General features: G+C 26.5%; 58 protein-coding genes and 4 tRNA genes (1 of these 62 running past the window's edge). 10 read left to right on the forward strand and 52 right to left on the reverse strand.

Annotated elements, in window-relative coordinates:
* The first annotated feature begins 85 nt into the window (after positions 1-85).
* Genes sppA through BUE91_RS00745 form a run of 4 tightly spaced genes read left to right on the forward strand, consistent with a single transcriptional unit; the run spans position 86 to position 5,463 of the window.
* The gene (gene sppA, locus BUE91_RS00730) at positions 86-1,828 is read left to right on the forward strand and encodes a signal peptide peptidase SppA (RefSeq protein WP_073507626.1); all 1,743 of its coding nucleotides are present in this window, start codon (positions 86-88) and stop codon (positions 1,826-1,828) included.
* Positions 1,829-1,841: 13 nt separating this feature from the next.
* Positions 1,842-4,049, forward strand: a complete 2,208-nt coding sequence (locus BUE91_RS00735; protein ID WP_073507627.1) for an ATP-dependent helicase — start codon at positions 1,842-1,844, stop codon at positions 4,047-4,049.
* Positions 4,049-4,612, forward strand: coding sequence for a YiiX/YebB-like N1pC/P60 family cysteine hydrolase (locus tag BUE91_RS00740; RefSeq protein ID WP_066901032.1), 564 nt, complete (start codon positions 4,049-4,051; stop codon positions 4,610-4,612). The genes BUE91_RS00735 and BUE91_RS00740 overlap by 1 nt, the downstream gene beginning before the upstream one ends.
* The gene (locus tag BUE91_RS00745; RefSeq protein ID WP_073507628.1) at positions 4,609-5,463 is read left to right on the forward strand and encodes a DUF4300 family protein; all 855 of its coding nucleotides are present in this window, start codon (positions 4,609-4,611) and stop codon (positions 5,461-5,463) included. The genes BUE91_RS00740 and BUE91_RS00745 overlap by 4 nt, the downstream gene beginning before the upstream one ends.
* A gap of 36 nt (positions 5,464-5,499) precedes the next feature.
* Here the strand turns inward: BUE91_RS00745 and eno are convergent, their stop codons facing one another.
* From eno to ruvC, 13 genes are all read right to left on the reverse strand, one after another.
* Positions 5,500-6,798 carry a phosphopyruvate hydratase gene (gene eno / locus BUE91_RS00750; RefSeq protein ID WP_066901028.1) on the reverse strand — a complete coding sequence of 433 codons (1,299 nt, stop codon included), beginning with the start codon at positions 6,796-6,798 and terminating at the stop codon, positions 5,500-5,502.
* 75 nt (positions 6,799-6,873) lie between these two features.
* Positions 6,874-7,890: a MupG family TIM beta-alpha barrel fold protein gene (locus BUE91_RS00755; protein ID WP_073507629.1), complete on the reverse strand. Its 1,017-nt coding sequence runs from the start codon at positions 7,888-7,890 to the stop codon at positions 6,874-6,876.
* Between the two features lie 14 nt (positions 7,891-7,904).
* Positions 7,905-8,690: an alpha/beta hydrolase gene (locus BUE91_RS00760; protein ID WP_073507630.1), complete on the reverse strand. Its 786-nt coding sequence runs from the start codon at positions 8,688-8,690 to the stop codon at positions 7,905-7,907.
* 21 nt (positions 8,691-8,711) lie between these two features.
* Positions 8,712-10,115 carry a PTS transporter subunit EIIC gene (locus BUE91_RS00765; RefSeq protein WP_073507631.1) on the reverse strand — a complete coding sequence of 468 codons (1,404 nt, stop codon included), beginning with the start codon at positions 10,113-10,115 and terminating at the stop codon, positions 8,712-8,714.
* A gap of 15 nt (positions 10,116-10,130) precedes the next feature.
* The gene (locus BUE91_RS00770; RefSeq protein ID WP_066901023.1) at positions 10,131-10,976 is read right to left on the reverse strand and encodes a MurR/RpiR family transcriptional regulator; all 846 of its coding nucleotides are present in this window, start codon (positions 10,974-10,976) and stop codon (positions 10,131-10,133) included.
* Positions 10,960-11,868, reverse strand: a complete 909-nt coding sequence (gene murQ / locus BUE91_RS00775; RefSeq protein WP_073507632.1) for an N-acetylmuramic acid 6-phosphate etherase — start codon at positions 11,866-11,868, stop codon at positions 10,960-10,962. The genes BUE91_RS00770 and murQ overlap by 17 nt, the downstream gene beginning before the upstream one ends.
* A 108-nt stretch (positions 11,869-11,976) precedes the next feature.
* On the reverse strand, positions 11,977-12,585 hold the full coding sequence (locus tag BUE91_RS00780; RefSeq protein WP_073507633.1) for an ABC transporter ATP-binding protein: 609 nt from the start codon (positions 12,583-12,585) through the stop codon (positions 11,977-11,979).
* Position 12,586: 1 nt separating this feature from the next.
* A complete protein-coding gene (locus BUE91_RS00785) occupies positions 12,587-14,164 on the reverse strand; it encodes an ABC transporter permease (protein ID WP_066901017.1) in 1,578 nt (525 codons plus the stop codon).
* On the reverse strand, positions 14,155-15,165 hold the full coding sequence (locus BUE91_RS00790) for a Fe(3+) ABC transporter substrate-binding protein (protein ID WP_073507634.1): 1,011 nt from the start codon (positions 15,163-15,165) through the stop codon (positions 14,155-14,157). Before BUE91_RS00790 ends, BUE91_RS00785 begins: the two co-directional genes overlap by 10 nt.
* Before the next feature lie 88 nt (positions 15,166-15,253).
* Positions 15,254-16,525: a uracil permease gene (gene uraA / locus BUE91_RS00795; protein WP_073507635.1), complete on the reverse strand. Its 1,272-nt coding sequence runs from the start codon at positions 16,523-16,525 to the stop codon at positions 15,254-15,256.
* A gap of 90 nt (positions 16,526-16,615) precedes the next feature.
* The gene (locus BUE91_RS00800; RefSeq protein WP_073507636.1) at positions 16,616-16,897 is read right to left on the reverse strand and encodes a hypothetical protein; all 282 of its coding nucleotides are present in this window, start codon (positions 16,895-16,897) and stop codon (positions 16,616-16,618) included.
* Between the two features lies 1 nt (position 16,898).
* A complete protein-coding gene (locus BUE91_RS00805) occupies positions 16,899-17,843 on the reverse strand; it encodes a DHH family phosphoesterase (RefSeq protein ID WP_073507637.1) in 945 nt (314 codons plus the stop codon).
* A gap of 7 nt (positions 17,844-17,850) precedes the next feature.
* The gene (ruvC, locus tag BUE91_RS00810; RefSeq protein ID WP_066901007.1) at positions 17,851-18,453 is read right to left on the reverse strand and encodes a crossover junction endodeoxyribonuclease RuvC; all 603 of its coding nucleotides are present in this window, start codon (positions 18,451-18,453) and stop codon (positions 17,851-17,853) included.
* Positions 18,454-18,560: 107 nt separating this feature from the next.
* Here ruvC and BUE91_RS00815 point away from each other — a divergent pair, with 107 nt between their 5' ends.
* Together BUE91_RS00815 and BUE91_RS00820 are read left to right on the forward strand one after the other, a co-directional pair.
* Complete coding sequence (locus BUE91_RS00815; protein WP_073507638.1) at positions 18,561-19,307, forward strand: YebC/PmpR family DNA-binding transcriptional regulator; 747 nt, start codon at positions 18,561-18,563, stop codon at positions 19,305-19,307.
* An 11-nt stretch (positions 19,308-19,318) separates the two neighbouring features.
* Positions 19,319-20,248, forward strand: coding sequence for an L-lactate dehydrogenase (locus BUE91_RS00820; protein WP_066901003.1), 930 nt, complete (start codon positions 19,319-19,321; stop codon positions 20,246-20,248).
* Between the two features lie 45 nt (positions 20,249-20,293).
* On the opposite strand, the gene BUE91_RS00825 is transcribed toward BUE91_RS00820, so the two are convergent.
* The 16 genes from BUE91_RS00825 to BUE91_RS00900 all read right to left on the reverse strand — a co-directional run bounded on the left by BUE91_RS00825 (position 20,294) and on the right by BUE91_RS00900 (position 35,538).
* Positions 20,294-20,761: a peroxiredoxin family protein gene (locus tag BUE91_RS00825; protein ID WP_073507639.1), complete on the reverse strand. Its 468-nt coding sequence runs from the start codon at positions 20,759-20,761 to the stop codon at positions 20,294-20,296.
* Positions 20,762-20,772: 11 nt separating this feature from the next.
* Positions 20,773-22,131: a tetratricopeptide repeat protein gene (locus tag BUE91_RS00830; RefSeq protein WP_073507640.1), complete on the reverse strand. Its 1,359-nt coding sequence runs from the start codon at positions 22,129-22,131 to the stop codon at positions 20,773-20,775.
* 8 nt (positions 22,132-22,139) lie between these two features.
* Positions 22,140-24,014, reverse strand: coding sequence for a methionine--tRNA ligase (metG, locus tag BUE91_RS00835; RefSeq protein ID WP_066900997.1), 1,875 nt, complete (start codon positions 24,012-24,014; stop codon positions 22,140-22,142).
* A complete protein-coding gene (locus BUE91_RS00840; protein WP_073507641.1) occupies positions 24,007-24,477 on the reverse strand; it encodes a dihydrofolate reductase in 471 nt (156 codons plus the stop codon). Before BUE91_RS00840 ends, metG begins: the two co-directional genes overlap by 8 nt.
* On the reverse strand, positions 24,474-24,992 hold the full coding sequence (trmL, locus tag BUE91_RS00845) for a tRNA (uridine(34)/cytosine(34)/5-carboxymethylaminomethyluridine(34)-2'-O)-methyltransferase TrmL (protein ID WP_073507642.1): 519 nt from the start codon (positions 24,990-24,992) through the stop codon (positions 24,474-24,476). Before trmL ends, BUE91_RS00840 begins: the two co-directional genes overlap by 4 nt.
* Before the next feature lie 10 nt (positions 24,993-25,002).
* Complete coding sequence (locus tag BUE91_RS00850; RefSeq protein ID WP_073507643.1) at positions 25,003-25,788, reverse strand: site-2 protease family protein; 786 nt, start codon at positions 25,786-25,788, stop codon at positions 25,003-25,005.
* A complete protein-coding gene (locus tag BUE91_RS00855; RefSeq protein WP_066900988.1) occupies positions 25,785-26,426 on the reverse strand; it encodes a TrmB family transcriptional regulator in 642 nt (213 codons plus the stop codon). The genes BUE91_RS00850 and BUE91_RS00855 overlap by 4 nt, the downstream gene beginning before the upstream one ends.
* Positions 26,426-27,952: a deoxyguanosinetriphosphate triphosphohydrolase gene (locus BUE91_RS00860; RefSeq protein ID WP_073507644.1), complete on the reverse strand. Its 1,527-nt coding sequence runs from the start codon at positions 27,950-27,952 to the stop codon at positions 26,426-26,428. Before BUE91_RS00860 ends, BUE91_RS00855 begins: the two co-directional genes overlap by 1 nt.
* Before the next feature lie 12 nt (positions 27,953-27,964).
* On the reverse strand, positions 27,965-29,314 hold the full coding sequence (locus BUE91_RS00865) for an MATE family efflux transporter (RefSeq protein WP_073507645.1): 1,350 nt from the start codon (positions 29,312-29,314) through the stop codon (positions 27,965-27,967).
* A complete protein-coding gene (locus BUE91_RS00870; RefSeq protein ID WP_073507673.1) occupies positions 29,301-30,092 on the reverse strand; it encodes an endonuclease/exonuclease/phosphatase family protein in 792 nt (263 codons plus the stop codon). Before BUE91_RS00870 ends, BUE91_RS00865 begins: the two co-directional genes overlap by 14 nt.
* Before the next feature lie 135 nt (positions 30,093-30,227).
* A complete protein-coding gene (gene efp, locus BUE91_RS00875; RefSeq protein WP_066900980.1) occupies positions 30,228-30,800 on the reverse strand; it encodes an elongation factor P in 573 nt (190 codons plus the stop codon).
* A gap of 58 nt (positions 30,801-30,858) precedes the next feature.
* The gene (gene asd, locus BUE91_RS00880) at positions 30,859-31,845 is read right to left on the reverse strand and encodes an aspartate-semialdehyde dehydrogenase (RefSeq protein ID WP_073507646.1); all 987 of its coding nucleotides are present in this window, start codon (positions 31,843-31,845) and stop codon (positions 30,859-30,861) included.
* Positions 31,845-32,627 carry a diaminopimelate epimerase gene (gene dapF, locus BUE91_RS00885; protein WP_083573703.1) on the reverse strand — a complete coding sequence of 261 codons (783 nt, stop codon included), beginning with the start codon at positions 32,625-32,627 and terminating at the stop codon, positions 31,845-31,847. The genes asd and dapF overlap by 1 nt, the downstream gene beginning before the upstream one ends.
* Positions 32,628-32,629: 2 nt before the next feature.
* The gene (dapA, locus tag BUE91_RS00890) at positions 32,630-33,496 is read right to left on the reverse strand and encodes a 4-hydroxy-tetrahydrodipicolinate synthase (protein ID WP_073507648.1); all 867 of its coding nucleotides are present in this window, start codon (positions 33,494-33,496) and stop codon (positions 32,630-32,632) included.
* A gap of 1 nt (position 33,497) precedes the next feature.
* Positions 33,498-34,328 (reverse strand): hypothetical protein, encoded by an 831-nt coding sequence (locus tag BUE91_RS00895; RefSeq protein ID WP_066900973.1) that lies wholly within the window; start codon positions 34,326-34,328, stop codon positions 33,498-33,500.
* A 7-nt stretch (positions 34,329-34,335) separates the two neighbouring features.
* Complete coding sequence (locus BUE91_RS00900) at positions 34,336-35,538, reverse strand: aspartate kinase (protein ID WP_066900971.1); 1,203 nt, start codon at positions 35,536-35,538, stop codon at positions 34,336-34,338.
* A gap of 140 nt (positions 35,539-35,678) precedes the next feature.
* Here BUE91_RS00900 and BUE91_RS00905 point away from each other — a divergent pair, with 140 nt between their 5' ends.
* The 3 genes from BUE91_RS00905 to BUE91_RS00915 all read left to right on the forward strand — a co-directional run bounded on the left by BUE91_RS00905 (position 35,679) and on the right by BUE91_RS00915 (position 37,913).
* Complete coding sequence (locus BUE91_RS00905) at positions 35,679-36,416, forward strand: toxin-antitoxin system YwqK family antitoxin (RefSeq protein ID WP_073507649.1); 738 nt, start codon at positions 35,679-35,681, stop codon at positions 36,414-36,416.
* A 94-nt stretch (positions 36,417-36,510) separates the two neighbouring features.
* Complete coding sequence (locus BUE91_RS00910) at positions 36,511-37,797, forward strand: FAD-dependent oxidoreductase (protein WP_073507650.1); 1,287 nt, start codon at positions 36,511-36,513, stop codon at positions 37,795-37,797.
* A gap of 40 nt (positions 37,798-37,837) precedes the next feature.
* Positions 37,838-37,913 (forward strand) — tRNA-Thr (locus BUE91_RS00915).
* A 71-nt stretch (positions 37,914-37,984) separates the two neighbouring features.
* On the opposite strand, the gene dapB is transcribed toward BUE91_RS00915, so the two are convergent.
* Genes dapB through BUE91_RS00930 form a run of 3 tightly spaced genes read right to left on the reverse strand, consistent with a single transcriptional unit; the run spans position 37,985 to position 40,825 of the window.
* Positions 37,985-38,704, reverse strand: coding sequence for a 4-hydroxy-tetrahydrodipicolinate reductase (gene dapB, locus BUE91_RS00920; RefSeq protein WP_226956145.1), 720 nt, complete (start codon positions 38,702-38,704; stop codon positions 37,985-37,987).
* The gene (locus tag BUE91_RS00925; protein WP_012859020.1) at positions 38,701-39,474 is read right to left on the reverse strand and encodes an SDR family NAD(P)-dependent oxidoreductase; all 774 of its coding nucleotides are present in this window, start codon (positions 39,472-39,474) and stop codon (positions 38,701-38,703) included. Before BUE91_RS00925 ends, dapB begins: the two co-directional genes overlap by 4 nt.
* Entirely contained in the window at positions 39,467-40,825 is a 1,359-nt protein-coding gene (locus BUE91_RS00930) for an MATE family efflux transporter (protein WP_073507651.1), read from the reverse strand. Before BUE91_RS00930 ends, BUE91_RS00925 begins: the two co-directional genes overlap by 8 nt.
* Positions 40,826-40,948: 123 nt before the next feature.
* Between BUE91_RS00930 and BUE91_RS00935 the strand changes: the two genes are divergently transcribed.
* A complete protein-coding gene (locus tag BUE91_RS00935) occupies positions 40,949-42,061 on the forward strand; it encodes an anaerobic sulfatase maturase (protein WP_012859022.1) in 1,113 nt (370 codons plus the stop codon).
* 25 nt (positions 42,062-42,086) lie between these two features.
* Here the strand turns inward: BUE91_RS00935 and BUE91_RS00940 are convergent, their stop codons facing one another.
* The 20 genes from BUE91_RS00940 to atpG all read right to left on the reverse strand — a co-directional run.
* Entirely contained in the window at positions 42,087-42,608 is a 522-nt protein-coding gene (locus BUE91_RS00940) for a hypothetical protein (RefSeq protein WP_073507674.1), read from the reverse strand.
* Between the two features lie 15 nt (positions 42,609-42,623).
* The gene (locus BUE91_RS00945) at positions 42,624-43,148 is read right to left on the reverse strand and encodes a hypothetical protein (protein ID WP_073507652.1); all 525 of its coding nucleotides are present in this window, start codon (positions 43,146-43,148) and stop codon (positions 42,624-42,626) included.
* 1 nt (position 43,149) lies between these two features.
* Positions 43,150-43,671 carry a hypothetical protein gene (locus tag BUE91_RS00950; protein WP_073507653.1) on the reverse strand — a complete coding sequence of 174 codons (522 nt, stop codon included), beginning with the start codon at positions 43,669-43,671 and terminating at the stop codon, positions 43,150-43,152.
* Between the two features lie 135 nt (positions 43,672-43,806).
* Complete coding sequence (locus BUE91_RS00955; RefSeq protein ID WP_073507654.1) at positions 43,807-45,786, reverse strand: elongation factor G; 1,980 nt, start codon at positions 45,784-45,786, stop codon at positions 43,807-43,809.
* A 90-nt stretch (positions 45,787-45,876) separates the two neighbouring features.
* Positions 45,877-46,512, reverse strand: a complete 636-nt coding sequence (locus BUE91_RS00960; protein ID WP_066901046.1) for a C40 family peptidase — start codon at positions 46,510-46,512, stop codon at positions 45,877-45,879.
* The gene (dtd, locus tag BUE91_RS00965) at positions 46,512-46,964 is read right to left on the reverse strand and encodes a D-aminoacyl-tRNA deacylase (protein WP_073507655.1); all 453 of its coding nucleotides are present in this window, start codon (positions 46,962-46,964) and stop codon (positions 46,512-46,514) included. The genes BUE91_RS00960 and dtd overlap by 1 nt, the downstream gene beginning before the upstream one ends.
* 99 nt (positions 46,965-47,063) lie before the next feature.
* Positions 47,064-47,139, reverse strand: a tRNA-Lys gene (locus BUE91_RS00970).
* 3 nt (positions 47,140-47,142) lie between these two features.
* A tRNA-Gly gene (locus tag BUE91_RS00975) sits at positions 47,143-47,218 on the reverse strand.
* Positions 47,219-47,222: 4 nt separating this feature from the next.
* Positions 47,223-47,308: transfer RNA gene (locus BUE91_RS00980), tRNA-Leu, on the reverse strand.
* A gap of 54 nt (positions 47,309-47,362) precedes the next feature.
* Positions 47,363-48,154, reverse strand: a complete 792-nt coding sequence (locus BUE91_RS00985; protein ID WP_073507656.1) for a sulfite exporter TauE/SafE family protein — start codon at positions 48,152-48,154, stop codon at positions 47,363-47,365.
* A 9-nt stretch (positions 48,155-48,163) separates the two neighbouring features.
* Positions 48,164-49,753 carry an NAD(P)/FAD-dependent oxidoreductase gene (locus BUE91_RS00990; protein WP_073507657.1) on the reverse strand — a complete coding sequence of 530 codons (1,590 nt, stop codon included), beginning with the start codon at positions 49,751-49,753 and terminating at the stop codon, positions 48,164-48,166.
* Positions 49,754-49,761: 8 nt separating this feature from the next.
* Positions 49,762-50,976, reverse strand: coding sequence for a BaiN/RdsA family NAD(P)/FAD-dependent oxidoreductase (locus tag BUE91_RS00995; RefSeq protein ID WP_066901054.1), 1,215 nt, complete (start codon positions 50,974-50,976; stop codon positions 49,762-49,764).
* A gap of 34 nt (positions 50,977-51,010) precedes the next feature.
* Positions 51,011-51,217, reverse strand: a complete 207-nt coding sequence (locus BUE91_RS01000; protein ID WP_073507658.1) for a hypothetical protein — start codon at positions 51,215-51,217, stop codon at positions 51,011-51,013.
* Positions 51,218-51,295: 78 nt separating this feature from the next.
* Positions 51,296-52,078, reverse strand: coding sequence for an epoxyqueuosine reductase QueH (locus tag BUE91_RS01005; protein ID WP_307877605.1), 783 nt, complete (start codon positions 52,076-52,078; stop codon positions 51,296-51,298).
* Between the two features lie 35 nt (positions 52,079-52,113).
* The gene (locus BUE91_RS01010; protein ID WP_073507659.1) at positions 52,114-53,292 is read right to left on the reverse strand and encodes a tetratricopeptide repeat protein; all 1,179 of its coding nucleotides are present in this window, start codon (positions 53,290-53,292) and stop codon (positions 52,114-52,116) included.
* Positions 53,293-53,312: 20 nt separating this feature from the next.
* Positions 53,313-54,005: a 2,3,4,5-tetrahydropyridine-2,6-dicarboxylate N-acetyltransferase gene (gene dapD / locus BUE91_RS01015; protein WP_066901060.1), complete on the reverse strand. Its 693-nt coding sequence runs from the start codon at positions 54,003-54,005 to the stop codon at positions 53,313-53,315.
* Between the two features lie 122 nt (positions 54,006-54,127).
* The gene (locus BUE91_RS01020; protein WP_073507660.1) at positions 54,128-55,825 is read right to left on the reverse strand and encodes a M3 family oligoendopeptidase; all 1,698 of its coding nucleotides are present in this window, start codon (positions 55,823-55,825) and stop codon (positions 54,128-54,130) included.
* A gap of 16 nt (positions 55,826-55,841) precedes the next feature.
* Positions 55,842-56,234, reverse strand: coding sequence for an ATP synthase F1 subunit epsilon (gene atpC, locus BUE91_RS01025; RefSeq protein WP_066901064.1), 393 nt, complete (start codon positions 56,232-56,234; stop codon positions 55,842-55,844).
* Positions 56,235-56,236: 2 nt separating this feature from the next.
* A complete protein-coding gene (atpD, locus tag BUE91_RS01030; protein ID WP_066901066.1) occupies positions 56,237-57,631 on the reverse strand; it encodes a F0F1 ATP synthase subunit beta in 1,395 nt (464 codons plus the stop codon).
* Positions 57,632-57,641: 10 nt separating this feature from the next.
* Positions 57,642-57,671 carry the 3' portion of an ATP synthase F1 subunit gamma gene (gene atpG / locus BUE91_RS01035; RefSeq protein WP_066901068.1) on the reverse strand. Its footprint extends 858 nt past the window's final position, so 30 of the gene's 888 nt are visible here — the last part of the coding sequence; the start codon falls outside the window, past its right edge — the gene reads right to left on this strand; it ends in the stop codon at positions 57,642-57,644.

Consider the following 57,671-nt stretch of genomic DNA (forward strand, 5'->3'; position numbering starts at 1 on the left):
GCTTTTCAACTGATACACTATTACAAATTGCTTTTAAACTATATATATGTTATGATAAATAGAAAAGAAAGAAAGGAAAGATTTTATGTTTAAACTTATTAAAAATATTTTGATGTACACTATTAAAAAGATATATTCTTTTTTTGTATACATTACTTTAATAATAATATTAATAACTGTGATTGCAGGTGGAATATTTGCTAAAAATGAATTAAAATCAGAAAAAACTAATGTATTGATTTCAGATATTTTTATACCATCTGAAGATAAATTTACAAATTCTATAAAATATATAAATGGAAAGAACATTACATTTTCAGAAGTATACAATTCACTTAATATTATTTCAGATGATGATAAGATTCAAAAAATATTTATTAATTTAGATACTACAGCTTTCTCAGCTGCACAATTAGAAGAATTAGAACCTGTATTAAATAAAATAAAATTGGCTAATAAAAAAATATATGCTTATGGTAGTGTAATTAACAATACAAACTATGGTATTGCTACTTTCGCAGATGAAATTATAGTTCCAGAAACACAAAATACAGATATAATTTTAACTGGATATTCAAATAAGAATATGTATTACAAAAATCTTTTTGATAAATATGGATTTGAAATTGAAGTAATACATGTTGGAAGTCATAAAAGCTTTGGACAAAACTATACTAGAAATAGTATAAGTAAAGAAGAAAAAGAAACACTTACTAGAATACTTGATAAAAGATTAGATTTATTCATACAAAAAAATGCAAATTCAAGAAAAATTAAACCAGAAATATTTAAAGAAAAACTATTAAATGGTGAGTATGCATACATAAGTCCAGAAAAGGCAAGAGATTTAGATTTAATAGATCAAATAATGTTTTATGAAGATTTAGCTGAAAAAATTGACTTAAAAGATCATAATACTATTTCTTTACAAGATTATTCAGAAAAGAAAATAAAAGAAATTAATACTAGCTCTAATAAAATAGCTGTAATTTATCTTGACGGAGAAATTACTGAACAAAGTAATTCAACATCTACATATATTTCTTATGATAATTTCAATAAAAAATTTGAAAAAGCTAATAAAATAGAAGGAATAAAAGGTATAGTAATAAGAATTAACTCTCCTGGTGGAGCGGCTATAGAAGCAAAACAAATATATAATAAAATAAGAAAATCAGAAATTCCAGTGTATATTTCTATTGGAAATATAGCTGCAAGTGGTGGTTATTACATATCTAGTGCTGGGAATAAAATATTTATCAATCCTTCATCTATAACTGGATCTATAGGGGTTGTTTCAATAATACCTAATTATTCAAAAGCATTAAATAAATTTGGGATAAATATTGATGGTGTAACTAAAGGAAAATATGTTGATCTATTAAGTCCTAATAAGGATTTAACAGATGAAGAAAGAAGCACTTATCAAAGAAAACTTAATGATGTTTATTCTGAATTTAAAAAAGATATATTGAAAAATAATAAAAAATTAACCCCTGAATCTTTAGAAAAAGTGGCACAAGGAAAAATTTGGTTAGGTAGTGAAGCAATAAAATTAAATTTAGTTAATGGATTCGGTGGACTTCAAGATACAATAAATGCACTTCAAAAAGATTTAAAGCTTGATAATGACTATAATATAATACATATATATTCTGAAAAAAATTATGAAGATGTATTTTCTTTATTTGATAAATTTTTAATTAAACTTAAACTAAAAAACAGCAAAATTTTAGTGTTAAATGAACTAGAAGAAAAAATACAATTTATAATAAATCAAAAAGGTAAGGCTATGTATTATTCTGATATTTTACCTTTGGAATTTTAAAGGGAGATGAGTAATGAGTATCTTAGATAACTTAAATACACAGCAAAAGAAAGCTGCAAAACTAATAGATGGTCAAACTTTAATATTAGCTGGTGCAGGAAGTGGAAAAACAAGAACACTAACATTTAAAATTGCACATATGATAAAAGAAAAAAATATTAATCCTAAAAATATTTTAGCATTAACATTTACTAACAAAGCTGCAAAAGAAATGAAAGAAAGAGTTGAAACATTAGTTGGTGATAACAACGATGTATCAATATCTACATTTCACTCTTTTGCTGTAAGATTGCTAAGAACATATTCTGAGAGAATAGGATATACTACTAATTTTAATATTTATGATAATAACGACCAAAAATCTATGATAAAAAAGATTTTAAAGAGCCAAGGACTTGATAAAAAGTACAAGGAATTTCAAATTATTTCAAAAATTAGTAGACTTAAAGAATTAGGGTTAAACTATACTAATCTTGAGCAAGAACTAGATATGAACTTACCTTTTAATAGGGAATTTAGAGAAATATTTAGAGAATATCAAGAAAAACTTGAAAGAAGTAATTCAATGGACTTCTCCGATTTATTAGTTAATGCTAAAGCTCTACTTGATGATGAATATGTTTTAGAAAAAATACAAAATAGATATGTATACATATTAATAGATGAGTATCAAGATACTAACGAAATACAATATCAAATCATTAAAAAGATTGCAAAAAAACACAAAAATATATGTGTTGTTGGAGATGAAGATCAAAGTATTTATGCATTTAGAGGAGCGAATATACGAAATATATTAAATTTTGAAAAAGATTATCCAAATGCAGAAATCATTAAACTTGACCAAAATTATAGATCTACCCAAACTATATTAGATGCTGCTAATTCCGTAATAAAGAATAATAAATCATCTAAGGGTAAAAAATTATGGTCAGATAATAATAAAGGTGAAAAAATTGGTATTTTCACAGCAATAAATGTAACAGATGAAGCAAACTTCATATCTGATAAAATTAGTGAATTAAGAATAAAAAAAGATAAAAATTATAGAGATTTCACTATATTATATAGAACAAATGCTCAATCAAGAGCAATAGAGGAAAGTTTTATTCAAAATAAGATACCATATAAGATATATGGTGGTCTAAGATTCTTTGATAGAAAAGAGATTAAAGATTTAATTTCATATTTATTATTAATAAATAATACTAAAGATGATTTAAGTTTTGAAAGAGTAATAAATTTCCCTAAAAGATCTATAGGACCTAAAACTATAGAAATCTTAGCTAATATAGCATCAAAAAATCAAGTGTCACTATTTGAAGCTATATCTCATATAGATAATGAAATTTCAAGTAATGCTAAAAATAAACTGATATCATTTAAAGATTTAATAACTAAATACATTGTTGCTAAAGAAGATATGACAACTTCTGAAATATTAAAAGATTTAATGGATGATATAAACTATAGTTTAGCTCTTGAAACATATGATAATAAAGAAGATAGAGAAGAAAATATTCAAGAATTAATAAATTCAATAGTTATACTTGAAGAAGAAGCAGGGTTTTTATCTCTTCCAGAATATTTAGAAAATGTAGCTTTGAATTCTCCTTCTGATAATTTAGTCGAAGAAGAAAACTTTGTTAAACTAATGACTATACATGCTTCAAAAGGACTTGAGTTTAATACTGTGTTTTTAATAGGTGTTGAAGAAGGTCTGTTCCCTAACGAAGATAGTAATTTTATGGAAGATGAACTTGAAGAGGAAAGAAGAATATTTTATGTAGCTGTAACTCGTGCTGAGGAAGATTTATACATCTCTCATTCACTTGAAAGAAAAACATGGGGTTCTATGACTAACTATTTTGTTAAACCTTCAAGGTTTATAGGAGAAATACAAAAAGAACTTAAAACTGAAATATTTAATCCAAATAATAGAGAACCTAAACTTAATAATGATAATGAAGTAGTAAGATTTGTTAATCCAAATAAAAAATCTATAGAAAACTTTAATCCATTTAAGTTTATTAATAACTCTAAAATAATTCCTACTAAAATAGATACATCATTTAAAATAGGAGAAAAAGTTTATCATAATGAATATGGAAAAGGTATAATTAAAGAAATTACACCTAAATCAATAACAGTTAATTTTGCTGTAGGTTCAAAAAAAATAGCCCTTAAATTTGCAGAAACATTTTTAGAAAGGATAGAATAATGAAAAAAATATTATTAATTGTTGCAATATTTTTCTCATTTAATATTTATTCATATAATTTCGATAATTATCATTGGTACACATTTAAGTATGTTAATAGAAATATACAAAAATTAAAACCATTTGATATTATTGTTCTAAATAAGGGAAGTGAAATAACTCAACAATTTGGTCATTTATTTATACTTAATAAAGATAAGAAATTAGTTGAAATTAAAGGATTTGATGATTATTTTTCAGATAGTCCTATATATTCATTTTCACATATAGATAATAGAAAAATTACTATTCTAAGATATAAAAATATGGATAGTGAACTTGAAGAAGAAATTGAAAAAATACTTCCAAAGTACTATAACAAAAAATACCATATTTTTGTAGGTAATGATCCCGATAATCTATATACCTACTGCTCAAATTTTGTATACAATATATTCCTTGAGGCAAGTAGAAATTTAAAAATAGATGAAATCGAATTGGTTAAAAATAAATACCCTGTGCTACCCTTTAATTTCTTAGATAGTAATGAGTTAGAAAATATATATTTAGGAGAAGAAAAATGAAGAAAATATTAATTACTATTATTACACTTATTTGCCTATTTACTTGTAATAGTAATATGAGTAATAATAAAATTATGTATAGTAATTTAGCCGGAGAAAAATCTAAAAAATTTATAAAAGAACTATTACTTAAAAATAATATTAAAGAAGAAAATATAGATTCTTTCTTAAGCCAAGTAAATTTATTTAATGATGCAGTTGAAAGTAAAGAATTAATTGATGAATTTAAAGAAATTGATAATCCTGTAAAAATAGAATACAACATTGAAGATATGATAGATAAACTTACAAAAAAATATCCAGATTTTGTAGGTTGTAATTGTAGAATAACATCATTTACATTAATAAATGATGTTATAAACATAGAAAATACTTCAAAAATAAATGGAAGTTCAAGTTTTCTATTCCTTGATGAAGATAGTTTAGAAAATATACCATTAAAACTAAATTTACAAAAGGATAAATTTTTAGCACTGTACACTGATATACCTACAGAATTAACTAAATATCACAAAATACATCTAAAAAATATACAAAATGAATGGAAGAATAGAAAAATATCTTTTAAAGATTCAAATGTTAGTATGATATCTGTAATATTACATAATGATTTAGATGATCCAAGCATATTATTTATTGGTCATATAGGTATTCTTGTAAAAGATAATAATAAATTCGTATTTATTGAGAAACTATCTTTCCAAGAACCATATCAAGTAATCATATTTAATAATAAGGTTGAGCTTAATGATTATTTAATGAAAAAATATGATAAATCATTTGATCAACCAACAGCTCACACTATATTACTTGAAAATGATAAATTATTAGAAACATATAAAATAAAATAAAATAAGAAGGAATGTATTTCCTTCTTATTTTATTTACTATCTTTTAATTGTATATAATGAATCTAAACCTTTATATAAAGCTTCCCCAGCTAAGTCATCTTCTATTCTTAATAATTGATTATATTTAGCAATTCTATCTGTTCTTGAAGCTGATCCAGTTTTGATTTGTCCAGCATTTGTTGCTACAGCAACATCAGCTATAGTATCATCTTCTGTTTCCCCTGATCTATGTGAAACAACTGCTGTATATCCAGCTTTCTTAGCCATTTCAATAGCATCTAATGTTTCAGTTAATGTTCCGATTTGATTTAATTTAATTAAGATAGAGTTAGCAATTCCTTTTTTAATTCCTTCTTCTAATCTCTTAGTGTTAGTAACAAATAAATCGTCTCCAACTATTTGTATTTTATCTCCTAATTTTTCAGTCATTAATTTAAATCCATCCCAATCATCTTCTGATAATCCATCTTCTATTGAAACTATTGGATATTTGTTACATAACATTTCATACCATGCTACCATTTCTTCTGAAGTTCTTTCAACTCCACCTTCTCTTTTGAATACATATTTTCCAGTTTCTGAATTATAGAATTCTGATGAAGCAGCATCTAATGCAAAAGTAATATCTTTACCTAATTCATATCCTGCAGCTTTAACAGCTTCTGAAATTATATCTAAAGCTCCTTCAGTTCCATTAATTTTAGATGGTGCATATCCTCCTTCATTTCCTACATTAGTAGAATCTCCGTTAGCTTTTAATAATTTTCCTAAGTGATGGAAAATTTCAGCACCCATTCTTAATGCTTCTCTATAAGTTTTTGCTCCAACTGGTTGTACCATGAATTCTTGAACATCAACAGCTGAGTCAGCATGTGATCCACCATTTAAGATGTTCATCATAGGAACAGGTAATTCTTTAGCATTAACTCCTCCTAAATATCTATATAAAGGTAACCCTAATTGATTTGCTGCTGCTTTAGCTACTGCTAAAGATACTCCAAGTATTGCATTTGCCCCTAATTTTCCTTTATTTGGTGTTCCATCTAAATCTATCATTAATTTATCAATAGCAACTTGATCTAATGCATCCATACCAATTACAGCTTCTGCTATAATATCATTTACGTTTTCAACTGCTTTTAAAACACCTTTTCCTAAGTATCTTGATTTATCCTCATCTCTTAATTCTACTGCTTCGTGTATACCTGTAGATGCCCCTGATGGTACAGAAGCTCTTCCCATAGCTCCACCTTCTAAGTAAACTTCTACTTCAACAGTAGGATTTCCTCTTGAGTCAAGGATTTCTCTTGCATAAACATTTTCAATTATTGTCATCATAAAACCTCCATTTTTTGTTTTTTCACATTGTTAATTATATCACAGTGATTAAAAAAAAACAAGTGAATGTATTTATATAAATACAAACTTTTTATACTTTCTGATATATTTTAGTAGTTCTAAATCCTCAGAAATAACCCTAGTAAGTTTATCTCTTTTTTCATCAATTCCTAATTCTTTTAAGGCTATTTCTAATTCTCCTGAATACCTTTTATACATTTCATTACTAATTAATATATCTCCAATTTCTATTTTTTCTCCACTAATTAATTCATTTTTATCAATATTTTCAAAAACATACTTTTCAAATTCTTTTCTATTATGTACCATATTTCTAATTACATAATCTGATGAATCTCTTCTATCCTCAAAGACTTCATTAATTAAAATCTTTTTTTCAATTTTAAGTGGTATTATTCCCCTTGTCAGATATTCTAAATCTTTCCAATTTTCTTCTTTTAAATCAATATCACCAACTAAAACAACATCTGTGTCGTTATAAAATAATTCTAATGCTGAAGTTAATATTCTTTTATCCCTATGTTCCTCTAAAGTTGGTAAACCTTCAAAAACTGGTCCTCTTTTTTCATCTCCATGAATAAAAGCCATATTTAATATTCCATAATCAGAATATTTCTTATTCTGTTTTTTCAAAAATTCTAAAGATATTCCTGTATATTTTTTAGGATAAAAATTATGTAAACTTAAAATATTACTAAAATCAACTTTTTTTGATTTCATATACTCTAAATCTTTTTCATTTAAAACACTTGAATTTAATACAAGCTTATTATTTTTGATAAACTCTATAATTTCATCTAATGTATATCCATCATCTATTCTATAGTAAACATTAGTATTAGTTTTAATCTTATCCTTACTATTTTCATTAATATCCACTATTAACTTTAAATCATTTTCTAAACATAATTTAATAATTTCATCTATTTGTTTTTCCTTATCCATATCTTCTTCTTGAATATTTAAGGACGTAAATACAAATTCTGAACCATATTTTTTAGCCTTATAAATAATATTCTTATTTTTTTCTAAATCAGTACTTAAGTATATAGAAAACCCTATTTTCATATATTTATTTCCTTTTATTTATTAAAATTTTCTACAAAGAATAAGCTTTGGTATTTAATTGAGTTTCTCCAATATTCCCAATTATGTATACCTGTTCTTTCTATATAATCATGATTAATATTTAATTCTAATAATTTTTTATGTACCCTTCTATTAACTTCAATAAAAAAGTCATTTACTCCACAATCAAATATTACATTAGTTCTTGTAAATAATAGTTTGTGAACTAAAGCATCTATATTATACTCAGACCAGTTATTATTAATAATCTTAGAAATACCCCAATTACCTTTAAATTCTTCTGGAATTAATCCTCCACTCATACTCCCTATATTCCCAAATACATTAGGGTTATTTAATCCTATAAAAAATGCTCCATAACCTCCCATACTTAATCCAGTTATAGCCCTATTTTTAGCAGCCTTAATAGTTGAATACATCTTATCTATATTTTCTATTAATTCTTTTGAAATAAAAGTTGAATATTTTGATTTTTTATTAACTTCTGAATCAACATACCAACTATCATAATTTCCATCTGGTGAAACATATATCACGTTATATTTATCTGCTAATTCACCTATAGGGGCATTTTCAACAAAACTTTTATTAGATCCAGACCAGCCATGCAAAGTGTAAATTACAGAATATTTATTATTCTTACTATATCCATAAGGTAAGATTACTGTAACTGGTATCATTTTATTCATAGATTTTGAAAAAATTTCAATATCTTCCCTTTTAAATGAATATACAAAAGTTGTGAAAAATAATAAGACTATTAATAAATATTTTTTCATTTTATATCTCCTAAAATATTTTTATCCGTAAATTTCTTCTATTCTTTCTTCATCTACACCAAATAAATATGTTAATAAAAATCCACCTATATATGCACCTATCATAGCTATTAGGTATAAATGCCATGTACCTGGTTTAACTATTAATAATCCAAATAATCCAGACACACCTTGAGTTATTGTACCAATTTTAAATAATGATGCAAGCAATCCACCAAATCCAGCACCTAAACACGCTGTTATAAAAGGTTTACCTAAAGGTAAGGTAACTGCATACATTAAAGGTTCTCCTATACCTAAAATTCCAACCGGAAGTGCATCTCTTGTAAGAGTTTTAAGCTTCTTATTCTTAGTATTTAAATAGATTGCAAGTCCTGCTCCAACCTGTCCTCCACCAGCCATCATTAATATAGGTAATAAATAATTAATACCACCTGTAGGTCCACTAGGATCATTTAATAATACGTGTATTGGTGTTAAAGCCTGATGTAAACCAACTGAAACTAAAGGTAAAAATCCAGATGATAAAATATATCCACCCACTATGCCAAATTTATTATACACGACATCAAGTATTATAAAAATAAATTTAGTAATATATGTACCTAATGGTTGTATTAATAATATTGCAACAAATACACTTATTAATAAAGTAAATAATGGAGTAAAGAATGTATCAAGAATTGTAGGCATAACTTTTCTAATACTTCTTTCAAGTTTTGCAATTATTATTCCCATAAATAATGAAGCAAGTAATCCACCTATACTAGGAGAAAAAGCTCTATCAACTATAGGTAAATTTAAAGGTGTATCATTAACTTTTAATAGTAATGGATGTAGTGAATTTCCAACAAATATGGCACCAATAATTCCACCTAAAATAGAAGTTCCTCCAAATTCTTTAGTTGAATTCATTCCTACATAAATTGCTAAATAAGTAAACATCCCAAATCCTATTGTCTTAATTGAAGCAAACCACCAATATCCATTAAATGCTCCTTTAGTAGTAACGTTAATAACATTAATTAATCCTAGAATTAATCCAGCTGATATTATTCCAGGTAATAAAGGAACAAAAATATTAGCGATTTTTTGTAAAAATTGTTGAACTACTCCATTATGTTTAGATTTATTAATTTTTTTATTTTCATTTGCAACATTATTAACATCAGCAAAACCTAATGGAATATTAGTTAATTTAGCAAATTCTTCTCCAACCAAATTAACTTTACCTGGTCCTAAAACAATTTGAATAGTGTCAGATTCAATAACTCCTAAAACACCTTCAATCTTTTTTAAAGACTCTAAATCAACCAATTCTTTAATTCCTATTCTAAGTCTAGTCATACAAACTGCATTACTTAAAATATTTTTCCTTCCACCTAATACTTCAAAGATTTCTTTTGAAACTTTTTTAGCATCCATAATTTAACTCCTATTCTATTTTTCTTTTATTTTTTCTATTTTGGTTTCATTAATCTTAACACTTACTTCATCAAAATTCATGTTTGAATATTTTAAATATATTACATCAATTAGATTTAACATTGAAATTCTTGAATAAATAGCTGCACTTCTTTTTAATGATTCTTTAGAAGTTACATATAGGTTATGATTTGCTTTTGAAGCAACTTCATTATTACCATACATTGTTATAGAAACTGTCTCTATCCCTTTATTCTTAAGTACATTACTTATTTTAATTATATCTTTTGTCATTCCTGAATATGAAATAACAATTGCTAAATTATCCTCAGTACTATTTACAGCTTGTATATATTGTAAATCAAATGGACCAAAAACATTACAAACTTTACCTATCCTCATAAACTTATACTGTGCATCTAAACAAACTATATGTGATGCTCCAACACCATAAAAATCTATTACTTTTTTCTTTCTAATTAACTCTACTACTTTATCTATAATTTCAGGATCTTGTAATAATTTGGTTTCTTTCAAAGAACTAATACTTAATTTATTTAATTTTTCAATTATCATTCTTGTATCATTATTTCTTTCTATATCCACATTTTCAAAATTTAATTTTGACTGTTCTAAATTTGCTATTTCTTCTATCATTTCTATTTTAAATTCTTGGAATCCACTTAACCCTATTTTTTTACAAGTTCTAGTAACTGCTGAAACACTTGTAAATGTTTCTGCTGAAATCTTTTTTGCATCAATATTTTTTATATTTTTATAATTTTCCATCAAATACTTAGCTATATCTTTCTCACTTGATGTAAAATCATTATTTTCTCTAAGTTTAACTAGTATACTCATGTATTAACCTCGCTACATCATAATTATATTTTTTTAGTTTATTTTCTGCTTCTTCTTTTTCTATTTTAAGAAGTATCATAGTTATTGCAACCTTTACACTCCTACCTGATTTTTCAAGATATTTTTCTGCTTCTTCATAACTAACATTAGTAGTATTCATTAAAATTAATTTAGCTCTTTCAATTAGCTTAAAATTTGAAGTTTTAATATCAACCATATAACCTGAAAATACTTTACCTCTTTTAATCATAACACTTGTAGATATCATATTTAATATCATTTTTTGTGCTGTCGCTGACTTCATTCTAGTAGAACCTGTTATAATTTCAGCACCAACTACTACTTCTATAGGAATATCTACATGCTGTGATAACTTTGAATTTTCACAACAAGTTATACTACCTGTTAATGCCCCTATTTCTTTTGCATATTTAATGGCACCTAATACATATGGCGTTCGTCCTGAAGCAGTTAATCCTATAACAACATCATCTTTTGTTAATTTAATTTTTTTAAGATCTAACATTCCTTGTTCTATATCATCTTCTGCATGTTCTTTAGCCTTAAACATAGCCTCTTTACCACCAGCAATTATTCCCTGAATTGTCTCAAAATCAACTCCATATGTAGAAGGGCATTCTGAAGCATCAATTATTCCGAGCCTTCCTGAAGTTCCAGCTCCAACATATATTATTCTTGTATTAGGAAGAGTTTTTTCTATAATAGCATCTATTAATTTTGCTATAGAAGATAATGCTTTCTCAACACTATATGCAACTTTTTTATCTTCATCATTTATTCTTTTAATTATTTCAAAAGTATTTTGTAATTCAATATTTTTACTATTTTCATTATTTTTTTCTGTTGATAATTTAGATAGATCTAACACCATATTCACCACCTTTTTTTAATTAATATAGTATACCTTGATTTTTACAAAAATCAAATTTATATAAAATTTATTTCCAAGTAATTAAAAAAGGAGTAAAATATTAATCTTTTACTCCATATTTATTACTCTATCTGCAATTATACTATCATTTAAATCATGACTTACAATTATGGTTGTAATTCCAATTTTTTTCAATATATCTTTTAAATCCAACCTTATTTTCTCCCTTAATTCCATATTAAGAGATGAAAATGGTTCATCTAATAATAAGAGTTTAGGCATTACAGAAAGAGATCTTGCTAATGCTACTCTTTGTTTTTCTCCACCTGATAACTCATGTGGATATCTCTTTTCATAACCTTTAAGTTCTATAAGTTCTAATAATCTAGCAGTTTTTTCTTTTTTATCTTCTTTTTTTAAACCAAATGAAATATTATCATATACACTTAAATGAGGAAATAGAGCAAATTCTTGAAACAGGTAACCTATATTCCTATTTTCTATTTTTTCATTTGTAATTTCTATTCCATCTAAAAATATTTTACCATTTTTAAGTTCTTCTAATCCTGATATTAATCTTAATAAAGTTGACTTCCCTATTCCTGATTTTCCTTTTATCATAAGTATTTCTCCTTTATCAACATAAAAAGAATAATTATCAATAATCAATTTTTTATCATATGAGAAACTTACATTATTAAATTCTAAAAAATGCATATTAATCTTCCCCTTTCATATCAAAATGATTATATATACATATTAATACTAAAGTAATACTTATTAATATTAATGCAGGAACACCTATTAATACTAATTCTTCATCACTAGCATAGTTTTTCATTTGTATAGATAATGTAGTTTTCGTTAATAAAAGTGCTGCAAGTGGCAGCTCCTTTATTATCTCTATGGATAATAATAAGGCAGCAGATATTATAGCTATCTTTTGCATAAATATATCTACCTTAAAAAAAGTTTTTAATTTACCCATACCTAATAATCTTGAACTCTCATGTAAACTATTACCATTTTTTTCAATACTTGATTCTATAGGTGTATAAGCAAGAGATAAAAATCTTGTTGTATATGCAAATACTAGTATTAAAGGACTTTTAATAAGCAACATATTTTCAGTTATGCCACTATTTATTAATATCAAATCTATACCTATAAATATAGATAAAAAACCTATTGCAATTACTGACCCTGGTATAGAATATCCAACTGAGCTTAACTTATTTATTATCCATTTTCTTTTACTAAGCCTATTAACATTAGTTAGAAATAGAGCAAATATCAATACAAATATGGCTGTATAAAATAGTATAAATAAAGTATTTTTAGTATTTATTAACACATCTTTTATATAAACATAACCTATAGAAAAATATACCCATCTAAAAATATATATTATAGGGAATAATAAGGTAAAGAAAAAAACTGTAAAAAAGAATGATAGTACTAAAATATGTTTTATTCCTTTCAATTTTTCTCTTTTTATTTTAATATTTTTCCCTGTACAATATTTTATTTTTCTTCTACTTAATTTTTCTATAAAAAGAAAAAATAATACAATAATTATTAATATTACTGATAATTTATTAGCTCCATCTAAATCATAATTATTAATCCAACTATCATATATGCCTGTACTAAAAACCCTAATACCAAAAAAGAATGGTACACCAAAAGCATTTAAAGTTTCCATAATAACTAACATTAATCCTGTTATTATTGCTGGTCTAGATACAGGTAATATTACTTTATATAAAGTTTGAAAATTACTTTGTCCCAGTAGTTTAGATGAATATATTAAATCCATAGAAATTCTTTTCATATACGCTCTCGATGTAATATATACATATGGATAAAAAGCGATAGAGAGCATTATTATTGCTCCTTTTATATTTGCAATATCTAAATACATATTCACACCATGTTTTTTCAAAAAAACATAAAAAGGTCCTGTTATAAAGTCAACATAAATATATGCGAATAAATAACTAGGTATTGCAAAGGATAAAAAATTAGTATATCTAAAAAAATTTCTAAATTTAAAATCATAAAAAGTTTCAAAATAAGCTAGTCCTACTCCTATAATAAAAGTAAGAAAAACTGTAGGAATTAGTATAAAAGCTGTATTTATAACATACTCTTTTAATAGATATTCAAAGATATGATTTGTTAAATCACTATTAGGTTTAAAACTATTTATGATTATATATATTATAGGGCTAATAATTAGCCCTATTAATATATGTGAAAGTATTTTCCAAACGTTTATCTTTCTTATTTCCAATTTGCTTTATCCGCAACAATTTTAGCCTTTTCTAAATTTTGACCTATTTTATCAAAGTCAATCTTAGACGCTTTAAATTTTCCCCATGTTTCAACTACTGGACTTAAAACTGCTCTTGGGTTTACTGGATATTCATAATTTTCATGTGAATATACCATTTGTGCATATTGGTCTGTTAAAAATTCTATAAATTTAATAGCATTTTGTTGGTTTTTACTATATTTAGTAATACCTGCTCCAGAAAGGTTAATATGTGTTCCCCCAGTATTTTGGTTAGGGAAGAATATTTTTAATTTTGAAGCAACTTCTCTTTCAAGTGGATCTTTAGAATCTGTCATTCTACCCATGTAGTAACTATTCATTATAGCTACATCTCCTAAACCTGCAAGAACTGCTTTAGCTTGATCTCTATCATTCCCTTTTGGTTCTCTTGCAAAGTTTTCAGCAAGTTTTGTTGCCCATTCAGAAGCTGATTTTTCTCCATTTTTAGCTATCATAAATGCTATTAAATGTTTATTGTATGAACTTCCAGAACTTCTTGTTAAAATTCTTTTGTCCCATTTTTTATCTGCTAATGCTTCATAAGTTGAAAGTTCTTTTACATTAACTTTTTCAGGATTGTATACAAATATACGTGCTCTATATGTTAATCCTACCCAATTATTAGTTTTATCTCTAAAGCTAAAAGGTACATTACTTAATACTTTTTTTGATTTAATTGGTTGTAATAAATTTTTTGTTTTTGCAGTATATAAATCTCCAACACCAACAGTTATGAATACATCTGCATCTGTCGATTTCCCTTCTAACTCTAATCTTTTAATTAAAGCTGAAACATCTGAGTTTTGTACTACATTTACTTTTATTCCAGTTTGTTTTTCAAATTCAAGATAAATTGATTTATCTGAATCATAATGTCTTGATGTATATACATTAACTACACCACTTGCAAACATTAAGTTTGTAACCATCATAGTAATTAATAATACTAATCTTTTCATTAATTTGACCTCCAAATATTTTGATTGCAAAAGAATTATATCATAATTTATATGCTCTGTAAATAAAAAGGCAGTTAATAATAACTGCTTAATTCCATTTTTCATTCATTATATTAAACTTATCAAAGATATAGAATAATAAGCTAATAACTATACCAATTATAGCTGCAAGATTCATACCTTGAAAAGTAATATCAAATACCCTTATTTGCAATCCTGATAAACCTGCTATAAATATAACTGAGGTTAATATTAAATTTTGTGGTTTATTAAAATTAACTTTTTCTTCTACTAATAATCTTAATCCTGATGAACCTATCATACCATATAACAAGAAAGTTACAGCACCTATTACATTACCTTGTATAGATTGTATTAATGCTGAAAATGGTCCAATAAATGCCATAAATATAGAAATTATTGCAGCTCCTTTAATAACTTGAACACTATATACTCCTGTTATTGCCATTACACCTATATTTTCACCATAAGTTGTAGTAGGTACTCCTCCTACTAATCCTGAAAGCATAGTTGAAAAATTATCAGCAAATAGGCTTTTATGTAATCCAGGTTCTTTAATTAAATCTTTTTCTATAATTCTACTTGTTACAACTTGATGAGATATGTGTTCTGAAATAATAACAAATATTACAGGTAACATTGTTAATATTGCCATGATATTAAATTTAGCAAACTGAAATTTAGGAAGAGTAAATAATGAAGTGTTTATTACAGTTGAAAAATCTACCATTCCCAAATATAAAGAAATAATATATCCAACAATAATAGCTATTAATATTGGTATAGTTGCAAAAAATTTTCTGAATAAAACAGAGCCTAATATTGCTACAGATAATGTAATACCAAATATTATTTTATCATTTAGTGTAGATGTATCTGTCATAATATTTGCTCCAATTTTTCCACCAGTTATAGTTATTCTAGCTAATTCAAATCCTATTAATGATACAACAGAACCCATCGCAGCTGGTGGAAGTATAATATTAATCCACGATGTTCCAAATTTATAAATTATACTAGAAAGTATGATTCCTAAAAATCCAATAAAAACAAATCCACCTAAGGCGTATTTATAACCCATATTAGATATTACAATATCTGCTGGTGCTAAGAAAGCAAAACTTGACCCTAGATAAGCTGGTGCTTTCCCTTTAGTAAATAAAATAAAAAGCAATGTTCCAATACCATTCATCAGTAATACTATACCTGTATCAATTCCAAAAATGATAGGCACTAGCACTGAGGCACCGAACATTGCAAAAGTGTGTTGTAAACTTAGTGGCACTAATAATTTAGTTGGCACTTTTTCATCAACTTGAATAATTTTTCTAATTGACATAATATTCCTCCTTTTAATTACAGTCATACTTAGAATCCACTGTAATTTTTAGAATTTTATCAAAAATAGAATATGTTGTCAATAATTAATTTATTTTGTATAATTATATTTTTCATATTTTAAAATATTTCCATCTTCATCAATTTCAAGCTTATATATTCCATAATCTCCATATGCACTAACATACCATTTTCCATACCCTCTTTTATATATTCTCATATCTCTATATAGAACTTTTTCAAAAAATTCTTCAAATATCTTCATGCTAGCAATATTTGAAATTTCTTTAATATGATGTTTTGACATAGGCGTAACACCTGAACATGAAACAAATAAAAATAATGTAAATGCAAAAAATATTTTTTTATTCATTTTAACCTCTCAATTCCTTTAACACTACTTCAAGTACATTCCCTATATTTCCAAAAATTTTAAATCCTGCAGCTAATATGTGTCCACCACCATTAAATTTAGCTGCTATATTATTTACATCTATGTTCTTTGATCTAAAACTACCTTTAAGATTACCCTCTTTATCTTCTCTAACAAAAAGAGCAACATCTACATCTTCTATACTTAATAATAATTCTGATATTCCATCAGTATCTTCTTCTGATACAGACATTTCTTTCATTTCAGATTGAGAAATATAGAAAAAGGCAAACCTTACATCATCATAATAAGCATATTCAACTAATGCTTTTCCAAAAACCTTAACCTTTTCCCTAGTTTTTGAAAAAAGTATATTAGTAATTTCTCTATTATCTATACCAACTTCCATAAGTTTAGAAGAAACATAAAACGTATTTTCTGTTACATTAGAATGTCTAAAATTACCTGTATCATTTATTATCCCTAAATACATAAATCTAGCAATTCTTTCATCAAGTTCTATATTAAATACATCTAAGAACTTATATAACAGCTCACAAGTAGAAGAAATATCTTCTACATAATTAATATTAAGATATTTACTATTACTAATATGATGGTCAATATTTATAGTTTCTTTAGCCAATTTAAAGACTTCTTTATCTATTGCAGCCCTCTCTATATTTGCAGTATCAAGCATAATTATTAATTCTACATTTTCATCAACATTATCTTTTATATAGTTACTTTCATCAAATTTATGTATAAATCTAGGTAATTCATACTGTATTACTATATCAACTTTCTTATTCTTATTATATTTTTCTATCATAAACTTAAATGCAAATAAGGCACCAAAAGCATCTCCATCTGGATTTACATGTGCAGAAAGAATTATATTATCATATTTATCAATTTTTTCTTTTATTTCAAATAACGGATTCATTATTACCTCACTTTTTCTTTTTCAAAATATTCTTATAATCTTCTATACTAATAATATTCTTATTCTTTATTTTACTTTTTTCAATTATCTGTGTCACCTTATTGATTCTATCCCTAGGATTATTAAGCAGCGCTCCTACTCCTTTTATAGTATTAATATGATTAATAGCAATAGCAATAGCATCTGCTGCATCATCTGGTTTAGGTATTTCATCTAATTTAAGTATTACTTTTATCATTTCTTGTACTTGTTTTTTCTCTGCTCTACCATAACCTGTAATACCAGTTTTAACTTGTAATGGAGTATAGTTAAATATTTCTATACCTGAAATTTGTGCCTTAGCCACTATAACTCCTCTTGCCTGAGCAACTGTGATTATAGTTTTCTGATTTTTAAAAAAGAATAGCTCTTCTATAGCCATATGATCTGGTTTATACATATTAAATAAAGTCTCTAACTTAAAATATATATGTTCAAGCCTTTCAGGCATTGATAAATCCTTATCTGTATATATACAACCATAATCTATTAATTTAGTTTCTCCATTTTTAAAATCTACTATAGAATATCCAATAATAGCCGTCCCTGGATCTATTCCTATTATCCTCATATTACACCTCTTTCATTAGTAGTATATCATATTTATAATACATGTACAAACTTGAAGAAATATTATTGTATATGATATAATTTAATAAAAAATAAAGGTGATATATAATGGCTGGACATAGTAAATGGGCAAATATACAACATAGAAAAGGCAGACAAGATAAAATACGTGGAAAACTGTTTACAAGACTTGGGAAAGAGATTACTATAGCTTCAAAAATAGGTGGTGGTAATCCTGATTTTAATCCTAGACTTAGGCTTGCTATAGATAAAGCTAAAGCAGCAAATGTTTCAAAAGATGTAATAGAGAAGGCAATTAAAAAAGGTACTGGAGAACTTGAAGGTCTTGAATATATTGAAATTCGTTATGAAGGTTATGGTGCAGGAGCCTCTGCATTTATAGTCGATGTAGTTACAGATAACAAAAATAGAAGTGCTTCATCTGTAAGAATGAATTTTTCAAGAAATAATGGTAATTTAGGTTCAGATGGTTCTGTATCCTTTATGTTTGATAGACGTGGAATAATAACATTAAATAAGGAAAATGATTTTGAAAAACTACTTGAAATATCTATAATTTCAGGTGCTATTGATGTCATAGAAAAGGAAAATGAGACAATTGTTATTACTGAAGATAAAGATGTAGAAAATATTTCAAATATTCTTAAAGAAAATAACTTTAATATCTTAGAATCCGAGGTTGGAATGCATCCAAAAAACGAGATAAATATTTCAGATAGCGAAATCGCAAGAAAAATTTTAGAACTTTATGAAGCTTTAGAAGATAATGAAGACGTACAAAATATTTATTCAAATTTCAACATACCAAATTATATATTAGACAAAATAAATTAGGAGGATACAATATGAAAAAAACTACGAAAGTTTCAATAATCGGTGCTGGGTTTGTTGGATCGGCTACAACTTTATCTATAGTTCTATCTGGTCTAGCTTCACACGTCGTTTTAGTTGATGTCAACAAAGAAAAAGCAAAAGGAGAGGTTTTAGACATCGCCCATGGTGCTGCATTTATTAAAACTTGTGATATTATTTCAGGAGATTACAAAGATACTCAAGATTCTGATATAGTTATAGTTACTGCTGGTGCAAATCAAAAACCTGGAGAAACAAGACTTGATTTAGTGCATAAGAATGTGGAAATATTTAAAACTATTATTCCACAAGTAGCTCGTTATTCACCTAATGCGGTATTAGTAATTGCGTCTAACCCAGTTGATATTTTAACTTGGGTTGCATATAAATTATCAGGCTTCCCTTCTCATAAAGTAATAGGTACTGGTACTGTACTTGATACTTCAAGATTAAGATATTATTTAGCAGAAGAATTTGATTTAGATGCAAGAAATATACATGCCTACATTATAGGAGAACATGGAGATTCAGAATTCCCAGTTTGGTCATCAGCTAATATAGGTCCATTAAACTTTGATGATTTTTGTGCAAGAGAAGCAAAAAATGCTGAGGAATTAAAAGAAAAAATTCATCATAAAGTTAGAGATGCAGCTTATGAAATAATTTCAAGAAAAGGATATACTAATTATGCTATAGGTATGGCAATAAGAAGAATAGTAGAAGCTATATTAAGAGATGAAAATTGTATATTAACAATTTCAACTTACAATCAAATAGAAGATGTATATTACTCTGTTCCTAATGTAGTTGGTAGAAATGGGCAACATCTAAAAATATGTCCTGAATTTGAAGAAAGTGAAAAAGTAAAATTAGAAAATACAAAAAAAGTTCTTAAAGATGTTATTAAAACTATAAATTTGTAAAATGAACTAAAAAACCAGAGAAAGATTTTTTCTCTGGTTTTTCACTTAATTGTTTTCAAAAATTTTCAATATTTTCTTAATCTCAATTTTATTTTCATCTATATTTTTAATAATTTTCCGATCTTTAATAATTCCTATTGCTGGTATAGATTTTAAATTAAGTTTATCTAATATTTCTCTATCCTTATCTAAGTAATATTCAAAATTATATTTCTTCTCATTAATAAACTCTAAAGTTTCTTTTTCATAATCAAAAACTTCATTATCTGAATAAATAAATGGGTACATTATAACCGTAATTTTTATGTCTTTTAATCTACCTTGTATCTTACTTAAATCTTCTAATTCTTTTTGACAATGAGGACACCAACTAGCAGCATAAACTATTATATTATTCTCATTTTTAACTATACTTTCATAATTTTTATTATTAATAATTTTCGTATTATTTTCTTTAGCTAAAACATATGAAAATACAAGAAAGCTCATTAAAACCATTAATAACTTTTTCATATTAAACTCCCTTATTTATTATTTATTAATATATTTGTATACACTCTTATTTTTTCTTTATCTCCATTTTTATTAGCTAAATCTACTAATAATTCTAAAGCCTTAAGTTCATTTTGAGATAGTGCAATAATAGCATATTTTTTCTTAATATCTACATCATCACTTAACATTGAAATCTCATAGCTTGCAGCCCCAACTCCAAGTTTTGAGGCAATTTTTAAATAATCTATATAATAAGATTTATTATTTTCTACTCCTGATGTCATTTCTAAGTTTTTTACTATAGAGTAATAATTAAGGATAGAATTTAAGTTTCCTATTTCAAAACTCTTTTTATATATTTCTAATGCCTTATTTATCTCATCTGAATTTTCATAATATTCTCCTAATTTACTATATACTGGTCCATATTCTAATGATTCTAAATTATCATAAATCTCTTTTGCTTTCTTCCATTCATCATTATCATAAAGTAAATTAGCTTTCATAAATTGAATATCTTTATTATACTCAGTAATTTTATCAAGTATTTCTATAGCTTTCTTTCTTCTATTCTTTGTAGAAAGATTAGAATGTTCAACAAGCTTTATTGCTGATTTTGGATACTTATGCTTTGTATATAGCTCCCTATATATTTTTATTGCATTTTCAATTTCACCTTCTATTTCCAAAAAACTTGCTTTAGCAAATAAAGCATCTACATTTTCTTTTTCTATAAAAGGTTTAAGTACCTTATATGCCACTTCTACATCTTCTTTATCTAAAAGAAATTTACCTAAAATATATCTTTCTGAATCTTCTATTTTATTTTGATTAAATTTAACATACAATTCTTCCATACGTTTAAATTCTTCTAAATGAATTTTCATATCAATATATATTGGATATATTGTATAATTATTTTGTTTATATGCTTTCTGAAAATATTCATAAGCTTCACTATATCTCTTTAAAGAATACAAGTAAGTAGCTAAAAATGATGTAGCTCCCAGATTACCCTGATCTGATGCTTCTTTTAATTTATCTATAGCTTGATCAAGTTTATTAGATAATATTAATAAAGTAGCTTCTCTATATTCTGCATAACCACCTGATTTACCCAACTTATCTTTATAAAAAGAATTTAATATAACTTCATCACCTAAATAATTTATTACCTCATAAATATCTATGTCATTACTTATATAGGCTTTTTCAAAATTCTTTAAAGTTTCTTCATTTTCTTCCCTATATATACTTACTATTCCATCTTCAATATAATCAAAAGTTTTATTATCATACTTTAACTTCTTATACTGAAATATAAGTAATACCGTAAGTGCAAAAAGAATTATAATAAAAATATATTTTATTATTTTATTTTTCTTCATTTATACTCCTATTTTATACTTGTTGAAACCTTAACCAAAGGATTTATTTCAACCAATGAAACTCTCTTTTTTTCTGCTGTAGTTAATAACATTCCTTGAGAAAGTATTCCTTTAATTTCTACAGGTTCTAGATTTAAAACTGCCATTACTTTCTTGCCTACTAAACTTTGTTCATCTTTATAATATCTTGCAACAGCTGAAACTATCTGTCTAAGTTCAGCTCCAGTATCTACTATAAATCTTAATAATGAAACGTTAGAGGAAACTCTTTCCACCTTCTTAATCTCCACTACCCTCATATCTACTTTATTAAAATAGTCTATATTAATAGGGTTATTTATTATTAATTTTTCTTCAAACTCAGATTTAGAGACTTCTATTCTTGGGAATAAAACATCAGCCTTATTTAATTTATTATTTTCTGGATACATAGCCCATTTTTTAATATCATCAAGTAATAATTCTTTTTCATCTAAGGCAAGTTGATTTAATATTTTCTTAGAAGAATCAGGCATTATAGGTGAAATTAATACAGCTATTTTATATATACCATCAATTAGATTGTATAACACTGTTTTAAGTCTATCCATATCATTATTTTTATATAAAGTCCATGGTTCTGATTCATCTATATACTTGTTTAATCTTGATATAAATTTCCATATAGTTTTTAACATTTCAGAAAAATTATACTCTGCATAATATTCATCAACATTTTTTAATGTTTCATACCATAAATTTATTATTTCATTATCTAAATCATTTAACTCATTTATTCCATAAACTATTGAATCAAAATATTTATTTTGCATTCCTATTACTCTATTTAATAAATTACCTAAATCATTTGCAAGATCTGAATTTATTCTTTGAATAACTGCCATATTAGAATAATCTGCATCTTGTCCAAATGTTGCTTCCCTTAACAAGAAATATCTAAATTGATCTAAACCATATTTATTTACTTCATCTATAGGATCTACTACATTACCTAAAGATTTAGACATCTTCTCTCCATCTTTTGTCCACCACCCATGTACTGCAAGTACATTTGGTAATTTAATCCCAGCTGACATAAGCATAGCTGGCCATATTATTGCATGAAATCTTAGTATATCCTTACCTACCATATGAACTACTTCTGAATTATTCCAATATATATCAAAATTTTCACTGTTATATCCAGCTGCTGTTAAATATGAATTTAATGCATCAAACCAAACATAAACTACATGACCTTTTTCAAGTTCTAGCGGTATACCCCAATTAAATGTAGTTCTTGAAATAGATAAATCTTGTAATCCTTGCTTAATAAATGAAATTACTTCATTTTTTCTATTAGATGGTTTAATAAAATCTGGGTGTTCTTCATAAAACTTTAATAATTTATCCTCATATTTTGATAATTTAAAAAAGAATGATTTTTCTTTCATATCAATTACAGGTTTTCCCATATATAGGCCATCTACTAATTGTGATTCTGTAACAAAAGTTTCTTCACTTACTGAATATTTACCTATATATTCTCCACTATATATATCACCATTTTCATAAACTTTTCTAATTATATCTCCTACTGTAAATTTATGTTTTTCACTAGTAGTTCTTACAAATTCAGAATAATCTATATTAAGTATATCCCATAAATTAACAAAATCTTCTTTCATTTTATCTACCCATTGCTTAGGTGTTACATTATTTTTTTCAGCAGATTCTTGTATTTTTTGTCCATGCTCATCAATTCCAGTAACTAATCTAACATTTTTACCTTTTAGTTTATTATATCTTGCAACAACATCACAAATTATCGTTGTATATGCTGTACCTATATGAGGTTTAGCATTAGGATAATAAATTGGTGTTGTTATATATAAATTATTCATTATTCCTCCTTGTATATGTATTTAATGTGAATGTATTATATTTAAATTCTTCAATAAAAAATTCATCATAACCTATTTTAGGAAAATATCTATCAGCATTTGGAAAATCTTCATCAATTTTAGAAACATAGATCTTTTCTGCATATTTTAAGAATTGTTTATATATACTTTCTCCACCTATAACATATACTATTTCTTCACTATTTAAATACTTTTCCAATATCTCATTTATATCCCTTATTACAGTAATATTTTTATCTTTTTCTATACTAGTACTTATTACTATATTCTCTCTTAAATCTAATGGTCTACCTATAGATAAATATGTATTTTTACCCATAATTATTTTATGATTTATAGTAAGTCTTCTAAAGAACTTTAATTCTTCAAAATTATACCATAACATCTTATTATTTCCACCTATTTCATTATTTTTACCAATCGCAACAACTATATGTATCATTTAATTGTAGCTCCTTTAATTGTTAAATCTTTTCTAATTATTTCTACTTTTTCAGCTTCCATATTAAATTCAAAATTTTGCTGTCTTAATGCTTCATAAAGTATTATTACTGCTGAATTTGATAAATTAAGTGATCTACCAATCTTAAGCATAGGTATAGTAATATTTTGTTCTTTATACTTATTTAAAATTTCTTCTGGTAATCCACGAGATTCTGGTCCAAACATTATATAGTCATCTTCTTCAAATTTTACATCACTATATTTTTTATCAGTTTTTGTTGTGGCAAAATATATTTTACCCTTACCCTTATTTTCCAAAAACTCCTCAAAAGATTCCCATATTTTCAAATCAACATATTGCCAATAATCAAGACCCGTTCTTTTTATATGCTTATCATCAATTTCAAATCCAAGAGGTTTTATTAAATGTAATGTTGTGTTAGTTATAACACAACTTCTACCAATATTCCCTGTATTATATGGCATTTCTGGTTGATATAAAACAATATTCACTTTTATTCTCCTAATATATATATTTTATGACATCATTAAATACTACATATATCATAAGTATTAATAATAATATCATTCCTATAGTATGTATTTTTTCTTCTAATTTCTTATTTAATTTAATACCTACATATTCAAGTAAAACAAATATTATCCGTCCACCATCTAAGGCTGGTATAGGTAATAAGTTAAGTATACCTATATTTATAGATAAAAGGGCAAATAAAGGTATTAATACTAAATATCCTTGCGATTTAATTTGTTGTGCAAATACTAAAGGAAGTCCTACAGGACCAACCATTTCTTTTGCTTTAACTGCTCCTGTAAGTAACATTTTTAATCCTAAAAATGTTGTTGAAAATATTTTTGAAAACATAATAAATGCAGAACTTAAAGGTTGTCCTGTTATTAAAGCTAGTATAATAAAAGCTATTAATGCTGTAATAAAGTTCATAAATACACCTGCAAAAAGAACTATTATTTGTTCAAATTTAGGATGAGATATAAAGCCTTTACTATTGTATTCCTTTATTTCTTCATCAGTATAATCTTTAAATTCCTTATCATCTTTGCTAACTTCAACCATACCCTCTATTAATACATATCCACCTATAGGTATAGCTCTTAAACTATATTGTGTTCCATTTTTTTCTTTACTATAAACTAAAGGTCCCATACCTATAGAAAATTCAGATACAGGCATATTAAATTTCTTAGCAGTATAAAAATGTCCTAACTCATGCAAAAATATTATTAAACTTAAAATCATTAATGTAATTATTATAACAATAAACATCATTTATTTTTCTCCATTTCCATTTTAATTCTTTTACTAACCTGATTTATTAGTAAACTATTTTTTGTATACATCATATTATTACTATCCTTTAATATCATTTCACTATTATCCTTTATTAATACAAGATCATCTGTATTCTTATCTTCATTAATATGTACTAAAATTTTTTTTTCTTCTAATTCTTTAATTCTATCATTAAAAATTTCATCATAGATATTACCTTCTATGACTAAAATATTTTCTGTACTCTTTATTAATTCTATTATCTTATATGTCAAATTATCTATTCTATCAAATGAATATATCCCATCAGTATTATACTTAGTATACAAACTATCTAAATGCATTCTTAAACTATTAACTGTTTCTAAAGTTTCTTTTTCATATATATTAAGATATATCTTAGGATCTATAACACTATAGTTTTTAGAATCATCTATTGCTGGAAGCAATCTAATTATACCCTTTTCTTCCATATTTCTCATGCTATTATACACAGAACTTCTAGAAAAATCTATTTCTTTTGAAATCTGAGTAGGATTTTCTCCAGAATGTTCAATTAAGTACAAATAAATATTAGCTTCTATTTCTGTAAAACCTATTTTTTTCAATTGATTAAAAATTAAATTTCTATCCATTATTTTATACCCATTAATTCTTGATAAGTTGTTTTTATATATGAATCTGTCATACCTGAGATATAGTCTGTAACAAGCAATAACCTTAAATATAGCTTATAATTATATATCCTATTTTCATATTCTTGTTCAAGTCTTTCTTTTTTATTACCCTCAAGTTTTTCTTCTTCTATTTTGCTTTCAAGTTCAGCACGATTCCTATTTTCAAAATCATTTGCATATACATGGTAAATATATTTTTGATTATCACTTAATATAATCCTATATTTTTTATGTACAGAATTATCTTTTTCAAATTTAGTATCGTAATATATTATAGCATTAACAAATTTATCTAATAGAAACTGTATCATAATATTTGCAGTAAGTTCCATTTGGTTATTCTTTTTAGATTCAAATATATATTTTTTTGATGTATATTTAAGCATTTTAACTATTTTTGATGATCTACCCTCTGCAAGTAATTCTTTAGTAAAGCTTCCATTCATTATTTCGTTATAATTATTTACAAAGTTATTTACAACATCTTTAATAATTAATCCCTGTATAGAAATTATCCATCTACTTGCAGCATAATTATGTATGCTCTCATAACCTTTTTTCTTTGCTTCTTCCTTATACTTAATTAATCTATCATAGAATATATCTCCAGCTTCAAAACCATACTCTTTTAAAGAACTTTCTAGATTATAGTAATTTAAGTATTTTTTCTTTAATCCATCTTCAACATCTGCTGTAATATATGCTATATCATCTGCTGCTTCTAAAAGAAAAGTTAAAGGATGTCTATATATCTTATTTTCTTTTTCATCATATGTACCAGTTGATTTTACAACATCTAAAAATACATCTTCTTCTGCAAGGAAGTATCCCATTTTTTTATCCTTAACATTTCCACTTTCCCTATTTATATCCTGTGAAGATACAGGATATTTAATTAATGTATTAAGCAGAGCATAAGTTAAATTCATACCATTTTCATCAACTAAAAAATGTAATTTAGATACTACCCTTATAGCCTGTGCATTACCTTCAAAATTTTCAAAATCAGCTATCATTTGTGGAGTTAATAAATCTCTTAATTTTTTAACATCTCCATTAAAGTCTCTAACATCAGTTTTATCAATATAATTAGAAAACCACATTCTAATAGTATCTTCTCCAAAATGTCCAAAAGGTGGATTCCCTATATCATGTATTAAAGCTGCTGATGATAAAATAGTAGAAATAGCATTTAATTCTTCATATCCAAAATCAGGATCTATTTTCTCTTCTATTATCCTCTTACCTATAGATTGTGCTATAGATTTAGCAAAAGATGAAACTTCAAGTGAATGAGTTAATCTAGTTCTAACAAAATCATTCTCCTCTAAAGGAAAGGCTTGAGTTTTATCTTGAAGTCTTCTAAAAGAAGGTGAAGATATTACTCTATGATAATCTTTTTCAAAATCATTTCTTATATCACTAGCCTTTATTCTACTTCTTGCACGTCTAGTATTTATTGATAATAAATTTTTCCAATTCATATATCATCTCCTCTAATCTCTTATTATTCTTTTAACCCATTTTTTCTGATTATATCTAAGTATTGCTGGAAGTAAAACTAAAATATCTGAACTTCCACCTAAAAAATATATAATATTAATAGGAAGAGATAAACTCTTACCAAGTAATGTAAGTGGAACAGAGAATATCCACATTCCAACTAAATCTAACATCATAGCATAATATATATCTCCACCTGCTCTTAATATACCAACAATAATAAGGAAGTTTAATCCCTTAAATGGTAATATTAAACTCTCACTAAACACTACAAGTCTTGTTGTGCTAATTAAACTAGACTCTGCCTTCATAAAGTTTAATACTAAAGGTGAAATTATATTAACCAAAATTCCAGATAATATGGCTAGAAGTAACATTAATTTAAAACATAATTTAGCAATCTTTTTAGCCTGCATTAAATTATTAGCCCCTAATTCATTGCCAATAAGAACTGATGAAGCATTAGATACTCCACTAAATACACTAATTAGCATGGAAGATATCGTTCCTGCTATAATAACGGCTGAAAACTCTACAGCTCCCATATTACTATATATTGATGCTCTATAAGTAATCCCCATTACCCATACAAACTCATGAATAAATGCAGGAAGTGATATTTTAATAATATCCTTAACTAAAGCAAACTCAAAAAAAATAGATTCCCTATAACTTGAAAGTATAGGAAATTTGTTTTTCTTTACTATGTATATCATATATATTAAAGAGAATAATCTAGCAATAACAGTTGCAATCGCAGCTCCTTTAACACCTAATCTAGGTATTAATATTAAATTCCCTAAAATATTAAATGTAAGTCCCACTATTGAAGCATAAAAAGAATATTTAGATTCACTAATTACTCTAAGCTGCATAGAAAAAACAAAACCTAATCCTGCAAGTGGGAATGTAAAACTCACATATTTAAAATATCTCATTGCCTGTTCTAAAACTAAAGGGTCTTTACTATAAAATTTTAGTAATATTTCTGGATTAGTTAGCCCTATTATAATAAAAGGGATAGATAAAACAAGTGAAGTAATAGTTAAAAATCCTGAAATTTTATTCATCTTAGAATAATTTTTACTCCCAAAATACTGTGATGATAATACTCCTGCACCACTAAATAAGCCAAACAATGAAATAATATATACAAAAAATATTTGATTGGAAATACCTAAACCTGAAACAGCGTTAGTCCCTAATCCTAAAACAGGATCTGTCTTCCCTACCATAAAATTATCTACAAAATTAATAAAATTATATACCAGATTCTCTAAAGCAACTGGCACACCAACTATGAGTATTTTTTTATAAATATTTGTATCTTTAATCTTTAACATCCAAATCTCCTTTATTTTCAAATTCCATAAATATTATTAGATGATCTGAAATATATTTTCTAATTTGTTCATGATTATCTTTTGTATAATCATAAACTCCATACCTGCCTGTATATTCTCTTAAATTATTTCTGTTAAAGAAAGCATTATCATATGAATTTGCAAGTCCCTTAATTGACATAGTTGTTTTATTCTTATTGGGATTAACTACTTCTTTAACCTTATATGTATCTTTAAAATAATTAAATGCTTTAGAATTTGCAGGTAAATTAAAATCTCCTAACAAAATTACATCTTCTTCCTTAGCCTTATTCATAAAGTATTTGTATACCTTATGATATCTACTAGCTTCTATTTCTCTTTCCACCTTATTTTTACCAAATATAGAATGAACTGATACTAATACAAAATCAAAATTATTTGATTTTATTAAAACTCCATATGGTTCTCTTATGAAATCATCTGATTTGCCATTTTGATAAGTACCTAAAGATTTTATACTATCTACTTTTTTCCTTTTAAAAAGCACTCCATAATGTTCCTTATAATCCTTAGTTCCAACAGCCATATCAGAAATTATATATCCCCATTTTTCATTAGTAAGTTTTTCTACTTCATTTTTTAATTTATTTATACCTTTTTCATTCATCACTTCTTGTAGAGAAATAATATCAAATTTAGAAACTATTTTAGCAAGAGATTTCCAATCTTTTTTATTCTCACCTAATTTTAAAGCATTAAAACTAGCTATTAATATAGGTTCAGTCCAAATATTCATGGTTAAGAAAATTAAAACAAATAGTTTTAAAATACCTCTCAAAATATCCCCTCTTTTCTTATAATTTACACCACTAATTATACATCATTTTATAACTTTATTCAAATAAAAAAGACTAGAATACATCTAGTCTCATTAGTTTGCTCTTTCCATATATTCACCAGTACGAGTATCTATTCTAATTTTATCTCCTATATTACAAAATAGAGGTACTTGTAACTGATATCCAGTTTCTATCGTTGCAGGTTTAGTTGCTCTACCTATGGTATCTCCTTTTAACCCAGGTTCTGTATAAGTAATTTCTCTAACTACTGTATTAGGTAATTCAACACCTACAGCTCTTTCTTCGTATAATAAGACCTGTATAACCATTTCATCTACTAAAAAGTCTGTTGCATCTCCTAAATCATCTTCTGTTAATGTCATTTGTTCAAATGTTTCTTGGTTCATGAAGTAATATTCTCCATCCATTTGATATAAATATTGCATTTGTGCTCTATCTAAAATAATGTCATTCATCATATCAGTTGATAAAACTGTTATTTCTTGAACTTTTCCACTAATTAAGTCTTTAATTTTAAATTTCATTTCAGCTGCTCTTGCCTTCTTACCAGAAGTTGATTGATGTCTATCTGCTTTTAAAATTAAATAAGGTGTGCTATCTTTAACATATACATTACCTTGTCTTAATTCCATTGCTGCCTTCATTATTTTCCTCCTTAAAATTTTCCCTTAGTATTATACACTACTTTTCATCTTATGTAAATTATTTATCTAATAATAATTCTAAAATCTGTACAGCATTTGTTGCAGCACCTTTTCTGATATTATCTGCAACAACCCATAAATTTAATCCATTATCTACAGTTTCATCACGTCTTATTCTTCCAACAAAAACTTCATCTTTTCCTTCTGTAATTAACGGCATTGGATATACATTATTTTTAACATCATCTAATAATATAATTCCATTTGAATTAGATAATAATTCTTTTACTTTTTCTACTTCAAACTTAGAATTTAATTCTACATTAACAGAAACTGAATGTGAGTATCTAACAGGAACTCTTACACATGTTGCACTTACTTTTAAATCTGGTCTATTTAATATTTTTCTAGTTTCATTTATCATTTTCATTTCCTCTTTAGTATACCCATTTTCAAGAAAAGTATCTATATGAGGTATAAGGTTAAATGCTATTTGTGAAGGAAAATTAGTTGAACTTTCACCTTTTAAGTTATTTTCTAAATCATCTAATCCTTTTATTCCAGCACCTGATACAGATTGATATGTAGAATATATCACTCTTTTAAGACCAAAATTATCTTCTAACACTTTTAAAACAGGTATAACCTGTATAGTAGAACAATTAGGGTTAGCAATTATGCCCTTTATCATATTATCTGCAGCTGAAATATTGGCTTCAGGAACTATTAAAGGTACTTCATCATTCATACGCCAAGCACTTGAATTATCTATTACTTTTGCTCCTTTTGCTGCAAATTTAGGGGCAAATTCTAAAGAAGTTGAACCACCTGCAGAAAATAGCGCAAAATCTATATCTTCTTTAATATTTTCATCTTTAAGTTCAATAATTTCATACTGATTTCCCTTAAAATCAATTTTTTTACCTGCACTTCTACTTGAAGCATATAAATACAGCTTATTAAAAGACATATTTCTTTCTTCAATAACTTTTAGTATAGTTCTACCAACTAATCCAGTTGCACCAACTACTGCTATATTCTTCATTACCTAGCACTCCCTTTATATATCATTTCACTTAATCCATTCATAAATATTGTATTATCTTTTATTTCAATTTCTAAAGTTCCTCCTAAAAGATGAACCTTAACCTTGTTATTTGTCTTACCTAATATATTTGAAATAAATCCTACTGCACTTGCTCCAGTTCCACAGGCTAAAGTAAGACCAGCACCTCTTTCAAAAGTAATAGAATCTACTTCTTCTCTATTTTTAATATAAGCAAAATTTACATTAGTTCCCTTAGGAAAAACTTCCTTATTACTTTCTATATTTTTACCATATTTAATTACAAAATCTTCATTTAATTCTTCTTTATCAACAAATATTACAACGTGGTCTGTGCCAGTAAAAGTATATATATATTCAAAAGTTCTATCAATAGCTTTTATAGTTCTAACCTCAGTTGTATTAATAGCCTTACCCATATCTACTAAAACCCAGAAATCATCTTCTTTTGCTCTAGTTATTCTTGTTTTTTTAATACCTGCTAATGTATCTATTAAAATCTCTTCATACTTTGATATTAAATTATGATTGTATAAATAGTGTGTAAAACATCTAATTCCATTACCACACATAGGTGCTACAGAACCATCTGCGTTATAAAACTTCATATAAAAATTTTCATCTTTCTTTTTTAAAACGATTAAACCATCAGCACCAATAGATTTTTTTCTCTTACAATATTTAATTACATCAGCTGGACCTAAATCTTCTTTTGTTATTATAAAGTCATTACCAAGACCACTATATTTCTCAAATTCCATAATTACATCAATCCTTTTTTAGTAAATAGATCTCTTAATGTATCCTTACACTCATCTGTTGCTGATAATAAAGGTTCTCTAACATTATCATTATCAAGTAAACCTAAGATATTCATAGCAGATTTAATTGTAGATGGATTTCCATCTATAAACATTGATTTATGTATATCATACATAAATTTATGTAATTTAAATCTTTCTTCACCCTCTAATTCAAACTGCATTGCAACTTGTTTTGGAAAAGCATTTGCAGTAACAGAAATTATTCCACATGATCCAATAGCCTGCATAGGAAGCATAAAATTATCTTCACCTGATATTACAGCAAAATTACTATCAACCCTATTTACTATTTCTATCATTTGATCCATATTTCCTGTAGCTTCTTTTATTCCAACTATATTTTCTACCTTAGATAATTGAACTATTGTTTCTACTTCCATATTAACACCTGTTCTTGATGGAACGTTATATAATATTACATCTATACCAATATCAGCTATTTTTTTATAATGATTAATTATAGCCCTTTGTGTAGGTTTATTATAATAAGGTGTTACAGAAAGCACTGCATCTACTCCTAAATCCTTACATAATTTAGTTAAATATATTGCTTTTTCAGTTGAATTTGAACCTGCTCCAGCAATTACCTGTATTTTACCCTTTGCTTCATCTAAAACTGTCTTTATAGCTAAAATATATTCTTCTTCACTCATAGTTGCAGCTTCTCCAGTAGTTCCACAAACAACTATACCTTTAGTCATATTATCTATATGAAATCTAACAAGTTCTCTAATTTTTTCAACATCTAATTTTAAATCTTTATCAAAAGGTGTTACTAATGCTACATAACTTTTTCTATATTTCATTTTAGACCTCTTTCTTTAAATATTCTATTCTTTCATCAATAAATTCATTTATTTTTCTTAGATCTAATGAATATTTTATGCTAGTTTTATTTATCTCATCCTTAATTTTACTTAAATTCTTAGAATCTTTTTTAACGAAATAATAATTTGCTTGAAGTAAATCTATCATCATTAAATAATTAACCTTATAACCTTGAAGTTCTGGATAAAAAGAATTATTAATCTTTCTAATTTCTATTCTAGCTTTTCCAAAATCCTCTTCTTTAATTTCATCGAAATCATATAAATGTCTATAAAAAATTCTATTATACTTATTTAAAGGATAATCTCTAAATTTATCTTCCATATCCACTAAAACTTCTTCAACCTTTTCCTTTTCATTTGCTAAAAAATACATATACATAAATATTTCATCAGCTAAATAAGTAGGACTAGCACTCTTAGATATCCATGCATTATTATATGCATTACTATAATCTTCTCTTTTGATTTCAAATAATGATAGATAGTTATATACTAAAGGATTTACATTTTCTAACTTATAAATTTCACGTATTTTTTCATTTGAAACATGTAATCTTTTAATAATCAAATTAGGCAATGTTTCAGCAAAATCTGATACTATAACATCATCAATTTCATATTGCATACTATTAAGTAATTTAAAAAATTCTTTATCATAATAAAAATCTGTTTTTTCAAGTTCTGCATAAAGATAATTATGTTCAACCTCTTTAGATATTGGGTTATAATCTTTTTTGTCTATAGTTATTTTATCTGATATCGAAGAACAAGAACAGATTAAAAGAAAAATAAATATATACCTTTTCATATTACTCCTATAATTCAAATTTTTCTGCAAGTAATCTTGCTACATTTTCAGCTATATTTTCATCAACTACTATAGAAATAGTTATTTCTGATGTAGAAATTTGATGAAAGCTTATATTATTTTCAGATAAAACTTCAAAAATTTTAGAAATAGTATTTATTGAAGTTGCAAGTCCTATACCAACAAGAGATACTTTTACAACATTACTATTTATTAATATATTGTAATTAAGCTCTAAATCATCAAACATTTTTCTTAAAGATTGTTCATCTGTTCTAGGTGAAGTAAATGCAATACTTCCTTTTTCTGATATAACATCATTTTGACTTATCATATCAATTATAACACCATATTCAGATGCTTTTTTAAATATAGGATAAAGATTTCTAGCATAAGTTGGTATACCGTCTATTGTAACCATAACTATATTCTTATTAATAGAAATTCCTCTAATTTCCTTCTTTTCCATTATTTTCTCCTTAAATGTAATTATTGTTCCATTCTCTTGACCTAATGTTTTTCCTACATATATACTAACTGCATACTTAAATCCTAGCTCTACTGCTCTTGGTTCCATTACACCAGCTCCAAGATATGCAAGTTCCATCATTTCTTCATATGATATGTATTCTATTTTTTTAGATTTTTCATAAATTCTTGGATCTATACTATAAATTCCATCAACATCTGTATATATTTTACATTCAGCATTAAGTGAACATGCAAGTGCTACAGCTGAAGTGTCAGAACCACCTCTACCAAGCGTTGTTATATCACCATTTTCATTAATACCCTGAAAACCAGCAATAATTACTATCTTACCTTCATCTAAGTTTTTTAATATTATCTCATTATTTATACTTTCAATAGTATTTTTAGTATGAAGTCCTAATGTCTTTATTCCTGCTTGTTCTCCAGTTAAAGATATAGCTTTTTGTCCAAGTTCTATTAATGCCATAGAAAGCAAAGCTATAGTTTGTTGCTCCCCCGTAGACATAAGTCTATCAAGTTCTCTCTTATCTGGATTTTTAGAAATCTCATTAGCTAATTTTATCAAATTATCCGTAGTTTTACCCATAGCTGATACTACTACTACTAAATCTTTTCCTGTTTTTTTCACTTCTATTAAATGCTTAGCAATATTCATTATTTTTTCTGTTGTTGCAACAGAGCTTCCACCGTATTTATGTACTACAATTTTTCTATTCATAAATTCTCCTAGTATTGTGCTTTTATAAATATTCTAGCATATTTCATATTAAGTTGCATAGTAAAAATATTATAACTCTATCTTCCTTTTTAATATTTTCAAGTTATAATATATTACAGTAAATATTTAGGAGGTTCTTTATGAAAATTTATTTAGGTTTAGACAAAACCCCCATTTTAAATGGTGAATATAAGGTGTTAAAGCCCATTGATTATCTAACCGAAATTATAGGTATAGAAAATTATAAAAACGAGCTATTAGATGGTAAAAAATTAGTTTTTAATGAATTAGGTATGGTAATTGAATCTTTAAATTATGAAAATGGTGTATTAATATCTAAAAATGATATAGATGACCCTAATGAATACATTCAACTTACAATTGATGAAAATAAAAATTCAAAAAGAAATGGAAACTATATTTTTTATGCAAACAATGAAACCTCTATTTTCACTTTAAAAAATGGTATGTTTGAAAAAAACAAATGGATATTTAAAGATGATACTAACACTGAATCACCTAAATTATTATCAATAGAACATTTTGTAAATAATTATCATATAGGAGAACAAGTATTTTTCAATGAAGATGAAAAAATAATGTTAATTGAGTATTATAGGGAAGAAACTGGTGCTTTACCAGAAAAATCAACTTGGTTTTACTATGATAATAATGGAAACCTTATATCAGAAAGAAATTTCAAGAAGAACAAAAAAGAGGGTAGACATATATACTATAACGAAAAGGGAGAGATATATAAGGATATATCATATAGAGATGGAAAATTATTTGGACCTTCAATTTACTATAAAGAAGATGGCACAAAACTTATAATAGATTATGAATTCGATTTTAAAGTAGGGGAAAGAATAGAATAAATATAATGGGAAATAATAATTTTCCCATTTTTCATTGAAAATATTTATTAAATAATATAGAATAGAACATAATGTATATATAGGAAGGTGTAAAATGAGAATAGTTGTAATAGGTGGAGGGGCAGCAGGAATGATGTTTTCTACACAATATAAAAAAATGAATCCAAATGATGAGATAATTTTATTTGAAAAAAGTCCATATGTTTCATGGGCTGGTTGTCCATCTCCATATTATATAGCAAATGAATTACCACTTAAAAAAGTTATAGGTTCTCCAGCTGATTCTTTCATAAACAAAGGAATAGATGTAAGAATAAACACTAAGGTAAGTGAAATAAACTTTGATGAAAAATATGTTGTAGTTAGTAATGAAAAAATCTCATATGATAAATTAGTATTAGCTATTGGTGCTAAATCTACTTTAGATATTAAAAAAGATAAATATTTCACTCTATCTCACGCAACTGATGCAATAGAGATTAAAAATTTTATAGAAAATAATAAACCTAAGAATGCTTTAGTTTTAGGATTAGGATTTATAGGTCTAGAAATGGTTGAAGCATTACTATTAAACAATATTAAAGTAACTGTTGTAGAGAAGGCTAATGATGTGTTTAATATATTACCATTAGAATATAGGAACACATTAAAAGAAAGAATAAGAAATAAAAATGTTGAGCTAATATTAGGTAATGGTGTTAAAGAATTTAATGAAGAAAATGTAATATTAGAAGATGATAAAAAAATAGATTTTGATATGTTAATCATATCTACAGGTATAACTACTAAAACTGAAATATTAGGAGATAAAATCAAATTATTAAATAATAAAATAGTAGTTGATGATAACTTTAAAACTAATATAGAAGATGTTTATGCCTTAGGAGATGCAATATTAAATAAAAACATCATAACTAATGAGTATACTTATGCTCCTTTTGGTGATGTGGCTAATAAGCATGGAATGATGCTTGCTAAATTACTTTCTGGTAAAAAATCAGAATTTATAGGGGTTAACAATACTTATGCAACTTCATTCTTTGATTTAAAAATTGCTGGTACAGGATTAACAGAAGAATCTGCAATAAGTAAAGGATATAACGTAGGTAAGGTAAGTATGGAAGTGTTAACTAAAAATTCTGGATTTAAAGATTCAATACCTGGAAGTGCTGAAATAATTTATGATAAGGATACTAACACTGTACTTGGAGCAACTATGATAGGAAATGAAGCTGTAGCTCAATTTATAGATCAAATTTCTATAGTTATCAGATTTAAAATAAAAATAGATGATTTAATTTCTGTAGATTTTGCATATTCACCAACTAATGCTAGTGTGTGGAATCCATTATTAGTGCTTTATAGAAAAGTAATAAAATAGTTATTGACAATAAAAATAAAGTTATGTATAATTATGATATGCCGCTTTAGCTCATTAGGTAGAGCAGCTGACTTGTAATCAGCAGGTGATTGGTTCGAATCCGATAAGCGGCACCATTAAATTTGGGTTTTTCATAATAATACAAACTTTCTAAAATAACAAAATGGGAGAGCATAGCTCTCCTCTTTTATATTACATCTTTCATACTATATAATCCTTTTTCAAGTTTTAATAATTTAATAGCTACATTTACTGCACCATCTGAAAATATTTTTCTTGATAATGCACTATGTTTTAATTCTATTATTTCATCACCCTTAGCATATATTATAGAATGCTCTCCAACTATAGAACCACCTCTAATAGAATGAATACCTATTTCATTTTCTTCTCTTTTTTCATCTTTTCTTCCATATACTCTATTTCTTTTTTCATCAAAACAAGAATCAATAATATCAAGTAAAGTATTGGCAGTTCCACTAGGTGCATCTATCTTTCTATTATGATGTGCTTCTACTAACTCTATATCAAAATCTTTAAGTATATTAGTTGCATATTCAACTATCTTATTTAAAGCATTAACTCCAAAAGATGTATTAGTAGATTTAAGTATAGCTATATGCTTACTTGCATCCTCTATCATTTTCATTTCATCATTACTATGCCCTGTAGTAGCAATTAAAACATTTTTCTTTTTAGCTATTGCAAAATCTAAAATATCTTTAGTAAGTAAATGGTTTGAAAAATCAATTAATATATCAAATTCTTTATCTACATCAGAAAAAGAGTTAAATTCACCTTTACCAAATAGATCTACTCTACCTACAAATTCATAACCTTTATCTTTAATAGAATTTATTAAATATTCAGACATTACTCCAGCGCCAACTACTAATATCTTCATCATTTACCCTTTCTTTCCTGTATTTTTTCAACAAATTTCATTAATAATTTAACAGGAATAAACTTAACTAAAAATACTACCACCTTATTTAAAAAACCAGGTATTATTAATCTTTTACCCATATTATCTATAGCATAATTTGCAACATTTACAGCTGTATCAACACGCATATTATCAAATAATTTAGAATTTTCCAAATTAGAACTTTTAACAAATTCTGTACTTGTTGCACCTGGTGCCAAAATAGAAACCTTAATATTACTATCTCTTAATTCATAAGATAGTGCATTAGTAAATGATGTAACAAATGCTTTTGTAGCATAATATACACTCATTTTAGGTCCAGGCATAAAACTTGCAATTGATGATACATTTAATATCTGTCCTCTATCATATTTTTTCATATCTTGAAGATATAGTTTAGTTAATGATATTAAAGATAATATATTTAAGTTTATCATAGATATTTCTTTATCAAGAGATGTTTCTAAAAAATCACCAAATAATCCAACTCCTGCATTATTAATAAGAACTTCTACAAATATTTTTTTACTTTTTGTATATTCATATATTTCTTTAGAACTAGATACTAAACTCAAATCTTTTTGTATTACATGTATATCTACATTAGTATATTTTTGTTTTAATTTTTCTAAAATCTCTATTCTTCTTGCAATCAAAATTAAATTTTTACCTTTTTTTGCATAATTTTGTGCAATTTCCATCCCTATACCAGAACTTGCTCCAGTGATTAAAATATAGCTATTATTCATATTTAATATTACTCCTCCAACTACTTTTCTTAATTATTACATAAAATATAGCCGCAGCTAAAAAATTTGAAAATAAATTACCATAAAATATAGAATAATATTTTAAATATGAGCTAGTTTGAATAATAAATAAATATCTAAATACCCATATTCTTAAAAATGACATTATAAGGGGGTAAACATTTCTTCCTAAAGCATTAAATACAGATTGAGTAATAATAAATAAAGCAAAAGGAAATACTGAATATGTATAAATATTCAATGCTTCTTGTGTTTTTAGTGCAACATTATCACTAGGATCATATAAGGCGATTAAATATTTAGATGTTGAAAGAATTAAAATTAAAAGTATTAATGCCACGATTTCTCCTATTATTACCCCCTTCTTATATATATCCTTAGATTTTTTTACATTACCTAATCCAATATTCATACTTATCATAGTAGTTACAGTAGTTCCTATAGATGTTGGAACTGAAAAACATATATTATTTATCTGTGATGCAATTGAAAGTCCTGCAAGAACATCTGCTCCATAAATTTCTATTTCAGCATTAATTAAATAAAAACCTAAATTTATTGAAGTAAATGATAACATAGTCGGTATAGATAGTCTTACCATTTCCTTAACTACTAAATAATCAAACCTATATTCTCTAATACTAAGTTTAAATTTTGACTCCCTTACAAATAAATCATAATACATCCAAATAGCTGTAAAAAAATATGCTGTAAGTGAAGCAAATATTGCACCTTTAAGACCCATTTTAAATATTGTTAGATATATCACATTAAAAAATATTTTTAATATTAATAATACTATCATTCTATAAAATGTTGCCTCTGGTTCACCAGTTGCACTTTTAATAGCATTAAATATAGAAGCCATAAACTGAAATGGTATTATTAATGAACTTAAAGCGAAATATGTTATTGCATAATTTCTAATAGCAGGATCATTAGGTGCTAAAAAATCAGCCCCTAAAAAACATATGGGCATTAAAAATATTCCTAATATGAATCCAAAAATTAATACCTGTAAAGATACATTCTTTACACCTTTAAAATCTCCCTTACCATTTAATTGCCCTATCATAGACATAGCTACTACACTTAATCCTTGAGATGTAGCTATTAACATGTTATACACTGGTTGTACATATGAAACTCCTGCTCCTACATCTGTCCCCAGTATCTTATTTAAAAACAATCCATCTGAAAATGGTATAAGTACCTGAACTATAGCCATCATAAATGTTGGTATAGTTAAAAAAAGTATTGTTTTTACAGTATCTCCATGTATTATCATTTCACGTCTTTCATCTAAATTCATTTTTAATAAATTATTCATATATACCCTCTTATTATTCTCATATAACTAAATGATACTTTATACTGAATATTAAGTCAAGGTATTTTAATATATTGTCTTATTTTAATCTGTGGGGTATAATTTAAAAATAAGAGGTGTTTTATGAAAATCAATAAATTAAGGAGTTTAAACTTATTAATCAAACCATCATCTTGCAATTGTAATCTAAGATGTAATTATTGTTTCTACTTCGATGTTGCAGAAAATAGAGAAACATACACTTATGGAAATATGTCATTTGAAACACTAGAAAATTTAGTTAAAAATGTTTACGATTGTGTAGAATATCAAGTAAACTTCATATTCCAAGGTGGCGAACCTACAATGAGAGGAATAAATTATTATTACAAATTACATGAACTAATAGAAAAATATAATAAAAATAATGTAAATACTACATTCTCTATACAAACAAATGGAACATTATTAAATAAAAGATGGTTTGATTTATTTGAAAAATATAATTATCTAATTGGTATATCTCTTGATGGAACTAAGGATATACATGATATCTTCAGAATAGATATACGACAAAAAGGTACATTTGATTCTATACTTAATAATATAAATAAATTAAGGGAAAGAAATATTGATTTCAATATTTTATGTGTTGTAAATTCAGAAGTTTCAAAAAATGCTAAAAAAATATATGAATTTTTTAGAGAGCAAAAATTTGAATTTTTACAATTTATTCCTGCCTTAGATCCTTTAAAAAATTATGATGAAAAGGATTATACTTTAACTGCTGAAAATTATGGAAAATTTTTAGATGAAATATTTAATCTGTGGTATGAAGATTTAAAAAAGGGAAATTTCATAAGTATAAGATATTTTGAAAATCTTTTATTAATATTATCAGGTAGAAATCCAGAGGCATGTGATATGGTTGGACATTGTTCAGTTAATACAGTTATAGAAGCAGATGGTTCTGTATACCCTTGTGATTTTTATGTAGTTGATGAAAGAAGATTAGGAAATATTAATACTCAAAGTATACCTGAAATAATATTTTCTCAAAAAGCAACCGAATTTGTAAGAGAATCCTTTAAAATAGATGAAAAATGTAAAACTTGCAAATATCTGAAAATATGTAGAACTGGATGTAAAAGACATAAAGATGAAAATAATGTAAATAAATTCTGTTATAGCTACAAATATTTTTTTGGTAGAAACTTAGATAAACTTGTAGATATACGAAATAGATTTATTAAATAAAAAGGGTTACATTACACTGTAGCCCTTAAAATGTATATCCTGTTTCTATACCTATAACAAACTTATTTTCATATCCACTAACTAAACCTATGTTACATTTATCTATCTTTAATCCAACTATTCCCTTTGCTATTGCTACATGGTTTCCATCTAAACTTTTATTCATATTATTAACATGTTCAAGAAATACTCCTACCCCTATCTCTGCTCCTCCATATACCTTTAAACCTCTCTTAATCTCATAATTAGTTTCTCCCCTTAATGTGAAATTAAGTGATCCTCTACCTAAATAATCAATAGCTCCATTATTCTTTATAGCTACTCCTCCCATTAATGATATCTTAGGTCCAAAAGTAAAATCTAACTTCCTTGAATGATCATATCTATATTCTGGCATAAAACCTAATGTTAAAAGTATAAAATTGTCAATTTTACTATTTATATTAAATTCTAATCCATAAACTAATGTACTATCTATCCTATATCTTGGTCTAGTAAAAGTTATCATACTCATCATAATTAAACATATTAATAAACTTTTTCTCATCTCTTCTCCTTTCATCTAAAATGTATATCCTGACTCTATACCTAATATTCCTTTTCCATTTCCTAAATAAATACCTACATTGTATTTTTCTTTTATCTTAATTCCTAATAATACATTCTCAACTGTTCCAAATATGAATTTATTTTTATTATTATCCCTTGATAACCCTAATCCCAATCCAATCTCTATTCCTCCATATAGTTTTATATCTTCTTTTAATCTATAGTTTATATCCACTTCCATTGATAAAAGTCCTTTAGTTTCTATTGCATATTTACTACTAGTTGAAAAATAATAAGAAACATTTGCTCCTATCTTTGGTCCAAATGTTATATCAAATCTCTTATCTAAATCCACTTTCCATTCTGGCAGTAAACCTAAAGTTATTGATGAAAATGTTTTTCTATCTTGATCTAAGCTTTTATTACTATCAAATACTCCTACAGAACCTTCTAGTCTATATCTTGATCCTGTAATATTAGCTGAAAGTGAAAATATACTTAAACTAAGTAACATTATTAATATTAATCTTCTATTCATATTAAAAAGTATAACCTCCTTCTATACCTAATGTTCCCTTTGCATATCCTGTATAAAGTGCTACATTAAATCTTTCTTTTATTTTTACTCCTAAAGATAATTTACCTATATGGGTTACTTTTATTCCACCATAATGATTATCACTCCCACTTAAATATGCTTGAACTCCTAATCCCGTTCCTGCTTCTATACCTGTATATATTTTAATATCATCTTTTACTCTATAGTTAAGATCTATTTCTCCACCTACAATTAAATTAGAATGTAATGTCGTTCCAATTTGTATATCTGTAGTAACATTTAATGTCGCCTTAGGTCCAAATGTTATATCTATCTTTTTATTTATTTCTGCCTTCCATTCTGGTAATACTGAGATAGAAGTTGAAACAAATTTATGAGAAATAACCTTTCCTTTATAATTCATTGCTCCTACAGAACCTTCTAGTCTGTATCTTGGTCCTGTAATATTAGCTGAAAACGAAAATATGCTTAAACTAATTAATGTTATTAATATCTTTTTCATCCATTATTCTCCCTATTTTTTTGATCATCATAATTATACACCCCCCCCCCATTGTTTTGTCAATATTTATATATAGTAAGAAGGATTAATTCCTAAATTAAATAGAAATTAATCCTTTTGTATCAATACTTCTTTTTATTTTTCAGTTTTTTCAATAATTTTTTTAGATATCTCTTCTGGAACTTGTTCATATCTAATAACATTCATTTCAAAGTATCCTCTTCCCTGAGTCATAGATTTTAAATCATTAGAATACTTAAATGTTTCAGCCATAGGAGCTTCTGCAAATATCTCTTGCTTATCTTTACCTAAAGCTTGCATACCAAGTACTTTACCACGTTTTTTAGTAATATCACCCATTATATCCCCTACATTTTCTTCTGGGATAACTATCTTTAATTCCATAATTGGTTCAAGTAAAACAGGTCTAGCTTCAAGCATACCTTTTTTAAACGCTATATTTGCTGCAAGCTTAAATGCCATTTCAGATGAATCTACATCATGATATGAACCATCATAAAGTACTGCTTTAATATTAGTAACTGGATATTTAGCTAATACCCCTTCTTTCATAGATTCTAACAGACCTTTTTCAACTGCTGGTATATATCCTTTAGGAACAGCTCCACCAACTATTTCCTCTTCAAATTCAAATTCCTTATCAGAGTTACTAAATCTTATCTTAACATCTCCATATTGTCCATGTCCACCAGATTGTTTTTTATGTTTACCTTGAACATCAGATGTTCCTTTTATAGTTTCCTTGTATGGAACCTTAAGTTCCTCTATTAAGACCTCAACACCATATCTTTCTTTTAATTTCTCAATTACAGAACTTGCATGTATTTCACCTTGCACTCCTAAAACAGTCTGTCCTGTTTCAATAACACGTCTCCAATACAGTGAATAGTCTTCTTCTCTTATCTTATGTAATGCTGTAGATATTTTATCCTCATCTGACTTATTTTTAGCCTGTATAGCTACTAACATTTGTTCCTTAGGAAACTTAATTTCTTCAATAGCAGATATTTTTTCATTCTTAGCTAAAGTATCAGAATTTTGTGTAAAATTTAGTTTAGTTAAAAGTACTATATCTCCCATAGTTGCCTTTTGTAACTCTACCATTTCACCATAAACCAATGTAAATATCTTATTAACTTTTTCATATTCTCTCTTATTTACATTATATACTTCTGAATCTATTTTTATTTCTCCAGAAAGCACTTTAACATATGATATTTTACCAACAAATGGATCTATAACAGTTTTAAATACCTGTCCTACAAATTCTGCAATATCAATATTTTTCTTATTATCTCTTGGAGATGGTAAGTATTCTCTCATCATATCAAATGTAGTATGTAATCCTATATTTTTGTAAGTCGATCCACAAACTACAGGTATTAATGTTCTATCTAATACACCTTTTCTTAATCCTCTGTGTATTTCCTCTGTTGTAAATTCTTCTCCAGAAAAATATTTATCCATTAATACTTCTTCTGTTTCTGCAACTGATTCTAATAACATTTCTCTAACTGATTGTACTTCGTCTTCAAATTCATCAGGCATTTTAACTGTTTCACACTCTTTACCATTATATTTTCTTGCAAATAAGTCAACTACATTTATATGACCCTTAAAATCATTACCTTTACCCCAAGGTATATGGAAAGGTGCTATTTTCTTACCATATTTCTCTCTTAATTGACTAAGTATTTTAGTATAATCTGCTTTATCAGAATCTATTTTGTTAATGAATATAAATTTAGGAATTTTTCTTTCTTCAGTTAATTCTAACGCTATTTCAGTTCCCACACTTAAATCTGTAGTTGAATCAATAATTATTATTGCCCCTGCCACTGCTGCAAGAGCTGATTCTAACTCACCATAAAAGTCTGAATAACCTGGAATATCTAATAAATTATACTTCATATTTTGATATTCTACTGCTGATAATGTTGTGTTATTAGACATTTTAAATTGTTCTATTGGAGATGAAATTCTAGAAATTAAATTCGCTGTAAATTCTAGAGATTCCAACATATTACTTTTCCCTGAACCACTATGTCCTAATATTCCTACATTCCTAATATTATCACTTGCATAAATTTTCATAGCCTACCTCCTAAAAATATTGATATTACCACATTAACATTATATCTTGAAAACCTAAAAAGTCAAAAAAAGTGCCTTTAGGCACTTTTATTATATTACTTCTCTAGCAGCATCTACTCTTACTGCATATTTAAAATATTTACTCCAATATGAATTATTTAAACTTGATAATATAACACCTCTTGAAGACGAAGCATTGATAAATAACGAGTTACCTATATATACGGCAACATGATTTACCCTATTTTCTGGTCTAAAGTATAATATATCTCCAGGTTTCATATCTCCCTTTTCAACTTTTCTACCTTTTTTTACTTGGTCAACACTTACTCTAGGTAATTCATAACCAAATACATCTCTAAACACTTCTCTTGTTAAGGCTGAACAATCAATACCATTATGATTTATTCCACCAAGCCTATATTTTGTACCTGCCCATTTATCATAAGACGTAAATAACTTATTTTTTAGTATTATGTTATCTAAATTGTTATATACCCCTGACATAGACATTACTGACTCTTCAATTTCATTTATCTTCTTATCAATATATGATTGATCATGTATATATTCTGAATCAAACACTATTGAATTAGAATCTTGCATTACTAATTCTCTTTGAGATTTTGTAGAAGACTTTTTTAGGCTTATTTTATTTGCACTAAACCCTGTTGCTGGTAATAATGCAAGAGATAATACTAATATAATTTTCTTGTATCTCAACATTAATTTACTTCCTCTCTTGTATCAAAAATAAAGTTCATTGGACCATCATTACTTGATTGCACATCCATATATGTTTGAAATTTTCCTGACTTATATCTTACATCACATCTTTCTAACTCTTTTAAAAATTCTTCATATATTTCATTTGCTTTAAGTACTGATGCAGACTCTGTAAATGAGGGTCTGTTCCCTTTTTTCATTTTTCCGTAAAGTGAGAAATTACTAATAACCATCACTTCATAATTTTTATCTAGTAATGAAAAATTAATTTTTCCTTCTTCATCTTCAAATATTCTAAGATTAATCAATTTTTTAATACAGATTTGTACATCTTTTAAGTTATCTTCATTATGAACTCCTAAATAAACTAAAAGTCCTTTTTCTATGGAATTATATGTCCCATCTTCAAATAAAACCTTAGCATTATTTACTCTTTGTATTAACATTTTCATAATTTTAGACACTCCTCTCTATGCATTATATCACAAAAAATGAAAAAAAGGAAGAAAAAATCTTCCTTTGTATTATAAACACTTTGTTTTCACTATAAATGGTGAGTCATACTGGAATCGAACCAGTGACACCTTGATTAAAAGTCAAGTGCTCTACCGACTGAGCTAATGACTCACATGGAGCGGGAGACGAGGGTCGAACTCGCGACATTCAGCTTGGAAGGCTGACACTCTACCAACTGAGTTACTCCCGCATCATGGTGCCTCGGGCCGGACTCGAACCGGCACGGGATTGCTCCCACAGGATTTTAAGTCCTGTGTGTCTACCATTTCACCACCAAGGCATTTATTATCGACAAGAAGTATTATATATTATTTGATTTTTTTTGTCAATACTTTTAAAACATTTTGAAAATTATTCTTATACCATTAAATAAATTCAAACATATTACAAATATTGTAATTATATTATATGCTTTTTTTATAACCTTATTACTAGATAACATATTTACCTTAGTCCCTATATTTCCACCTAATATAGCTGCAGGAATAATTACTAACAATGGGGACATTTCATATCCTGATATGCCAGTTATAAAAAAGTCTATGAAATTCTTAGAAAGCTGTGAGAAAAATATAGTTGAAATAGAGTATAAGGTAGCACTTTTCATACTTACTCCAAAGATTAGTATAAATAGTGAAACATTTATAGGTCCTCCACCTATTCCCAAAAATGTAGATACTATACCAAGACTCATACTAACTAAAAAATATATAACATAATTTCTATATTTAAAAGTAAACTTACAATAAGTGTTATAGTAAACAGCTAATGATAATACTATTACTGTAATTGTAATTTGTATTAATTTAACTATATCATCACTAGAAAAATATGATAAAGAATTCTTGAAAATTTGAATACCTAATTTCCCACCTATGATAGAACCTAATGCAATTGCAAGTAATTGCTTATTTTCAATCCTATCTCCTTGTCTTGCTTTTTTAATTATAGATACTACTGACATAGTAAGCACAGCAAGAGATGAATAAAAATTAATATTATCTAAATTAGAATAAGATAGTGCATCAAGACTTGGCTTTATTATTACTCCACCACCCATTCCAGATAATGATCCTACTCCTGTTGCAAAAGTTATTATTAAAAAATATATAATGTAAATATACATCTAAACCTCCTATTTTTCTTCAAGTATTGAATTTATAATTGCCTCAGCACAACGTATTCCATCTACTGCTGCACTCATTATTCCACCAGCATATCCTGCACCTTCTCCACAAGGTATTAATCCTTTAACACTTGAATTATATTTATCATCCCTATTTATTCTAATAGGAGATGATGTTCTGCTTTCTATACCAGTAATTACAGCATCTTTTCCTGCAAACCCATGTATTTTATTATCAAATTTAGGAAATGCCTCTCTTAATGTAAGTGAAATAAAATCAGGAAATAATTCATTTAAATTACACAATTTATATCCTATAGAATAACTTGGCTTAACATTACCAAGTTTACTGCTTTTAACATTTTTAATGAAATCCTGTACTAATTGTACAGGTGCTTTATAATTTGAACCACCCATAATAAAGGCTTTTTCTTCTAATTCTCTTTGAAAATACATACCTGCTAAATTCCCTTCTCCTAAATCCTCAGGTGTTACATTAACTAATACTGCTGAATTTGCATTTTCTAAATCTCTTTTACTATAGCTCATACCATTTATTACTAATCTATTCTTCTCACTAGATGAGGGTACAACTACTCCACCAGGACACATACAAAATGTATATACTCCTCTTCCATTTGAAGCCCTTACATTTAACTTATATTCAGCTGGAGGTAATAAATCTGCATTCTTTCCATATTGAACCTGGTTTATAAGTTTTTGTTTATGTTCTATTCTAACTCCCACTGAAAATACCTTTTTACTCATATCAATATTATTCTTATCTAACATTTCAAATGTATCCCTTGCACTATGTCCAATAGCAAGTATGGCATAATCTGTTTCTAAATCATATTCTTCCTTTGTATCTAGATTTAATACCTTTAATGAATGTAATTTTAGATCCTTCGAACTATAATTTATGACCTTATTTCTAAACCTATATTCCCCACCAAGGCTTATTACTTTCTTTCTAATATTTTCAACTATTTTTACAAGCTCATCTGTTCCTAAATGAGGTTTAGAAATATATGCTATACTTTCATCTGCCCCAGCCTCAATTAATTCATCTACAACCTTTTTTATTCTAACATTATGAGTATTAGTTGTAAGTTTTCCATCAGAAAAAGTTCCTGCTCCACCCTCACCATATTGTACATTAGATTCCTCATCTAACTTACCAGTCTCAAAAAAATTATAAACATCTTCTACTCTTTCTTTAACTGCCTTTCCTCTTTCAAGTATAATAGGCTTTAAATCTGCCTTAGCTAAAATTAAAGCCGCAAGCATTCCTGCTGGTCCTGTTCCTATAACAACTGGTCTTTTCTCTCTATATCCTTTTACTATTTGTTGTGGATAAATATATTCTTCAACCACTGATACATTCTTATACTTTTCAATATTATTATACACCTTATCATTACTATCAAAATCTATAGTATACACATATTTAATATTATTCTTATTCCTAGCATCAATAGCTTTACCAGTTACTTTAAAATCATTTATTTCATTATCTTTTAAAATAAATCTCATTTCTCTTCTTATATCTTCTTCACTATGTTTAATATCTACTTTAATATTAGTAATCCTTAACATTCTTTCTCCTAAATATTATTTCCTACATGCATACCTGATATGAAGCACCAATTTAAGTTATATCCTCCACAATCACCAAATACATCTAATACTTCACCAGTAAAATATAGGCCCTTAACTATTTTAGATTCTAATGTATAGTTATCAACCTCATTAATTCTAATTCCTCCTGCTGTAACCTGTGCATTTGAAAAACCTGTAGTGTCATATACCTTAAATACAAATTTTTTTAACTTTTCTACTAATCTTTCTATAATCTCATCATCAAGTTCACTAACTTTAAAATTTAGTTTTTCTATACCCACACTTTTTAATAAATAACTAGCAAACTTCTTATTAACTAAACCATTTAAATAATATTCTATTTCTAAATATCCTAATTCCTGTTTTCTAACATGTAATAATCTTCTTAGCTCATCCTCACTATACATACTTAAAAAATCTACATGCCAATAAAGTTCTTCAAAATCATATAGAGCGGTAAGATAAGATAGATTAAAAATGCATGGACCTGAAACACCATAGGCTGTAAATAGCAATTCATTTTCATCACTTCTTAATAACTCTCCATTTTTATACACACTTAATTTTACTCTTTGTTTAACCCCTTCTAAACCTTTAGCATATTTTTTATCTACCTTTAATTGCACTAATACAGGAAATATATTTGTTCTACTATGTCCCATTTTTGCTGCTAAATCATATCCACTACCATTACTACCAAGTTCTGGATAAGATATTCCCCCTGCTGCAATAACTAACTTATCTACAATTACAGTTTCATCATTTATGCTTGTAACATTAAACTTAGCATTCTTTTTCCTAACCTTAGCAACGTCAAATTCATATCTAACTTCTATATTATTCATACTCTCAACCTTAAATCTTAAGGCATCTACAATAGAAGCAGCTTGATATGATAAAGGATAAACCTTACCAAATTTTTCCACCTTGTATTCTATACCTATTTTTTGAAAAAAAGCCAATACATCCTCAAAACTATACTTATTAAATATTTTTTCATCTATTTTATCTTCTATAGAAAAATAATTGTCATATCCTGCATTAATATTAGTAAAATTACATGTTCCATTACCTGTAACCAATACTTTCTTTAGCATTCTATCTTTTCTTTCAAAGATTATAATTTCATGCCCTCTTTGTGCAGCATAAATTGCACATAATATTCCTGAAGCTCCTGCTCCAATTATTCCTATTTTCATTTATTCTACTCACTTTCCCATATTGAAAAAATATTTATTTGAAACTTAATATCATATCCATTATAGCTTTTGATGTAGTACACTTATTTTCTTTCTTATATTTTTCTAAAATCCTTTTCATCTCATTATACTCTAACTCAGTATATTTATAACCTAAAAATCTTTTATCTTTTAATACTCCATTAGATTTATTCGGTGTTCCTTTTACTCTCCCACCAAATTTTTTACCTGTTGCATTCACATATACCTCTTTTCATTATTCACTATATATATATTAGAATTATATAGACTCCCAATCTAAAAGTCAAGGATAGATGTTTTAACTTTTATTTAAGGCAAAAATACAACCACAATAACATTGTCTATATACATCATATTCATTGCACATTTCTATACTTCTTTTATACCCATTATTCTTCTTAAAGTCTGAAGGCAGGTATTTAACTTTATATATTTCTTGTACTTCAAAACCTAACTCATTAACTAACTTAGAATTTTTTTTAGGAGATAATGTAATAGCTGAACCAAAATAATCAAAATTTAAATTTTTAGCATACCTTGCAACAATATCTAATCTCATCTGAAAACAAGTTACACATCTACTACCACCCTCAGGTTCATTTTCCTGACCTTTTGTTAACTCTAAAAAATGTTTAGGGTTGTATTCATCTTCTATATATTCTACATTATTTCCTGTTCTTTCATTAAAATCTTTAATAAATTTTTGTTGAACTTCACTTCTTTTTATATATTCTTGCTTAGGATGTATATTAGAATTTGCAAATAATATAGTTACATCTGCATAATTACATAAAAATTCTAAAGTATATGTCGAACAGGGAGCACAACAACTATGTAATAAGATTTTAGGTCTATTTTTAAGCATTTTCCACTTTTTTATTAATTTCTCAAGTATCACGTGATAATTTATTACCTGATTTTTATTCATTGAAGATAAAATGGATAATGCATCATCAAATTCATTTTCAGTTATGAAACTATTATCTTTAATCAGATCAAAAAGTTTATCATTTTTATTTCTATTATCTTTCATATCCTTTTTTAATTTTTCATATATTTCTCTTAATTCCTTATTTTCCATAATTCCCTTTCAATATAAAAATAGGCTTTCGCCTATTAATTTCTTCTATTTCTATATTTTTGATAATCTTCAAATTCTTTTAATATACTTTCTTTTTTTATTCTGCTAATTTCATTATTTTCTAACATATCTTCTAATAATAATTCTAATTTATATATATTCTGATTTCCAAAATATATATTTATTAAAGCGTAATTTGCATTTCTATTACCTTCTTTTTTAGCCTTTATCAAATATTTTTCTGCATAATCAAATAAATTTTCAGAAGCTAATTTAATTCCAAGGTCAAAATTAACTATTCCTATAGACTCTAATTTTTTTAAATTTAATTCTATATCTTCATTTTTCTTTAATAATCTTGCATATTTTATTAAATCTATTATTAAATTTGCATCAGTATTACTATTTTTTTCTATCAATTTTAAAACATTATATGCACTTTCATATTCTAAATTAATAACATACATCTTATATATTCTCTCTAAAATATATGCAGAACTTTTTCCATGTATATTTAAAGCCTTATTCAAATAACCTAATGATCTAACCTTATCACCACGTTTAAATTCAAGATTTGAATATCCAATATATCCAAGCTGTATATTTTCAATATTTTTACTATTTAATAAAATATCAAAATATCTTTTAGCATCCTCATATTTATCATTTTCTAAATATGACATAGATAATAGATTAAATAATACTCCTCTTTCTCTTTCAGAAAACTTATGTATCACACTTTTATTAAGTCTTTGTAATTTTTCATGTTTATTATTTGTTTCATATAAATAAATTAAATTTGATAAAAAAGGTAATTCTTGATAATTAGTTTTTTTATTCAATATTTCAGTTTGATTTATGGCTTCTTCAATATTTTCTTCTTCTATAGCTATAGTAAATAAATATTGACTGGCTTTTATAGAAGAAAATGTTCTAGCTTCTAAATTTTCTGATAATTTTCTATAATAAATTTTAGCTTCATTTATTTTATTCTCTCTATGATAAATATTTGCAAGATAATAATATGCTGATTCCAAAAACTTTTTATCTTCATTATTTTCCACTTTTTTTTCAATTATAACATGTAACAATAATTTTGCATCCTCATATTTATTTTCTGTCATTAATTTTAAGGATTTTTCTAAATCTGACTTAATATCTGCATTTAATATGAATGAAAGAGAAAAAAACAAAAAAACAAATAGCTTTTTCATATATATCTACCTTACTTAAATTATTTTCTTAATTCTTCTACTATTTCAGTTTTTGATTTTGTCTTTTCATCTATTAATTTAATGACTTTTGCTGGCATACCTGCAACTACAACTCCACTTGGTACATTTTCAGTTACAACTGCCCCTGCTGCAACTACAGAATTTGCCCCTACCCTTACACCTTCAAGAACAACTGCATTAGCTCCTATTACTACATTATCTTCTATTACAACTGGATCTGCTGAAGGCGGTTCAATAACTCCTGCTAAAACTGTTCCAGCACCTATATGACAATTTTTACCAACAGTAGCCCTTCCACCAAGCACTGCATTCATATCTATCATAGTTCCTTCTCCAATTTTTGCTCCTATGTTTATAACAGCTCCCATCATAATAACAGCCTTAGATTCTATAATAACCTTATCTCTAATAATAGCACCTGGTTCAATTCTAGCATCAATATTTTTAATATCAAGTAATGGAAGTGCTGAATTACGTCTATCATTTTCTAAATAGTAATTTTTTAAATCATTATCTTTAATTAATTTTTCAACTTCATCCCAGTTACCTATTATTATTTTAGTTTCTTTTCCTATGATCTTAACACTATATTCACCTTTTATCTCTTCATCTGTATAAAGTTTAACAGGTGTTTTTCTTTCTGAATTTGCAATAAAGCTTATAATTTCTTTTGATCTTTCTAGTTCTGTCATATATACTCCTCTTAATACTATTATTTTAATAATATCATATATTAAAATAAAATACCATTAGTTTTTTCTTATAACTAAAAAGAGAATTTCTATAAAAATAGAAACCCTCTTATATATCCAAATTATAGATTTTCATCATTAATTGTTGATAAAAATTCTTTTACAGGTGGTATAATTTTTAATATATTACCATTTTCAAATGGATTATCTAATTTAACATCTTCTAATAATCCAAGGAAAGTTTTAGAACCTCCAAGAATACATAATCTCATATATTTTTTCCATGCAAATTCTCTATCTTCACCATTTAACTTCCACATTTGCAATGCAATTACCTGCGCTAAAGTATAGTCTATATAATAAAATGGCATTTCAAATATATGTCCTTGTTTAAACCAGAATAATCCTTTTAAGTATGATTCCATACCATCATAATCTCTTGTAGGTAAGTATTCTTTTTCAAGTTCTAACCATTTCATTCTTCTTTCCTCAGGTGTTACATTAGGATTTTCATACACAAAGTGTTGAAATTCATCAACTAAAGCTCCATAAGGTATGAATAAGAATGCTCCACTTAAATGATGATATTTAAATTTATCAATATCTTCTTTAAAGAATGATTCCATCCATGGCCAAGTTAAAAATTCCATACTCATAGAATGAATTTCTGCTGATTCTGATGTAGGCCAGTAATATGAAGATATATCAATATTTCTCATTGTTTGATAAGATTGGAAAGCATGCCCTGCCTCATGCGTTAAAACTTCAACATCATGTGCCGTTCCATTAAAGTTAGCGAATATAAATGGCATAGTATATTTATCAAGTGATGTACAGTATCCTCCACCTTGTTTACCTTTTTTACTATCTAAGTCAAGTAATTCTTGCTCAACCATTTTTGAGAAAAATTCATGTGTTTCAGGTGATAATTCCTTATACATTTCCTTAGCTCTTTCAACCATCCATTCTCTATCTCCCTTAGGAGTTGGATTTCCTGTTAAAAATGACATTCCTTCATCATAGTATTTTAATTTATCAACCTTTATTCTCTTTTCCTGTCTTTTTCTTAATTCAACATATAAAGGAACTATATTCTCTTTTATTTGCTTCCTATAATTTGCAACATCTTTAGCATCATAATCAAGTCTACCCATTCTTAGATATCCAACTTCAACAAAGTTTTCATATCCAAGTTTTTTAGCTATTCTATCTCTTACTTTAACTAATGAATCATATATTCTATCATACTCTTGCATATTATCTTCAAAAAATTTACCTACAGCCATAACTGCTTCTTTTCTTGTATTTCTATCTATATTTTGAGTATATGGCACCATTTCTGAAAGATTTCTTTCTTCACCATCAAACATAATCTTAGCACTAGATGTTAATTTAACATATTCTGTTACTAATCTATTTTCTTCTTGTAAATCTTCAATTATTTCATTTTTAAATAATTTTAGTTCTAAATCTATTTTTTGGAATGCAAGTTTACCAAATTTTTCTTCTAATTCAGGTCTAAATTTAGAATTTGCAAAAGCTATTCCTAAATCATTTCCAAATTCTGAAATTAAAGGTATATTTTCATCATAAAAAGCTTTTTCTTTAGAATAGTATTCATCTGTAGTATCTATACTATTTCTTATATAAGCTAAATTATAGTTAGTTGAAAACTCCTTATTAATTTCATCAAGTTCGTAATAAAGCTCTATTGCTTTTTGTGCATTTTCAGCATTTTCAAGTTCTTCTTTAATATTTATATACGTTTTTTTTAATTCATCAATATCTACTCTTTTATATTCAAAATCTTTAAAAACCATTACATATCTCCTAATTCTATCTAAGTAAGCTATCTTGTAATTTTTTCTTAGTTCCAAGTATATCTTGATCCTCTTTCTTTTTAGCCTCAATAGCTCTTTCAAGTTTTTGTTGTTTAATTTTTTTAAATTCTTCTTCACTTTCAGCAAGCATAGCTTCTTCTGCCATAACTGTAACATAGTTATGATTAACCTCTAAAAATCCCCCACTAACATAATAACTTTTCTCTTCTTCAAAATTTTTAATTATCATTAATCCTTCTCCAAGAGAACTCATAAAATTAGTATGATTAGGAAGTATACCAATATCTCCTCTAATAGTTCTAACCTTAACGAATTTTGTTTCCTTACACAAATACTCTATTTTTTCAGGTGTTACTACTTTTAATGTAAAAAAATCTTTTTTTTCCATAATTATTCACCCATTAGATCTTTTGCTTTTGCCACTGCATCATCTATAGTTCCTACATAAAGAAATGCCTGTTCTGGAAGTTCATCATGTTTACCATCTAAGATTTCTTTAAATCCTCTTATTGTTTCACGTAATGTAACATATTTACCTTTCATACCTGTAAATTGTTCAGCAACTGAGAATGGTTGAGAGAAAAATCTTTGAATTTTTCTTGCTCTACTTACTATTACCTTATCTTCATCACCTAATTCATCCATACCAAGTATTGCAATAATATCTTGCAATTCCTTGTATCTTTGTAAAACTTTAACAGTTTCTCTTGCTACCTTATAGTGTTCATTTCCAACTATTTCTGCTTCAAGTATTCTTGAAGTTGAAGCAAGTGGATCAACTGCTGGATAAATTCCTAATGATGCAATCTGTCTTGATAATACTGTTGTTGCATCAAGATGTGAAAATGTTGTAGCTGGTGCTGGATCAGTTAAATCATCTGCTGGAACATATACTGCTTGTACTGATGTAATAGATCCCTTTTTAGTTGAAGTAATTCTTTCTTGCAGAGCACCCATATCTGTTGCAAGGTTAGGTTGATAACCAACAGCAGATGGCATTCTTCCAAGTAAAGCTGAAACTTCAGATCCAGCTTGAGTAAATCTAAATATATTATCTATGAATAATAATACATTTTGACCTTCTTTATCTCTAAAATATTCAGCCATAGTTAATGCTGAAAGTGCAACTCTAAGTCTTGCCCCAGGTGGTTCATTCATTTGACCATAAACTAAAGCAGTCTTATTAATAACACCACTTTCTTTCATTTCGTTATACAGATCTCTACCTTCTCTAGTTCTTTCTCCTACTCCAGCAAATACAGATAATCCTCCATGACCTTTTGCAATATTATTAATTAATTCTTGAATTAATACAGTTTTACCTACTCCAGCTCCTCCAAAAAGACCTATTTTTCCTCCTTTTAGATATGGTGCTAGTAAATCTACTACCTTAATTCCTGTTTCTAATATCTCAGAGTGAGTTTCTTGTTCTTCAAATTCAGGTGCTTTCTTATGTATAGAATGTCTTTCTTCTGTTATAATTTCATCACCATTATCAACAGTTTCACCTAAAACATTAAAGATTCTACCTAAAGTTTCTTTCCCTACTGGTACTTTAATAGGCTCTCCTGTATCTATAACATCTATCCCTCTTTTTAATCCATCAGTAGATGTCATAGCAACTGCTCTTACAACATTATTTCCTAAATGTGCTTGAACTTCTGCAACTATTTTTTTCCCATCTTCATAATATATTTCTAAGGCATTAAAGATATCTGGTAAGGTATTATCAAATCTTGCATCTATAACTGGTCCTATAATCTGAACCAATTTACCTTTATTCATCTTATTCCTCCTATTTAATTGCTTGAGAACCACCAACAAT

Source organism: Streptobacillus notomytis, from assembly GCF_001902585.1.
Taxonomy (GTDB): Bacteria; Fusobacteriota; Fusobacteriia; order Fusobacteriales; family Leptotrichiaceae; genus Streptobacillus; species Streptobacillus notomytis.

Excerpts from the sequence above, each read along its gene's own strand:
- BUE91_RS00850 (WP_073507643.1), bottom strand. The coding sequence starts at position 25,788 with ATGATGTTTATTGTTATAATAATTACATTAATGATTTTAAGTTTAATA.
- metG (WP_066900997.1), bottom strand. The coding sequence starts at position 24,014 with ATGAATAATTTATATATAACAACACCAATTTATTATCCTAATGCTAAA.
- BUE91_RS00830 (WP_073507640.1), bottom strand. The coding sequence starts at position 22,131 with ATGAAGAAAAATAAAATAATAAAATATATTTTTATTATAATTCTTTTT.
- uraA (WP_073507635.1), bottom strand. The coding sequence starts at position 16,525 with ATGTCAATTAGAAAAATTATTCAAGTTGATGAAAAAGTGCCAACTAAA.
- atpC (WP_066901064.1), bottom strand. The coding sequence starts at position 56,234 with ATGGAAAAAAAAGATTTTTTTACATTAAAAGTAGTAACACCTGAAAAA.
- BUE91_RS00760 (WP_073507630.1), bottom strand. The coding sequence starts at position 8,690 with ATGAAAAAATATTTATTAATAGTCTTATTATTTTTCACAACTTTTGTA.
- BUE91_RS00935 (WP_012859022.1), top strand. The coding sequence starts at position 40,949 with ATGAAAATCAATAAATTAAGGAGTTTAAACTTATTAATCAAACCATCA.
- BUE91_RS00930 (WP_073507651.1), bottom strand. The coding sequence starts at position 40,825 with ATGAATAATTTATTAAAAATGAATTTAGATGAAAGACGTGAAATGATA.
- BUE91_RS00865 (WP_073507645.1), bottom strand. The coding sequence starts at position 29,314 with ATGTTAAAGATTAAAGATACAAATATTTATAAAAAAATACTCATAGTT.
- murQ (WP_073507632.1), bottom strand. The coding sequence starts at position 11,868 with ATGGTGTTAGATCTATCTAAATTATCAACAGAAAAAAATAATGAAAAT.
- BUE91_RS00905 (WP_073507649.1), top strand. The coding sequence starts at position 35,679 with ATGAAAATTTATTTAGGTTTAGACAAAACCCCCATTTTAAATGGTGAA.
- BUE91_RS00895 (WP_066900973.1), bottom strand. The coding sequence starts at position 34,328 with ATGAAAAGGTATATATTTATTTTTCTTTTAATCTGTTCTTGTTCTTCG.
- BUE91_RS00770 (WP_066901023.1), bottom strand. The coding sequence starts at position 10,976 with ATGAGTATACTAGTTAAACTTAGAGAAAATAATGATTTTACATCAAGT.
- BUE91_RS00910 (WP_073507650.1), top strand. The coding sequence starts at position 36,511 with ATGAGAATAGTTGTAATAGGTGGAGGGGCAGCAGGAATGATGTTTTCT.
- efp (WP_066900980.1), bottom strand. The coding sequence starts at position 30,800 with ATGAAGGCAGCAATGGAATTAAGACAAGGTAATGTATATGTTAAAGAT.
- eno (WP_066901028.1), bottom strand. The coding sequence starts at position 6,798 with ATGACAATAATTGAAAATGTTTATGCAAGAGAAATCCTTGACTCAAGA.
- BUE91_RS00900 (WP_066900971.1), bottom strand. The coding sequence starts at position 35,538 with ATGAATAGAAAAATTGTAGTACATAAATACGGTGGAAGCTCTGTTGCA.
- BUE91_RS01020 (WP_073507660.1), bottom strand. The coding sequence starts at position 55,825 with ATGGTTTTTAAAGATTTTGAATATAAAAGAGTAGATATTGATGAATTA.
- BUE91_RS00960 (WP_066901046.1), bottom strand. The coding sequence starts at position 46,512 with ATGTTGAGATACAAGAAAATTATATTAGTATTATCTCTTGCATTATTA.
- dapF (WP_083573703.1), bottom strand. The coding sequence starts at position 32,627 with ATGGAATTTGAGAAATATAGTGGTCTTGGTAATGACTTTATAATAACA.
- dapD (WP_066901060.1), bottom strand. The coding sequence starts at position 54,005 with ATGACAGAACTAGAAAGATCAAAAGAAATTATAAGCTTTATTGCAAAT.
- BUE91_RS00825 (WP_073507639.1), bottom strand. The coding sequence starts at position 20,761 with ATGAAAAAGTTATTAATGGTTTTAATGAGCTTTCTTGTATTTTCATAT.
- BUE91_RS00800 (WP_073507636.1), bottom strand. The coding sequence starts at position 16,897 with ATGAATAAAAAAATATTTTTTGCATTTACATTATTTTTATTTGTTTCA.
- BUE91_RS00840 (WP_073507641.1), bottom strand. The coding sequence starts at position 24,477 with ATGATACATATAGTTGTTGCGATTGGTAAAAATAATGAAATAGGTGGA.
- dtd (WP_073507655.1), bottom strand. The coding sequence starts at position 46,964 with ATGAAAATGTTAATACAAAGAGTAAATAATGCTAAGGTTTTATTTGAA.
- sppA (WP_073507626.1), top strand. The coding sequence starts at position 86 with ATGTTTAAACTTATTAAAAATATTTTGATGTACACTATTAAAAAGATA.
- BUE91_RS00860 (WP_073507644.1), bottom strand. The coding sequence starts at position 27,952 with ATGAATTGGAAAAATTTATTATCAATAAATACTAGACGTGCAAGAAGT.
- asd (WP_073507646.1), bottom strand. The coding sequence starts at position 31,845 with ATGAAGAATATAGCAGTAGTTGGTGCAACTGGATTAGTTGGTAGAACT.
- BUE91_RS00995 (WP_066901054.1), bottom strand. The coding sequence starts at position 50,976 with ATGAAAATAGGAATAATTGGAGCAGGAGCTTCAGGAATATTATGTGCA.
- dapB (WP_226956145.1), bottom strand. The coding sequence starts at position 38,704 with ATGATGAAGATATTAGTAGTTGGCGCTGGAGTAATGTCTGAATATTTA.
- BUE91_RS00855 (WP_066900988.1), bottom strand. The coding sequence starts at position 26,426 with ATGGATAGAAATTTAATTTTTAATCAATTGAAAAAAATAGGTTTTACA.
- BUE91_RS00735 (WP_073507627.1), top strand. The coding sequence starts at position 1,842 with ATGAGTATCTTAGATAACTTAAATACACAGCAAAAGAAAGCTGCAAAA.
- BUE91_RS01005 (WP_307877605.1), bottom strand. The coding sequence starts at position 52,078 with ATGGAAAATAAGGAATTAAGAGAAATATATGAAAAATTAAAAAAGGAT.
- dapA (WP_073507648.1), bottom strand. The coding sequence starts at position 33,496 with ATGAAATATAGAAAAAGTTATGTAGCATTAGTAACACCTTTTGATAAA.
- ruvC (WP_066901007.1), bottom strand. The coding sequence starts at position 18,453 with ATGAGGATAATAGGAATAGATCCAGGGACGGCTATTATTGGATATTCT.
- BUE91_RS00950 (WP_073507653.1), bottom strand. The coding sequence starts at position 43,671 with ATGAAAAAGATATTAATAACATTAATTAGTTTAAGCATATTTTCGTTT.
- BUE91_RS00755 (WP_073507629.1), bottom strand. The coding sequence starts at position 7,890 with ATGAAAATAGGGTTTTCTATATACTTAAGTACTGATTTAGAAAAAAAT.
- BUE91_RS00820 (WP_066901003.1), top strand. The coding sequence starts at position 19,319 with ATGAAAAAAACTACGAAAGTTTCAATAATCGGTGCTGGGTTTGTTGGA.
- atpD (WP_066901066.1), bottom strand. The coding sequence starts at position 57,631 with ATGAATAAAGGTAAATTGGTTCAGATTATAGGACCAGTTATAGATGCA.
- BUE91_RS00925 (WP_012859020.1), bottom strand. The coding sequence starts at position 39,474 with ATGAATAATAGCTATATTTTAATCACTGGAGCAAGTTCTGGTATAGGG.
- BUE91_RS00985 (WP_073507656.1), bottom strand. The coding sequence starts at position 48,154 with ATGTATATTTACATTATATATTTTTTAATAATAACTTTTGCAACAGGA.
- BUE91_RS00945 (WP_073507652.1), bottom strand. The coding sequence starts at position 43,148 with ATGAATAGAAGATTAATATTAATAATGTTACTTAGTTTAAGTATATTT.
- BUE91_RS00990 (WP_073507657.1), bottom strand. The coding sequence starts at position 49,753 with ATGTTAAGGATTACTAATATTAAAGTAGATATTAAACATAGTGAAGAA.
- BUE91_RS00740 (WP_066901032.1), top strand. The coding sequence starts at position 4,049 with ATGAAAAAAATATTATTAATTGTTGCAATATTTTTCTCATTTAATATT.
- BUE91_RS00955 (WP_073507654.1), bottom strand. The coding sequence starts at position 45,786 with ATGAAAATTTATGCAAGTGATAATATTAGGAATGTAGGAATATTAGGA.
- BUE91_RS00940 (WP_073507674.1), bottom strand. The coding sequence starts at position 42,608 with ATGAGAAAAAGTTTATTAATATGTTTAATTATGATGAGTATGATAACT.
- BUE91_RS00745 (WP_073507628.1), top strand. The coding sequence starts at position 4,609 with ATGAAGAAAATATTAATTACTATTATTACACTTATTTGCCTATTTACT.
- BUE91_RS00815 (WP_073507638.1), top strand. The coding sequence starts at position 18,561 with ATGGCTGGACATAGTAAATGGGCAAATATACAACATAGAAAAGGCAGA.
- BUE91_RS00790 (WP_073507634.1), bottom strand. The coding sequence starts at position 15,165 with ATGAAAAGATTAGTATTATTAATTACTATGATGGTTACAAACTTAATG.
- BUE91_RS00805 (WP_073507637.1), bottom strand. The coding sequence starts at position 17,843 with ATGAATCCGTTATTTGAAATAAAAGAAAAAATTGATAAATATGATAAT.
- BUE91_RS00765 (WP_073507631.1), bottom strand. The coding sequence starts at position 10,115 with ATGGATGCTAAAAAAGTTTCAAAAGAAATCTTTGAAGTATTAGGTGGA.
- BUE91_RS00780 (WP_073507633.1), bottom strand. The coding sequence starts at position 12,585 with ATGCATTTTTTAGAATTTAATAATGTAAGTTTCTCATATGATAAAAAA.
- BUE91_RS00870 (WP_073507673.1), bottom strand. The coding sequence starts at position 30,092 with ATGAATATTTGGACTGAACCTATATTAATAGCTAGTTTTAATGCTTTA.
- BUE91_RS01010 (WP_073507659.1), bottom strand. The coding sequence starts at position 53,292 with ATGAAAAAGCTATTTGTTTTTTTGTTTTTTTCTCTTTCATTCATATTA.